The sequence below is a fragment of the Cupriavidus sp. L7L genome, assembly GCF_004353535.1.
Classification (GTDB): Bacteria; Pseudomonadota; Gammaproteobacteria; order Burkholderiales; family Burkholderiaceae; genus Cupriavidus; species Cupriavidus oxalaticus_A.
Window position 1 is genome coordinate 1 of the sequence record NZ_SMNY01000052.1, and the last position, 56,199, is coordinate 56,199.

The window sequence follows — 56,199 nt, forward strand, 5'->3', positions numbered from 1 at the left end:
TGTTCCAGGCGCCTTGGCTTTCGACACCCAATTCGTCAACGTGCCCTTCGGAATCCCCAGGCGCTGCGCGGCCGACTGCAGCGTCAGTCCCTGCTCCAGCACCAGTCTCACGGCCTCTGCCTGAAACTCTTCCCCGTACGTCTGTCTTGCCTTGCTCATCTGTGCACACTCCTGATCCACGATCTTAATCTAAGGACCAAGCGTGTCCGCCTCGATCAGGCTACCTCAACGGAGTTAAGGCAAGGCTACTAGGGCACCGCCAGACGAAAGGGGCGGCAACAGACAAACCGAACCTAACGCCACCGCGCCACATCTCGACTCTACCGACTACAGCCATTGCGTTTCCGTCGTCCTTGGCCAGTTGCGGGGACACGTAATCCCGCGCGCACCGGCGCCGGGGGATGCAAAGGAAGGCCGAGCCCGCAGGGCGAGGCCCGTCGAGTGGAGCGCGTTGGGTTCGCGCCTAGAGCCCCTCATACTTGCCTTCGGCGTCAACGTAGAGAATGCTCGTCAGGAACCACGGAACCTGCTTCGTGAAGGTGATACTCGTAATCAGCGGTGAAAGTCACGTTATGCTTCGTCTTGGTGTGGCGCGTCCTTACTATACAAGCGTTCACCGCGCCGAATTCGGTGTCGAGGATTGCCTCGCGATTGTCGTGTGAACAGTCGTCGCCGAATGACACGGGCTGTGGGCGATGCCCCGGCGGGCAATATTTTGAGATCAGCGCGTTGTAAGCGGATTCCGCAGCATCGATACCTTGGAAAGTATCCTGCGCGTTTGCCTGATTAACGAAATCGTTCCATCTTTCATAGTCAGCGATGAAAGCACGAACCACGTCTTCGGGCTCCAAACCGTCAAGGGACGCTGCTGCCGGAGCGAACTCCGGCAGCGGTGCTTCAGGCTGTGGCGGTGCCTCGGGTTCCTGTAGTGCCTTTCCCCAAACCGCAACGCTTGCCTCGAAGTGACCCGGATCGCTGGCCGAAATCCGGATCATGCTTGGAATAAAACTCTTGCCCTCGTACTCCGGGGTGGCTGAGTAGCGGCGAATCTGCCCTTTCTGAGCGAGTGGCACGACGGTGCGCTGATCGATCCGAGCCTTCGATTCAGCGGCATGAGCCGGCACGTACACTGTGTTCGGAAGAATATCCTCGCCCCCGAACTCGAGAGGCATGAGCACTAGCTTCATGAGCTCTCCTCGCTTACATAAGTCTTCAGCTTTCCCGCGCGAATCGACGTGCCTGTAATCAGGCCCGACGCTGGGTGCGCCGAGCTTTTTGAACCATTTCAACATCGGCCTTCTCCCTGTGCCGCTCAACATTCGGCAGGAACCGCGACTTCCAGATAGCGCAACCGGCTTGAAGTTATCCGCTCGGCGGCGGGGTCACGGTTCGGATTGTTCATGCTCACGAAGCAGTTCCACGGCCCATTCCTGAAGGGACAAATATGCGACGCTTCTCGATTGATCGTCATGCCAGTAGTGCAGCAGCTTGCCCCTCGACGGACCCGCAGTTTCATACACAACGAAGTCTCCCAAGTCGTTGGTTAGAACGGGCAACCACAAGGGGCTCCATGGCTCCATGAAGTCGGACGTCGGATCTGCAAAGAACGAACATTCCCTCCCTATTTCGCTTACCGAGAGCAGCCGCCGATTGTCCTTTCGACTGAGCGGTGAGTTCCATGGCTGCCCATCGTGCCAAGAGAACAGCACGCACACGTCGGCTGGCAGTTGGCCAACTTCTGGGACGGATGAGACAAGCCCAGCCAGGTCTCCCGCCTCAGCCGGAGGCCGAAGCGTCGCGCGGATATGTGGCGGAAGGACTCGCTCGATGCTGGTAAGGACGATCCTCAATGCAGATGGCGCTTGCTCGTTCATTGGTTGAGGTGAACTCACGCTCCGTCCCTGATGTATCCGACGCTTCACAGCGTATAGAACCAAGGCGGGCTTGTCAGCTTCTGGATGAAAAGCCATCCTAACTGCCAGATGTTCTGCTTACGCGAACGCCCGCACGGTGGTCATCCGTTCATGAAGCATGAATCCGAACAACGCCCAGGCCGCTAGTCCGGCGACTGTCACTATTGCATCACGCGCAGGTGTCCCGGCTGGGTAGCTGGTTCTTGCTTCCCGGTCCCGACGGCGCGCTGACACGAAATCTGCCGCCGCCCACGCCAGGAACGCGCCAAACAGCACTACTGCGGCGAGTGTTCCGTTGGCAAGCAGGTGCGCCAGGGCCCAGGCCTGCACGCCTGCCAGCATCGGATGGCCGAGCGCAGCCTTGATGCGGTTGCCAGGCACGTATGCCGCCGCAATCAGCACGAAGGCCGGGATTGTGAGAAATGCCGCAAAGTGCCGCCCCCACGCCGGTGGCGTCCAGACCATCACAGGATGCGCGCTGGCCAGGCCGTAGCCCCAGACAACCACCGCCAGGCCGGCAATCGAAACCAGGGTGAACAAGCCTTTCCAGCGACGCGGGCCGAGCTTGGCAATCTGCGCGGTGCGCCATGAGTCAGCAACCATGCGCACCGAGTGCGCGCCCAGGAAAATGAACAATCCCAATACTAGTACCGTCATGAAGCGCCCCATTTCATTAACGTCCGGCACACGCCTAAGCTGGACTTATGCCTCCACCCCTACACAGGAGAGTTTCCCATGCTCCAAAACAGTGACGTCGCGACCAGGATTCCTGCACAAGACCTCGCACGAGCGAGAAGCTTCTACTCGAGCAAGCTTGGTCTTGAGCCGGTAGAGGAACGGCCTGGCGGCCTCCGCTACAAATGCGGCAACAGCTACTTCGTACTTTTCGAGTCGGCTGGATCGGCCTCTGGCAGTCACACACAAATGGCCTGGGAGGTCGATGACATTCAGGCAATCGTTAGCGAACTGCGGCACCGGGGAGTCACATTCGAAGAATACGATCTTCCCGGTCTCAAGACCATCAATGGGATCGCCGAGATCCAGGGAAACTACCCGTCCAAGGGTGGCATTGGCGAGAAAGGTGCTTGGTTCAGAGATTGCGAGGGCAACCTTCTTGCCATCGGCCAACCGGTCAAATGAGTCCGTCGACCTCATCGGACGACGATCAAATCGAAGTAGAGCCGACCACCGTGGCGCGATCAGCGATTCGGGGACCATCCATCCGCCAGATCTGCGTCTCACCCGTCTCACTGAGTGCCACACAATGTTCGCCTTGCAGTCGCCCGTCATCGGTACCTTTGGAACAGCGTCGGGGAATCGGCATGCTCCTGGCCGCGCGGGAGTGGGAGCCAACCGTATTTGCGAGCTTGTACAAACCGTCAAGGTAAGAGGAATGGATGCTATTTCCGCAGTTTGGAGGATGCAGCCATGTGGGCTGGTGCAAATCTACTGGGATGATGACAGTCGCAAAGCGACCCATTGCGGCCTGTCGACCCAGCGTGACATCTATGGCGGCTTGGCGGGTCGATGCAGCTCTATTTGGCTTAAGTTTGCAGAGGAATTTGCAGGCAGTATCTACCTCACTCCGACCGCAGCGCCTGCTGCGGCTCCAGCCGCGCCGCCCGCCGTGCCGGCAGCACGCCGGCGGCCAGGCCCACCACCACCGCCACCACCTCGGCGCCCACGGCGTAGGACCACGGCGTGCGCACCGGCAGCGCAGGCACCAGGACATCGAGCACGACGGCGATCAGCCAGCCCACTAGCAGCCCGGCCAGTCCGCCGATAGCGGCCAGCATGGTGGCCTCGGCGAGAAACAGCGCCAGCACCTGCCGGTGCGTGGCGCCGACCGCGCGCAGCAGGCCGATCTCCGCGGTCCGCTCCGATACCGCGATGGTGAGGATGGTCAGGATGCCCACGCCACCCACCACCAGCGACACCGCGCCGATGGCCGCCACCGCGAAAGTCACCGCATCGAGCACCGTGCCGAACACCTCCAGCATCTTCTGCTGCGGGGTGACGGTGAAATCCTCAGCCCCGTGGCGCGCCCGCAGCAAGCGCTTGATCCCCGCCTCCACCTCGGCCACCTGCGCGGCCGGGTCATAAGTCACCTCGATCTCCACCAGGCTTTCGCGGTTGAACAGCTCCAGCGCTCGCCCGGCGGGGATGTAGACGGTATCGTCCAGGTCGAAGCCGAGCATCTGCCCCTTGGCCTCCATCACGCCGACCACCCGGTAGCGCTGCGCGCCGACGCGGATGCGCGCCCCCAGTGGGCTCTTTGCGCCGAACAGCTCGCGCGCCACGCGGGCGCCCAGCACCGCCAGCGGGCGTGCGGCGCGCTGGTCGTCGTCGGGCAGGAACTGACCACTCGCCACGCGCATCGACAGCGCCTCGGTAAATCCCGCGCCGACGCCATAGAGCGTCACGCGCCGGCGCAGACTGCCGTACTCCACCTCGGCATTACCCTGCACCATGGGATTGGTCATGCGCACGTGCGGGGCCTGGCGCAGCGCCACGGCGTCGTCGATGCTCAGCGGGCGGACGGTGTTGATCGAGCCGAGCGAACCCATCCCGCCCTTGGTCTGCGTGCGCCCCGGCGTCACCCCGATCAGGTTGGTGCCGAACTGCGTGAATTCGGCGATCACGAAGCGGTGCAGTCCCTCGCCAATCGAGGTCAGCAGGATCACGGCGGTGATGCCGATGGCAATGCCCAGCGCGCTCAGTGCGGTGCGCAGGCGGTGCGCCGCCAGCGCGGTCAGGGTGAAGCGGAGCAGGTCGGCCCAGCGCATGGTGATCAGCGGCGCGACAGCGCCTGCACGGGATCGAGACGCGCCGCCTGTGAGGCCGGCGCGAGCGTGAAGGCCAGCGCGGTGGCCAGCGCGGTGCCTGGCGCCGCCAGGAGCGCCCACCACGGTGGCGCGAACGGGATGGAAGGATAGATCCGCCCCACCGCCAGGCAGCCCAGGCCGCCCAGCGCCAGCCCGGCGGCGGCGCCGGCCAGCGCCATCAGCGCCGCCTCGCTGAGGAACAGCAGTCGGATCTCCCCCGCCGTGGCGCCGATGGCCTTCAGCAGGCCGATCTCGTGGCGGCGCTGCGTCACCGCGATCAGCATCACGTTCATGATCAGGATGCCCGCCACGGCGAGGCTGATGGCGGCAATTGCGCTGACGGCCAGGGTCAGCGCGCGAAGGATGCGGTCGAAGGTCGCCAGCACCGCATCCTGCGTGATCACCGTGACGTCGCGCTCACCTTCGTGGCGCAGGCGCAGGATGGCCTCGGCGTCGGCGCGGGCATCGACCACCTGTGCGCGCGAGCGGGCTTCCACCAGGATGCGGAACAGCGAGTTGGTATTGAAGAGCGCCTGTGCGGCCGCGACCGGCACAATCACCAGCTCGTCGGTATTGAAGCCGAGCGACTGTCCCTGTCCAGCCAGCAACCCGATTACGCGGAAGCGTCGGTCGCCGATGCGCAGCCATTCGCCCAGCGCTGGACGGCTGCCGAACAGGTCGGCGGCCACGCGTGCGCCGATCACGCAGACGGGCTGGCCGTGGTGCAGGTCGCCCTCGGGCAGGAAACTGCCCAGCGCCAGCTCCATATGCCGCACCGGCAGCAGCTCGGCGGTGGAGCCCAGCACCGGCGCCTCGCGGCGGCGTGCACCGGCATGCAGGTCGGCGTCGCCGACGATCAGCGGCGCCACGTGCAGTACGGCGGCGCTGCGGCGCAGCGCCAGCGCGTCGTCCAGTGTCAGGTCGCGGGTGGTGGCACCCAGCACGATGCCCGGCGCCGCGCCGACCGTCTCGCTGCGCCCCGGCAGCACGATCACGAGATTGGTGCCGAGCGCGCCGAACTGGTCGACCACGTAGCGCCGCGCCCCCTCGCCCAGCGCCGTGACGATCACCACCGCCGCCACGCCGATGCCCATCGCCAGTAGGATCAGCAGCGTGCGGGCGCGGTTGCCGCGCAGCACCTGCCAGGTGAAAGCGAGCACGTCAGAGCAACGCATGGCGGTCCTCGACGATGGCGCCGTCCACCATGCGCAGGCGACGGTGCGCGCGCTGGCCGATCTCGGGGTCGTGCGTGACCACCAGCAGCGTGCCGCCACGCGTGTGCAGCCCTTCGAGCACGGCCATCACGTCCATGCCGGTGTGGCGGTCGAGATTGCCGGTGGGCTCGTCGGCGAGAATCACCGACGGCTGCATCGCCATCGCACGGGCGATGGCCACGCGCTGGCACTGGCCGCCCGACAACTGATCGGGCCGATGCCCGGCGCGTTCGCTAAGCCCGTACTCCTCCAGCAGCGCGGCCACGCGCCGCTGGCGCTGCGCCGGGTCGATGCCGGCCAGCACCATCGGCAACTCGATATTGCCGGCGGCAGTCAGGCGCGGCACCAGGTGGAACAACTGGAACACGAAGCCCATCTTCTCGCGCCGCACGGCGGCCAGCTCGTTCTCGCTCAGAGCGGTCACGTCACGGCCGTCCAGCAGGTAGCGTCCCGCAGCGGCGCGGTCGAGCAGGCCGATGATATTGAGCAAGGTGGACTTGCCCGATCCGGACGGCCCCATGATCGACAGGTATTCGCCCAGCTCGACCCGCAGGCTGACATCGCGCAGCGCGTGGACGGTCTCGCCGCCAAGCACGAATTCGCGGCGGATGCCTTCCAGCTCGATCATCGCGGGGCCTCCTCCTCCACTGCCCGGGCGCCGGATTTGACGCCGCTGCGGTCAAGCGAGACGACCACCCGGTCCCCGCGCGCCAGGCCGCCACGCACCTCGGTGAACTCGGGATTGGCCAGCCCGGCCTGCACCTGCCGCGCCTGCAGGCGGCCCCCGGCCAGCACCAGCGCGCGGCCGCCGGCGTCGAGCGCCGCGCTGGGAGCCCGCAGCACGCCATCGCGCACCTCGGTGACGATCTCCACATCGGCGCTGTAGCCGACTAGCAGTTCGCTGGCCGGGGCCCGGCGGTCGAGTTCCACCTCGACCTCGACCGTGCGCGCCTGCTTCTCCAGCGCCAGCACGTAAGGTGCGATGCGCCGCACCTTACCGTCGAAATGCCTGCCGCGGAAGGCATCCAGCGTAATGCGGGCCGGCATTCCGAGGCGCACGCGCGCGGCGTCGATCTCGTCGATGGGCGCGGAAACGTAGAGGCATGAATCGTCGATCAGGTCGACTGCCGGCAAGGTCGGGATGCCGGGGGGCGACGGGGTCAGGTATTCGCCGACCTCGCCGTTGATTTCGGCGATCACGCCGCTGAAGGGTGCGACCAGCACCGTGCGCGCCGTGTCTGCCCGGGCGGCAGCGATGCGGGCGCCGGCTTCCTTGACGGTAGCGCGGGCCGATTCGCAAGCGGCTTGCCGCGATCCGGCCTCGGCATCGGCCCGCTCCATGACCTGCGGCGAAACAAAGCCCTTTGCCACCAGCCCGCGTGTGCGGCGGGCGTCGGACGCCGCCAGCCGCGCCAGCGCGCACACCTCGCCCACATGCGCTGCCGCCGTGCGCGACTGCTCCTTCGCCAGCCGCTCGCGCGCGGCAAGATCGTCGTTCCACAGCGTTAGCAGGACCTGCCCGGTCCGCACGCGGTCGCCCTTGTGGATATTCAGGGATTCGATGCGCCCGGCGGCGGGCGGCGCCAGCTTGGCGCGGCGGCAGGCTTCGACCGAGCCTGCGCGGGTATTGGAGACGGAGGCTTCCACCCGGCCGGGCGCGACCAGGGCAGTGACGACGGGCACCGGCTTGTCGCGGGTGGCCCACCAGAGCCCCCCGCCCGCCACGGCCAGCGCAGCCAGCGGCAGCGCCAGCTTGGCGAACAGGCGGCGCGGCGCTTGCGGAGGGCTTGAAGGCGGGGACATGGGCACATCTATCCTAGGAAATCAGGATGACTGTATCCAGGCACCTGAGCGGGGGAGCAGTGGGCAGCGCGGCTCGTGGCGTGCAGCCAGCCGGATGGCCACCAGAATAGGGTAGCGGGGCGGGAATGACGTCGCCTCGCGACGGTGGGCGGGGCGCGGATCGACAGGCCGCGAGCCGGCTTGCCGAGTGCCACAATCTCACGCAACATGCCGGATGCGGCACAACAAACCGCCCATGTTCCCTTTTTAGGCTGAGTGTCAGAAGGATGGCCATTGCTGCCGCCGGTGGCAGTGGGCTTGACCCAGAAGCTGTGACGGTTGCTGCCGAGTTCGTAGCCTGCTCGGACACAGAGGCGCGGGCGCCGCGCAAAGGAGGTCTGTAGCCACCCCATCGGCTTGCGTTATGAGCGGCGATTCACCGGCGCTTTTGGCAGGCATGCCCTGCGGCATTCTCCTGCCGCAGCGCCGCGAGCATCTCGTCCGCCGTGCCGTCCTTGATCCGGGCCGTGGCGAGCAGAGTGGTGAAGGGGGGCCATCACCGTGGTGGCGCGCAAAGTCCCGGCCAGGCGTTGCGCCTGTCTTGGTGTGGGAGCCAGGACGAAGGCGGTACGCAGCCCGGCGCCGAAGCGGCCGACAACGCTCCCGACATGATCCATACACGAGGGGCCGCTATCTGGGCGGGAACTGACGCTCGGATGTCTGTGTGAAGCCTCGGGCGAGAGTCCGCAGATGGCCGGCTGCGGCCGTTGCGACGCTCTCCATCGTTGGCATTTCAATTGGCTCAAGGGTGCGGAAATCCTGGATCGGGGAGGAAGGCAGTCCGGACGGTCGTGCTCAATGACCAGTTGCTGTCGCACGTTGAGCGACGGTTTCCATCTATTGCCGCAGAAGAACAACATCGCCTTGCCGCTTAATTAGCCCCGATTTTGCGTTTCGGTATCGGACCGGCGAGGCTGACGTGGGGAGGCTAGGAGCGATGCCACCTCACAGCCGTGATAATGTTCGTCGCCGCCACCTTCCTGGGAGACGCAAAGTGATTTCGCACATTTTTCTTGGCGTTAACGACTTCGATCGTGCTTTTGAGTTTTATTCGGCGTTGATGCATGAACTAGGACACAACCTCAAATTCTGCGAGCGCGACACGCCATGGGCAGGGTGGATGGCAACGGACGCACCGCGGCCGCTGTTCCTTATTGGCAAGCCATATGACGGCAATGCTGCGCGAGGTGGGAATGGTCAAATGGTGGCATTGCTTGCGCGTGACCGGCAGACCGTTGACCAGGCATACGCCCGTGCGCTCGCAAACGGAGCAAATTGCGAAGGCGCTCCTGGCCTAAGAGCCCAGTATCACCCTCACTTCTACGGCGCATACTTCCGAGATGCTGATGGAAACAAGCTTTGCGTATGCTGTCATCACCCGGTGTCGGTTTAGCGTTATCGATTTAGCACTGACCTGCCTCTACGCCTGTCGACACGGCCAGCGCCTCAGATGGGTGTCGACGCGCTGGCGCGGGCAACGGAAGCCGAAGCGGACGGCGCATATACGGCGTTGAACGCCATCCTTGTCGAAGGAAACCACTTGCCACCGCCGACGATAGCTGTCATCCGAGCCATCCGTCCGGTCAAGGAAACGATGGGCGCCTGCGATCCCAGCAAGACACTCGATATATGGCGCACGACCCTCGCCCCGTTTGTGACGCTACTGGTGGGATGCTGAGGCGATCTTTTGAGAAAAAAACTTCACGAAAGCCTCGACCTTCCTCGGGTGATTGCGAGGTTTCGGAAACACCGCATATATTCCCGGCTGCTTAGACGCACCAATCTCGTCGTACTCTTCCAGCAGCCGAATCAAGCCACCGCTGAGCAAGTCCTGCGCGACAAGCCAGTCGGGCTGCCGGGTGATTCCCTTGCCTGCCTTGGCCCATGCAATCAGCGCATGCGATTCGTTACTCGAAAATGGCCCATCTACCGGAATTGCCATAGTTGTGCCGTCCACCTGGTACTGCCAAGATGAGGAATGCGGTTCATGGCGGTAAATCAGGCACTGATGTCGTGCCAGTTCGGCCGGATGCCGGGGGGCGCCATGAGATGCCAGATAGGCGGGGCTGGCGCATGTTACGCGGCGGTACGTGCTGAGGCATCGAGCGGAGAAATCGGAATCCCCCGGTCGCCCCGCCCGCAGGGCGAGATCGAAGCCGTTGGCGACAAGGTCGACAATCCGGTCGCTAACCTGGAGATCGAGGCTGATTCTCGGGAAGCGTGCCGTGAACTCATGGAGATGCGGGTACACAAAGGTCAGCGCCACGCCCAACGGTAATGTCACGCGCAGCTCACCCCTTGGTTCCGACGCAAGGCGCCGGACCGCATCTTCAGCTTCATGCGACTGTTCAATGATGCGCTTCGCGTGTTTGTACCAGAGCCTGCCCGCCTCGGTCACGGCGATGCGACGCGTCGTCCGGTCGAGCAGGCGTGCGCCAAGCCGTTTTTCTATTCGAGCTAGTGCGCCGGTCACCGTCGCAGGCGCGAGTCCGAGGACCCGGGCTGCCTGCGCCATGCTCCCCGAGTCCACGATCTGGCAGAACACCTGCATGCTGAACAGCTGATCCATCGTCGATTATTCGTAAATCATGAAGAATCCATTCATGGGCGGCTACTTTATCAAAATTTCCGCACACCCTACGATCTTCTCCAATTTGGCATTCATCGCAACACTTCCTGGAGAAGCCCATGACCCAGCACGGCAGTTGTCTCTGCGGACGCATCAAATACCGAATCCACGGCCCGCTAACCGACGTCCTGAATTGTCATTGTTCGATGTGCCGAAAGCTCCATGCCTCGGCCTTCCGCACGAGAGCCAAGGTGGCGATTAGGGATTGGGAATGGGTATCGGGGCAGAACACCGTCAAGTTTTACGAGTCCTCGCCTGGCGAGCACAAGGGATTTTGCAGCGAATGTGGCTCAAGCATATTGACGCGATTTGACTGCAATCCGGAGGTATTCGGATTCCCGCTCGGTACGCTTGATAGCGATCCCGGCGTGAAGGCCGAGCGTCATGTTTTTGTCGGCAGCAAGGCGTCGTGGTATGACATCACCGATACGCTTCCGCAGCACAAGGAATACTGAGGCCAGTCGGAGGGCAGTACACATACAAGGTAAATATCACGAATAAGAAGCTTGAAATAAAGAATAGTGGAAAGCCCCAACAATGCCAGTCTCATCGGCTAGCCCTCAGCTCACCGCCGTGGTCTTACTCAACCCAAGTTCGCGCGCCCACGCCTTGGAATTGGCGTCGATATGCCAAAGGTGTCGAACCTACGATCTGCCGAAACCGCCTAGCAAAGTTATTTGGTTCACCGAATCCCGTGCTTTGCCCGATTTCTGCGGCCGAGGCGGATGTGAAAGCCAGCAAAGTCTTTGCCCGCTCGATCCGCCTTTCAGTCACGATCTCCAGAAAGGTCTTTCCGGTTTCACTCTTCAGCAGGTGGGCCAGGTGTGTTGCTGACACATGACTGGCCTGCGCAGCGTCGCCCAAGGTCAGTTCCCGCGAAAGGTTTTGGGTGATATACCGAATGCAGCGCAGCACGGACTGCTTGTACGACTGCAGCAACATCCCGTTGCCCTCGCAAAGACGGATCTTGTCACCGTGGCGTCGCCACACCATGCCAATCAGGTTTAGCAAGTGGCTGCGGATCAGCAAGTTGCTGGCCGTATCGTCACTGGGCGATTGCTGGGATTCTTGCGCCATGCGCTCGCAGAGCTCCTGAAGGTACTGGGTGTCCAGTTCATCGAACTGAAAATCCAGACAATGCTGAAAGCGGAAGGGACCAAGCTCTGGCGCGCGCGCGAGCGGCACTTCCGACAACTCGAAGACATCAAGGTTAAGCGACGGCAGCAAATACTCTTTGCTGATGTTGATTACGTGGAACTTGCCATCCGCTACGTTCGGAATGTAGTGAACCAGAAACGGCAGGACGAAACTCACGGTGCCGGGGCGAATGGGCCGCTGCTGGCCCCCAATGTAGTGAGTGGTCTCGCCTAGCGTGTTGACGTAAATCTGGAAGTACTCGTGACGGTGCGGCACCGGGTTCGGCAGACAGTTGCTCTGATCGTGGATGCCAAAGTAGGCGCTCTGCGCCCGGGCCGCCATGGTGTAGTTCCGGATGACAGCGCCCTTTTTGCCCTCGTGGTCGAGGGGCGTCAGTGGGGCGTTCGAGGGATTCGCTCTGTGCATGGAAACGTGAGGAGCAAAGGATCGTAAGGATTGCGCATCTTTTCGCAAGCCTGTGCGTTGAGGCCGAACGACCGCGTCTCTAAACTCTAGCCACTCCGTTCAATAATCTTACACAGAGACAATCCTTATGCCTAGAGCCAGTGCGGACAGCGTCGTCGTGCAATCGACGAAGGTCCCGAGCGTTACCCCCGCCTTTATTGGTATCGTCGGCAGCGATCAGCGCTTCCCGGTACGGCGCGTCTATTGCGTGGGGCGCAACTATCTTGCCCATATCCGGGAAATGGGGGAGGGTGACGAACGCGACCCGCCATTCTTCTTCCAGAAGCCGGCCGATGCCATTGTGACCGATGGACGCGTCCCGTATCCGACGTTCACAGACGACTTTCAGTTCGAATTTGAACTCGTCGTTGCTATCGGCAGTGAAGCGGCGGACGTGCCGCCGGATACTGCATTGGATCATGTCTTCGGCTACGCCGCAGGGCTTGACATGACGCGGCGTGACCGCCAACGCGAATGCAACAAGCGCGGCCTGCCGTGGGAGCTGGGCAAGTCATTCGACCATTCGGCGCCATGCGGTCCCATCCATCCCGTGGCGAAGGTCGGCCATCTCCGTTCGGGCGCACTGAGCCTGGCGGTAAACGGTGACGTACGACAGCACTCGGTCCTGGAGAAGATGATCTGGAACGTCCATGAAATCGTCAGCGAGCTTTCCAGGCAGTACCGCCTGCTTCCTGGGGACTTGATCTTTACCGGCACGCCAGAAGGCGTTGGGCCGGTGCAGCGCGGTGACAGGTTGATCGGCCGAATTGAAGGACTCGACCCCTTGCAGGTCGAGATCGTCTGAGTCCCGGGTCAAAGGAAACACGCCATGAAACCACTCGAACGCATCTCATTTTCGGCCATTTCCGAGCGTCCCGCCCTGACGCTGCCGGATGGCAAGCGCCTGGCCGTTTGGGTCATCGTCAATGTTGAGGAATGGGATATCAACGAGACCATGCCGCGCACGGTTCTCACGCCTCCGGCGGGCGGTTCGCCGATGCCAGACATCCCGAACTGGGCCTGGCACGAGTACGGTAACCGCGTCGGCTTTTGGCGCATGCTGGACGTCATTGACGGGCTTGGGATCAATGCAACGCTCGCCATCAACGGCTCCGCCATCGATGCCTACGAGCCTATCGCCAAGGCGGCGATGGCACGTAACTGGGAGTTCATCGGCCATGGCTTTGGGCAGCGCAACATGCAGAAGGTGCCCGACGAAGCGGTCGACATCGCAAAGACCACCGAGGCCATTCGCGCCTACACCGGGAAGCGCCCCCGCGGCTGGCTTGGACCGGGGCTCACCGAGACCTGGAACACGCCTGACATCCTCGCGGAGCAAGGCTACGAGTACGTGTGCGACTGGGTGCTCGACGATCAGCCCGTGGAACTGAGGACGCGAGATGGCGGCCGTATCGTGAACGTGCCCTACACACAGGAGTGCAACGATGTAGCGATGATGCTGATCCAGCATCACAAGGCCAGCGAGTATCGCGACCGCGCTATCGACCAGTTCGAGCAGCTCTACGCCGATGCGAAGGACTCAGCCCGGGTGATGGCGCTGGTCGTGCATCCGTACATCATGGGCGCGCCACACCGCCTGCGCTATTTCCGGGAGGCGCTGGCGCACATTCGGGCACACGACGACGTTGCCTTCCTGACGGGAGAGCAGATCCTCGATTGGTATAAGGCAGCGCGCGCGGGCTCATAGCCGGATCCGTGCATCGCCAGGAACTCGAACAAATCTCTCGCTTGACGAGAAGGAGACAACACGTGAATTCCTCGACTTCGGCCGGCTCGCTGACCGGAGACGTGCGCAGCGATGCGCCCGTCACGGCATTGGAGATCGGCATGTTTCTTGTGCTGCTTGCCTCCTATGCGCTCAACGCGATGGACCGGCAGATCTTTCCGCTGATCGCCGCAGATGTGCGAAGGGAGTTTGGGTTCGGCCTCGCCGACACCGGCCTGCTTTCGACCATCTTTACGCTCGGCATGGCACTAGCCGGGGTGCCCACAGGCTACCTGCTGGCGCGGTGGTCGCGCAAGGCCGTGCTCCAGATTGGCATCGCGATTTTCTCGCTTGGCACGCTGTTGACTGCCTACTCGAGCGGCTTCGCCGACATGATCCTCTACCGCGCCGCTACTGGCATCGGCGAAGCGATGCAGCTGACTGTGGTGATCGCCATCGCGGCCAGCTATTTCGCTCGCTTCCGCGCGACCGCCGTTGGGGCCATCAACTTCTCCTTCGGTGTCGGCGCCATCGTGGGACCGCTGCTCGGTGGGCACCTGATCGGCATCGAGCGCAACTGGCGCTTGCCGCTGGTGGTGTTTGGCCTGACCGGATTTGTCGCCATGGCGCTGATCGCGGCTACCGTGAGCAAGCGCATGACAGAAAAGGCCAGCGCGATCGCCACGCACATCGACACGCGCGGTGCAACCACGATGTGGAACCGCAACACGGCTCTCTTGACTGTGATGAGCATCATTGGCGGGTTATGCATCTATGGCTACCTCGGCATGTACCCCACGTTCCTGCGCGAGCATCTGCACTACACGCCGGCGGACACTGGTCGCGTCATGAGTATCTTCGGGTGCGGCGTGTTCGCCTCTATCTTTGGCGGCTGGCTTGGCGACCGCTTCCACCCCAAGCTTGTGTTGTCGCTGAGCTTTGCGGGGACCGGGCTGCTCGGCTTCCTTCTGTTCTCGGGGCCGACGGGCATGTTGGTCCAATCGGTGCTGTCATTCGTGTGGGGGCTGGTGGTGAGTGGCGTGCTGTACGTGAACCTGGCCGGCTACCATATCAAGTCCGTGCGCTCTTCGCTCACGAATCGGGCCACGGGTGTCTTTGTCACGACGCTCTACGGCGCGGGCGCTTTCGCGGGCTACATCATCGGCGGCATCGCGGCGCGCTTTGGCTGGAGCACCGCCGGCTTTGCGCAGATCACCTTGTTATCGGTCTTCGGAATAGTACTCACCCTGCTACTGCGGACCGACCGGATGTCCTTGCCTGTGCGTAAGCCATGACGCCGGCCGAACGGGTGCTGCTCGGTGGCGCTGCGACTTTCGCCGGGACGCGAAATGCGGTGGCAGGCGGCGGTAGTTTCCTGACACTGCCGGCCTTGGCGATGGTGGGCGTGCCGCTGGTATCTGCCAACGCCACCGGGACCGCCGCGCTCCTGCCTGGCTATATGGCGGGTGCCTGGGCACAGCGCAAGGATCTGTCGGCGCCGATGGCACCCTCGCTTCTTCGGCTAAGCGTACTGTCGGTGCTGGGCGGTGCGGCAGGCGCTACGTTGCTGCTGTCGACCTCGAACACCGACTTCGGGCGCATTGTGCCATGGTTGCTGTTAGCCGCGACCCTTCTCTTTGCCTGTGGGCCAAGGCTTCTGCGCAAAGGAGCCGTCGCGTCGCAGTCCCCCAGTGAATGGATCACGGACATCAGCATCGCTGCGGTCGCGCTCTACGGTGGCTATTTCAACGGCGGTCTCGGCATCTTGCTGCTGGCGGTTCTCGGGGCGCTTGGGCACACCGACATGAGCCGGATGAACGGCATCAAGAACTTCGTCTCCGTGATCCTGACGCTGATGGCAGTCGTTATCTATGGGGCCAGCGGTGCCATCGCTTGGACGCATGCACTATGGATGGCGATAGGCGCAACGGCCGGCGGATACTTCGGCGGCGTCCTCGCTCGGCGACTGAAGCCGGCACTTGTGCGCGGCTTCGTCGTCATGACAGGGCTGGCAATGACGACAGCATTTTTTCTCAAGACGAACTGACCGCACCTCTCGCAAACCAGATTGTATCGGAAAGAGATATGAGAACAACCAGAAGAGAATTCACCAAGGCCGCCGGCGCATTGATGGTCGCGGCAACCGGGATCCCATCGCTTGTCGCTCCGGCATCGGCTTCGGCGCGGGGCGGCACGCCATCCGCAGCGACCGGAGTCCGTCGAGGCACCTACCTAATCAAAAATGGCATGGTCATCACGGTCGACCGGACGCATGGTGTTTTGCCGCGCGCCGACATACTGATTCGCAACGGCGTGATCGATAAGATCGGTCGGGGTCTGAGCGCATCCGGCGCGCAGACGATCGATGCCACTGACATGATCGTCATGCCCGGCTTCGTCAACTCTCACTACCATATGTGGAGCGCGATCGGACGCAGCTTCACTGCGCGGAACGGCGGCTTCTCCTACTACCCGGCCAAGAGCGCCACATCCGCCTTGTACACGCCCGAGGACTTCTACAACAGCGTGCTCCTGGCGTGCGCCGAACTAGCGAACGGCGGGACCACTACCGTGCACAACTGGTCGCATAACACCCGCTCCGCGGCTCATGCGGATGCCGAACTTCGCGCGCACCAGCACTCTCTGCTGAGGGCCCGTTACTCGTACGGCCACATTGACAAGCTCCCGGTAGACGAGGTGAACAGGTTCGGCGACCTTGCGCGCATCCAGCGCAAATGGTTCGGTGCAAACTCCCCATTCGAAGGTTTGGTGCACCTGGGACTGAATCTGCGTGGTCCGCAACAGAGCACCGATGATGTCTTTCACGAGGAAATGAAGTTCGTCAAGAAGAGTGGGCTTCCCGTAGCGATCCACGCGCCGCAGGAGTCGCCCAACAATGTCGATGCTGTCGACTACGAGAGGCGCGGTTACCTCGGCCCCGATTTCATGATCGCGCATTACGTCCCGGCGACGACCGAGGACTTGATGGCGATGGCGCGCACGAAGACACCGCTCTCCTTTGCGACACATTCCGAGCTCCGGCTCAGCAGCACAGGCGATGCCCGGGCTGCGCTGTTCGCGATGCGTGCCGCGGGGCTGACTATCTCATTATCAAGCGATGCGACGTCTATTGCCCCACCGGACATGTTCGAAATGATGCGTTTCACCTGGAACCTCGGGGTGCCCTGGGTTGGCACCCCGAGCGAGCGGGCAAGGGCGGTCAGCGTGCAAGAGGTAATCGAGATGGCGACGATCAATGGAGCCATCGCGATGGGGGTCGGCGACATCACTGGATCGATCACTGAAGGCAAGCGCGCAGACATCATTCTGGTGCGGGCCAAGGATCTGAACATCTGGCCAATAGGCAATATCGAAACGGCGATTGTGCAGAGCGGCAGCGCTAGCAACGTCGACACGGTGTTAGTCGATGGCCGAATAATAAAGAGAAGCGGTCGCTTGCTAGCCTACAACGTGGACAGCATTGTTCGCGGTGCTCAGCAGTCCTCCAACCGGATTCTCAATGCGGCTGATGAGATGATGAAGTTATGAGTATTCTAAAGAGTGAGTGGACCCAACGCCGCCTTCTGTTCGAGATGAAATGCACACCGAACTCCCTCCGTGGACCAGACAGCGGGAGTCATTTGTCCGCCCAAGGGGCGACCACTCGATTTAGTCGAGACGAACGCGAATACGTTCTTCGCATATGCGTTCTTCGTTTTGTACGGTCCGGCAAGGCAACGCCGCGTTGTCCGGACCTTCATCCTTTACTTCCCAGGCCCTGCCCATGCGCACAGCACGCTTGCTATCAAGTAGTTCTATCGCGGCCCTTGCCACCCTCGTTGTGCCGGCGCTCTGCATCGCCAATGCCAACGCCGCCGAGCAGATCGTCAGGCATCGCAACCCGGCGCACATGACCGAACCGTGGGCGCGTGAGTTCGCGGAGGTGATTGAGATTCCCGCCAATGCGCAGCTGCTTGTGCTCAGCGGCGTGGGGCCCACGGTGGCGAATGCCTCGGCGCCGCCCGATACCGCGGCCTCCTATGGCGACACCGCAACCCAGACTCGCAGCGTGCTTGGCCAGATCGAGCGCATCCTCCAGGATCGCGGCTATCGCATGGGCGACATCGTCTCCATGCAGGCGTTGATTGTGGCAGACCCGGCCGCGGGCAAGCCAGACTTTACCGGCTTCTCGAGCGCCTATAAGCAATACTTCGGAACAGACAAGCAGCCCAACGTGCCGGTGCGCACGCGAGCCGAAGTCTTGCGGCTGGTGCCGCCAGGATGGCTAGTCGAAGTCACCGTCATGGCGAGCCGTGTGCCGTCGCGGCGGGCACGGTAGAAGACATAGGCTAACTAGCGGTGCCGCAACCGGGAGGGCGGAGCTTGAGTTGGCCGGGCGCAGATAGTGGGACAGCGCACCTAACTCTCGGTGGAACATGACTGAGTGCGCCGAGCCGCCGCCTGCGAGGCGGGTTGCCCAGGAATCGGCTTGGCGGCCCGACGAGCTGTCGCGTGTCGTGGCCCTCATGTGTTGCAGTGGTGCTCCCCGGTATTTGCTCGCGATTATGATCTGATTTATACAATAAGGCTAAATGAAAGTAAGAGAGTTATGTATCGCTTCGCTAGGAGTTGTAGTGCTAACTCAAACATCACTATCCTGGGCGCAAAGTTTTAATGGGAAAAATCTCTTTACGCAGAGATGTGCCATGTGCCATGGAGCAGACCTCAAAGGCACAGGGCCATTGGCCAAGAAAAGCACTCCTCCCACACCTGATCTGACAACCGCCGCTTTCAAAAGACGACTCAATGATTATCCTGGTGTTATTGTTTCATCGGTGATACTTCGTCCAAATGGAGACTTGATTCCAAGAACTTTGCAAGAGAATGGTGTAAGACTGGCGCCGCACTCTTGGACTGTTCAAGATTTTCGAGATTTAAATAAATACATGAGTGGTGTGATTTCAAATAGCCGATGATCTTGAGGTACAAGCCGATACGAAAGTTCGATGATCGCGGCCACTTATCCTTGGGGCCGGCCGTTAGCCAGACGACATTCGTCTGGCGTGAAGGGCAGCCAGATTCAAAGTGACTGCTCTGGATTTGAACCGTCGTCTGTGCCGGTTCGTAGGCAGTTCAACTATGGATTGCGCGTTGACTGACTGTCTGCAAGGGGCCAACTCAGCGGTCGGTCGCCGGAAGGTTGGGCGGCCGAGAATGGCGGGACTTAGCCATCGGGCGGGTCAGGTGCAAGGGGCGTGGTAACAGGGCCGCTTCCGACCCAGTGCTGCCCCTGAAATAGGATTGACGACCGTCAGGTTCCGGCCCGACAAGAGACGATCGCGGATGAGGCCACGTCGATGACTTGCGAAATCGGAGTTCTGGATGACAGGCTTCTTCTCACGCACGCAAGCTCGGCGCAGCCTACGGAAAGTCTTCACGGCGCTCCGCCCATGTCAGGATCGCATCCAGTGCCGGACACAACGCCTGGCCCCAATCAGTCAGGCGGTAGTCCACCTTCGGCGGCACCTGATGATAGACCGTACGCATCACGATGCCGTCCGCTTCGAGGCGGCGTAGCTGCTGGGCAAGCATCTTCTGTGTGATGCCGGGGATCAGTCTCTCGAGGTCCGAAAAGCGCTGTACCTGACCACCGAAAAGGTGAAACAAGATCACCAGCTTCCAGCGGCCTTCCAGCAGTTTGAATGCGGCTTCAACATCGATTGCGGCAGTCGCGGGAGTGTAGTTTTTTCGGTTAGCCAAGGGTTACTTACTTTCTTGTGCGTTCTTGCGATACGGTAACTGTAGCGCCATGATTGGGGCATGAAAACCTTCACGTTGAGGTGAACCCCGATGAACATGATGCTGCCCCCGCCACTGGATGCCTATCTACTCGCGGAAACCGTCACCGACTCCGCCCCTCTCTCGAACTGCTTTGCCGCCGATGCCGTCGTGCGGGACGAAGGCCGCACGATCAAGGGGCTGGAAGCCATCCAGGCCTGGAAGAAGGACAGCAAATCCAGGTACCAGTACAGCATTGAGCCGTTGGACGTATCCCAGGACGGCGCCACTGTGACGATGCACGCACGGCTCACGGGCACCTTTCCCGGTAGCCCAGTCGTGCTGACATATACGTTCGTCCTGGCTGGCGGCAGGATTGCGTCGCTGGAGATTCGCTAATGAACTCCGCACCCGAACTTCTGGGGCTTCGGGCGCTCGTTACGGGCGGAACCAAAGGCGTCGGCAAGGCCGTTGTCGCACGCCTTTGCGAGGCAGGTGCGAACGTTCTGACGACTGCGCGTTCCCGTCCCGATGAACTTGCCGAAGAACGGTTCATCGGGGCGGACATCACAACGGCCGAGGGCTGTAACGCCATCGTCGACGCAGTGCACGAGCGGTTCGGTGGCGTCGATATAGTCGTGCACGTCGTGGGCGGATCATCTGCACCGGCCGGTGGCTTCAGCGTGCTAGATGACGATGAATGGAACAAGGCATTGAGCCTGAACCTATTCCCGGCAGTGCGCATCGATCGCGCGCTGTTGCCCTCGATGGTCGAGCAGCGTTCGGGCGTCATTATCCACGTCACGTCGATCCAGCGGCAATTACCGTTGCCGCAGGCGACGATTGCCTATGCCGCCGCCAAGGCTGCCCTGTCAAACTACAGCAAAGCCTTGTCCAAGGAGGTCAGTCCGAAGGGCGTTCGCGTCGTGCGTGTCTCCCCGGGCTGGGTCGAGACGGATGCCGCCGCAGGTCTCGTTGCCGAGATCGCCCGACAAGGCGGCATCGACACGGAAGGCGCCCGCAAGATCATCATGGATTCGCTCGGCGGCATTCCTCTTGGCCGGCCATGCTCACCCCGGGAAGTGGCAGAACTCATTGGTTTCCTCGTCTCTGGCCGCGCCAGTGCCATCACCGGCACTGAGTACGTCATCGACGGAGGAACTGTTCCGACTGCGTGATCTGAGCCGCTTGCCCGGCCAGCCCCGGCGTTCACGCCATCGTCGCCGCACGCTTGCGTAAGTGCGCAGCTACCCAGAGGTCAGTCGTCCAGCAGGCGGAACAGTGGCCACCAGCCGATGAGGCATGCCCACACGCGCGCGGCGCCGCCTTCCAGCGCGGCGTCGAGCGCGTGCGCCACAGTGCTGGAGCAGTTGCGGTGCATGAGGTTGTAGGTGGCATTCTGGCGACACTCGTCCCAGAATGCACGCTCACGGCAGGGCCAAGCGCCCGGTCACCGCTGCGCCGCATGCCCATAAGCTTCCGATGCGGCTCGAACACGGGGCGCTCCCTCAGTCAGGACCGGCTAGCCCGCATCTCGGCCAGCCCCGACCAGCCGGCGCACCGTTCGATGGCCTCGCCAGCCGCCAGGCAAAGCGCCTCCTGGAAGCGCCCCGCCACCAATTGCACACCCATCGGCGTGCTGCCTGCCATGCCGGTCGGCACCGACAAGCCAGGCAGTCCGAGCATGGCCGGCGCCAGCAGCGGGCTTTGCGCGTCCAGGATCTCGCGCATGGCGGCATCGCCCTGCTGGTCCGCGTCGACCGCAAACGGGCGCTGCCATGAAACCGGCATCAGCAGCAGCGGATATTGCGCAAGAAAGAGCTGCCAGTCGCGCAGCAGGTTGGAGCGCAGGGCCAGGGCGTCCATATAGCCCACGAGATCCAGATCCGGGGCCAGCCGGTACATGCTGCCGAAGGCGCGGCGGATTGCGTCATCGCCGTCGGTCTCTACGGCTTGCCGTACGCTGGCTTTGGTCTCGTTCATGGTGAGTGCCAGCCACAGCTCCGCTGCCTCGGTGAAGCGCGGCGGTGCGGCTTCCTCGACCGTATAGCCGGCCTGTTCCAACCATCGTGCCGCCTGCGCGACCGCAGCGACAACCTCGGGGTCGGCGCGGTAGCCCGGCAGCGAGGTACATACGGCCACTCTTGTACCAGGCTTGTAGGCATTGGCCGGCTGGGCAGCATCCAGCGGCGCGGGCGTCCACCACGGATCCCTGGCATCGGCCGCGGACATCGCCGCCAGCGCCAGGCGCAGGTCCGCCACGCTGCGCGCGAGCGGCCCCTGCACCGAGGTCATGTGCATGCCGATGGTGCGCTCCCGCGACTGGGACGGATTGAACGCCGGCACCCGACCGAAGCTCGGCCGCAGGCCTGCCACGCCGCAGGCATAGGCCGGATAGCGGATCGACCCGCCCTGGTCGTTGCCGTGCGCCAGCGGGCCGATGCCGGCCGCAACCGCTGCCGCCGCGCCGCCGCTGGAGCCACCGGGTGTACGCGTGGCGTCGTAGGGATTGAGCGTGCGGCCGTGCGGGGCGTTGTCGGTGAACCAGCGCATCGAGAACGCCGGCGTATTGTTGCGGCCGATGATGATGGCGCCCGCCTTGCGCAGGTTGGCGACCGCTGGGCTGTCGGCAGTGGCCACGGTGCTGCGGTAGGCCGCTACGCCATTGGTAGTGGCGCGCCCCGCCTGGTCCACGTTCACCTTGATCGTCACGGGCACGCCGTGTAGCGGGCCCACCGGCTCGCCGCGTGCCAGCATGGCATCGGCTTCGGCGGCAGTGTGCAGGGCCTCGTCGGCCAGCACCTCGACCACCGCGTTGAGGCGGGGGTTGACGTCGTCCAGCCGGGCCAGGCAGCTTGCCGCCGCCTCGCGGCACGAGATTTCCCGGGAGGCGATATGCCGCGCGAGATCGACGGCGCTCAGGCGCCACAGTTCGTTGCTCATGGATGGTCCGTTGTGGTTGTGGATGCGATGCAATCGGTGATGCGCACGGCTGCCCGGCGCGGCGGCAAGCGCGCGATCAGTCGGCCTTGATGCCGGCGCGCCTGACGGTGGCGCCCCAGCGGGGCACCTCGCTGCGGATCAGGCTGGCAAACGCCTCGGGCGTGGAGGGCATGGCCTCGATCGACAGCGCGGCATTCGCCTTGACCACGGCGGGATCTGCCAGGGCCTTGTTGAGCGCAGCGTTGAGTTTGCGGATGACGGGCATGGGCGTACCCGCCGGCGCTACCAGCCCGCCCCAGGCCACCACCTCGAAGCCCTTGATGCCGCTCTCGTCCACGGTGGGCACCTGCGGCAGCACCGGCACGCGCTGCAGGCTGGTCACGGCCAGCGCCTTGATCTGCTTGCCGGCAATGAACTGCTGGATGCCCGAGACGTTGTCGAACATCACATCGACCTGGCCGTTGACCATGTCGCCCAGCGCCTGCGCGCCGCTCTTGTAGGGCACATGCAGCATCCTGATGCCGGTGCTGCCCTGTACCAGCTCACCCGCCAGGTGAGCGCCCGAGCCGATGCCCAGCGACCCCATCACCACCTTGCCGGGGTGCTGCTTCGCGTACGCGACCAGCTCGGCAAGGTTGTTGGCCGGCAGGTCCTTGCGCGCCACCAGCACATAGGCGTTGCCAATTGCCAGACCAATCGGCGCGAGATCCTTTTCCGGGTCGTAGGGCAGCCTGGTGTAGAAGGTGCGGTTGACGGCCAGCGTGACCATATTGCCGTAGCCGATGGTGTAGCCGTCGGCGGCGGAGGTGGCCACCAGTTGGGTCCCGACGATGCCGCCGGCGCTGGGCCGGTTGTCGATCACCACCGGCTTGCCCAGTTCGCGGCCCATCGCCTCTGCGATCGGGCGCAGCGCCACGTCCACGCCCGCACCGGCCGGATAGGGCACCACCATCTTGAGTGGCCGCTCCGGCCACTCGGCCCGCGCCAGCAGTGGCGCGGTGCATAGGGCTGTTATCGCCAGGGCGGCCATTGCCCGCACGGCGAAACGGGTGACGACCGGTCGTTCTGTCGGGGTGCGCGTCTTCTCCATGTGTCTCCTCGCTGTTTTCTTTGCATTGGCATGGGGTTCGCAACAAGGCTACGCAGATAGAATGAAAGCCAAAAGACGCTAAATTCTTTGTGATGACAACTCAGGGTTGTCGTCATTATCGCCAGCAAGCGCAAGACATCCCGGCCCATGGACCGGGAAGCGAGGGAGACAACGTGAAGGACCATCACCTGAAGGCCTGGCTGAGCCTGGTGGAGACCGGCAGCATCCGCGGCGCGGCACGCGGCCTGCACCTGAGTCAAGCCGCCATTACCAAGGCCATCCGCGAACTGGAACAGGACCTGGATGCGCCGCTGATCGTGCGCAGCTCGCGCGGCGTGACGCTGACCGAATGCGGCCACCAGCTCACCCTGCGGGCGCGGCTGGCGCAGGCGCAGCTTGCACTGGCACGGCAGGACATCCGCCAGTTGCAGGGCGGCAAGCAGGCGCACGTATCGGTAGCGGTCACGCCGATGGTCTTCCTGAGCCTGCTGCCCGACGTAATCCGCGCCTTCCGCAAGCGCATGCCGCTGGCCGAGCTCACGCTGGAAGAAGGCATGATGCCGCTGGTGCTGCCCGCACTGCGCGACGGCACCGTCGACTTTGCCGTCGCCGCGCCGGGACAGCAGGCCATTGGCAGCGAGTTCGTCTTCGAGCCGCTGCAGACGCTGGAGATCATGGTCGCCTGCCGCCGTGGCCATCCACTGGAACACGCGACCGAGTGGGAACAACTGCTTGAATGCGAATGGCTGATGCATCTGTCGCCAGGCAGTCACCACACCTATATGCTCGACCAGTTGCGGGAGGCTGGTATTCCCGTGCCGGCACGGATCATCAAGGCCAATACCTTTGGCGTGAGCTGGAACCTGATGACGCGCAGCGATGCGCTGCTTTCATGTCCGGCCGGGCTGCTCGGCGTGGAACCGTATGCGCAGCAGGTTAGCCGGGTCCCGTTGCGGATGCCGTTGCCGCCGATCACGCTGGGGATTCTGACGCTGCGGGATACGCCGCTGTCGTTGGCGGCGGAGACTATGGCGGAATTGTTCAGGAGGGAAATTGCGGTGAATGGAGAGAAGCTGGCGACGGGATGACGGGTTCAGGACTCGGCTGCAACAGCATCGAGCGAACCATCGGCAGTGCGGATTGTGCCGACGGTTCGAGCTGCCAAATCAGTCAGCGAAGCAAACTTTGGCTGAGAGCTGATCGAGCTGGGATTTGACCATTACCAGCAGGCAGTGGGTGCCGTGGATTTCTTCCGAGTGATCGCTTTGGGATTCCAGAAGGAAGAGGATGCCGGAGAGGCTGGCGCTGAGGTGGTGCAGGGCTGATGGAGGGCGTCGATAGGATGTTTCGCACTGTGCAATTTGCGAATGAAGTCCCAAGAGTGGAAGGCGCACCTCTCCGCTAGCGGATCTTGATAGCTTCCGGGCGCAAGACCGGCTTATCGCCAGAGAATGGTGACTGTAGAGCGCCACGAAGAGCCGTATGGCAATCAGTCGCGAAGAATTGGCATATGGCGGCTTCCGACCCTTCTGAGCCGTTCGACTCCTCCACAACTCGGTGGCGGCTATCCGAGTCCAACAGTCATCCGCTTCCACTGTCGCTTTGGCAGTTGATCGGCCGACGCGGGCGATCGCTTGTCGACGGCTGTTCCGCATAGCCAATCCAGAGCATGATAAAGGGATCGCCGTTGTCCAGGCCCACGGTCCGCTCTATGTCAGGTTCGCCATATACCACGGCGTATTGGAGACGTTTGCGCCTGCTATCTCGCATTGCAGTCGCCCGTCCGCTGGTGCCCCCAACCTATCCACATTCTCCCCCTCATCCACGCCGGCGCTGTCGAAGCGTCTGCGATGGGAGAACGCCAAAGTGGGCGCGATAGAGCGCGGCGAACCGGCCAAAGTCCCAGACACCAAATCGTCCGCAGATCGCGGATACCGTATCGCCCGGCCTCGCATTGCAGAGGGCTGCGCGAATGGCATGCATGCGGTACAGCGCTAGGTAGCGATGCGGTCCCATGCCAAGGTATCGATGAAACACGTTGCGAACCGTGCGTTCGGATGCATCGGCAGCCGCGCAGAGGTCGTCCACAAGGACCGTCGTTTCCCCCACGCACTTGAGGTAGCCCAGCGCCCTGCTCAGGATCTGACGATGACGTGGCTTGAGCCGGAGATGGGTCGCGCCATCGTCGACCGTCAGCACGGCGCGAAACACGAGGTTGATCAGTTCGGCGCGAGCCGTGAGCGTGGCGGCCGGATGGCGCAATTGGTCCGGGTCGTCGCGCTCGACGCGCAAGATGCGCCGAATCGTTGCCAGCAGTTGCGGCACGCCGTTTCGACCGGTGCAGACCAGATTGTTGGAGAGCAGCGTGGCGTCAAACTCGTCGACGTGCGTGTGGACCCAGTGCAGGACCAATGGCGCCGATATCGCCACCGTCAGCCAGCTTGCCGCCCGCTCCGCAACGATGTGGAACATCTGGTCGGGCGCCATCCAGCCGACCGTGCGCTCGTCGAAGGCATGGCCATCGACAATGGTGCATTGTTGTGCACTCAACGGCACGAAGATATTGAAGTAGTCGGGCATGCCGATACCCGAATAGGCCGTGGAGGCGCCCTCCCGGCCCATCATGATCGCCACGCCATCGAGGTCGATCACCTTGAGCTGCCAGTCTCGCTGCGGCCGGGACCGCAAGACATACCTTCCCTGGACGCCGTAAAGCGCCGCCTCGAATTCGTCGAACTCCGGGCAGACCAGCTTCGTCAATGGATTGCTCCCTGGGCGGCCCTTCACGGCGGGTTGCCATGCAAGTCCAGGCGACATTTGCCGATTTTACGTAGCCGGGGACCAAGGTTTCAAGAAATGATTAGCAGCAAATGGATGCGAAGGGGAGACCATGACGGAATCAAGCCAACCAGGGACGTATCCCGCGGCTTCCACAGGATTGCTGCTTGTGGATCCCTACAACGATTTCCTCAGTGAGGGCGGCAAGCTCAACGACCGGGCAAAGCCGGTAGCCGACCAGGTCGGCACACTGGCCAACCTGAAAAGGACGGTAACCATCGTACGCGCAAGGGGCATCCAGGTGTTCTATGTGCCACATCATCGCGCGAGGTCTGGTGACTTCTCCACGTGGAGGCATCCCAGCCCATACCAGTTGGGCGCCAGCCGTGCGCAGGTTTTTGCCGCGGGAAGCTGGGGCGGCCAGTGGCATCCGGATTTCGAGCCGCTTCCCGGAGACATCATCATTCACGAACATTGGGGCGGCAGCGGCTTTGCCAACACCGACCTTGACTTGCAACTTAAGCAGCATGGTATCCAGAAGGTCATTCTGGTCGGGATGCTGGCCAATACCTGCATCGAGGCGACAGGACGCTTTGCGACGGAACTCGGCTATCACGTGACGCTGGTGCGCGATGCCACGGCAGCGTTCTCGGCGGAGGCCATGCATGCCGCGCATGAGATCAACGGACCAACGTTCGCCCACGCCATCGTCACGACCGCGGAGTTGTGTTCGGCGCTGGGTGGCGCGGGCGGCGTGCCACGGTAAGCAATCCTGAGATCGCCGCTTGCGGGGGAGCGCCGATTTTCTCCCTAACCTCCGGGAAGGTGCCTCCTGCACCGATCGCCGGAGCGACAGAAGACGTTCATAGCGAGGAATACTATGTCCAGGCGCGCACTTATCGTCATCGATATTCAGAACGACTACTTCCCGGGTGGCCGGTGGACGCTCTCGCAGATGGATCGGGCGGCCGACAACGCGGCTGCACTGATCGCGGCGATGCGCATGACGCATGCGCGTCGCGCGATCTGGAGTTCGAAGGCGTCGAGGTGCCGGCCGCGCAGGCCCACGCGGCCTTCATGGCCGCGCTCAGGTTTGCCTATGCCCGCGTCATCTCGACAAGGGAATGGCTGGATGAGCAGCACCCTCGATAGGGGACCGTACTGACCGGACGCAAGGGGAAGCGCAAAATGAACGACGAAAATGGGTCGGTGATGACAGCGACGCGCCGTGGCGTCCTGAAGGCCGTCGCGTCAGTGGCGGCATTGTTCACGATGTCTCGACCGGCGGACGCCGCCACCAACGCGACCGCCCCGGCGAGCAGGGGCAAACAACAAGGAGGGAATGCCATGCAAACAGTCAGGACGAAGGATGGTGTCGACATCTTTTACAAGGACTGGGGCAGTGGCCAGCCCATCGTCTTTTCCCACGGATGGCCGCTGAGCGCGGACGACTGGGACGCGCAGATGATGTTTTTCCTGAACCATGGATTCCGTGTAATTGCGCATGACCGGCGTGGCCACGGCCGGTCCACGCAGATCGCCAGCGGCCACGACATGAATCACTATGCCGACGACCTGGCAATGCTGACTGCCCATCTGGACCTGAAAAACGCCATTCACATTGGCCACTCCACCGGCGGCGGTGAAGTCGTGCGCTATCTAGCGCGACACGGCGATAGCCGCGTGGCGAAGGCAGTCCTGATCGCCGCTGTGCCGCCGTTGATGGTGAAGACGCAAGCCAATCCGGGCGGATTGCCAAAGGAAGTCTTCGACGGCTTCCAGGCGCAGGTTGCAAACAACCGGGCACAGTTCTACCGCGATATCCCTGCTGGTCCCTTCTATGGCTTCAACCGGCCGGGCATCAAGCCGGACGAAGGGGTGATTGGAAACTGGTGGCGCCAGGGCATGCAGGGTGGCGCCAAGGCGCACTACGACGGCATCGTCGCCTTTTCACAGACCGATTTCACGGAGGACCTGAAGAAGATCACTGTGCCGACGCTGGTAATGCATGGCGACGACGACCAGATTGTGCCCTATGCCGACTCCGCACCCCTTTCGGCAAAGCTGTTGCGCAATGGCATCCTGAAGACATACAAGGGATTCCCACATGGCATGCCTACCACGCATGCCGAGACGATTAACGCCGACCTGTTGGCTTTCGTTCGCTCCTGATTATTCCCCCCGCTCGCGCAGACGTGCTGCCGATACGGATTCTCCACGGCGTCTAAGCAGGCGAACCCGGAGTGCCATCATGCTCAACCTCAGTCCGCTCGGAATACTCCACACCTCGATTGCCCTGGTGGCAGTGGCGTGTGGTCTGGTGGCGTTGTTTAAGCACGGCGAAATCGAGATGAGGACGCGATCCGGCCGGCTCTATATATGGCTGACGGCAGCGACGGCATTCACCGGGCTCTTTATTTTCCGCCATGGCGGATTCGGGCCGCCCCATGCACTGTCAATCCTGACGTTGGCAGTGCTCGCCATTGCCAGTGCCTGCGAGCGACATAGGGAAGCGGGCGTAGCACGCTACCTGGCCGTACTGGGCTACTCGCTTACGCTGTTCTTCCATCTGATCCCAGGATTGACGGAGACCGGCACGCGCATCCCGATCGGCAATCCGGCCTTCAGCGGTCCGGAAGATCCGACACTGAAGGCGATGGTTGGCATCGGCTTCCTCGTCTATCTGACTGGCGCGACGGTCCAGGCGATGCGTATCCGCCGCTCCCACCGACTGACGGTCACCCCCTGAATCTCTGTTGCCCTTGTGATGAGCCAGCCAGAACAAGGACAGCCGAGGCTATTCGCCCAACCGATTCCGAAAGGATTTCTGGCCGACGTATTAGCGCTGTTTCCCAACGCCGGTTTCCACCGCTGTCTTCTTCGACTGACATGCCGGCACGCCGTCCTGCACCCGCTCAAGCCACTCCCAATGATCCGGTGGTGAGATAGCCACCAACTTTCCAGGAGATGCAGTCATGAAGCGTTTGTTCGCCCAACGCATGCCGGCCTTCGGTGGTCTCCCCACTGGGGGCCACGCGGCTGCCGCCGATGCCGCGGTCTCCGCGGGGACCGCCCCGACGTCCTACGTGACGGTCGAGGGCGACAGGATTGCCTGCCGCAAGATAGGGCAGGGACCGACGATCATTCTCGCCAACCGCTTACGGGGGACGCTCGACACATGGGATCCGTTGTTTCTTGACGGACTAGCGTCGCGGTACACCGTCGTCACCGTCGACTATCCCGGCATCGGTTACTCGACTGGCAAACTGCCCGACTCCATGGCATCGGCGTCGAAGTTCATCGATGAGTTCGCCAATGCAATCGAGGCCGATCGTTTCGTCATCCTCGGCTGGTCGTGGGGAGGACTTGTGGCTCAGACCTATCTTCTGGACCACGCGCAACGCGTTACTCAGGCGATCCTCATCGGAACCAACCCACCCGGACATAACGAGATCCCACTGCAGCAGGTGTTTCTCGATCGTGCATTCAAGCCTGTGAACGATCTGGCGGATGAGGAGGTTTTGTTTTTCGAGCCCGCCTCCCAGGCAAGCCGTGCCGAGGCCAAGGCATCTCACGAACGCATCTACGCAAGGGCTGACGTTACCTCCAGGATACCCTCCAGGCCCGACGAGTTGGCGCCGTACTTTACGGCGGCAGAGGGCTTCCACAAGGATGAGGAGCACCGGCGCGATCGCATGGGGCAGGTGAATGTGCCGATCCTGGTAATCGCAGGAGACCACGATACGAGCACCGCTGGGCAGAACTGGTTTCCTTTGATCGGGAAGATGCGACAAGCACAATTCATCTTCTTCTCTGAAGCGGGGCACGCACCACAGCACCAACACCCCGAACTTATTTCCGACTACATTCACGATTTTCTCGTTAGGACTTCTCGCGACGGCGAGAGATGAACTCTGCGCTGGGCGGCCTTCTTCCGCGACAGTCGTCGACCATGGCTGACGTGAGGTCAACTGTCAGTGTCAGGTCGGCCGTAGCGGCCGATCGGATGAAGCCGCTCGCGCGGTAGGAGGCTCAGTTCCAGTGTGGAGGGGTGTTGGAGGTTCCGGTCCCTGACTAGCGGTTCTTCAGCGCCTCGGCAACCCCTGCGCCATAGGCGCGATCGGCCATCGTGCAATTGCGGATATGCCGTTGCTGCACGTCCTCGCTCGCGCCGCCGAGCGCGCGCGCCGTGTTGTCGAAGAGCTGCAGCTTCTGCTCGGGCGACATCAGTCGGAACAGCGCCCCCGGCTGCGAGTAGTAGTCCTCGTCCGCGCGATGGTCCCAGTGCGCGGCTGCGCCCGAGAGCGCCAGCGGCGGCTCCGCCAGCCGCGGGCTGTCGGCCCACTCGCCGCGGCTGTTGGGCACGATGCCGGGCAGCCCGCCCTGGTTGCCGTCCACGCGCATCGCGCCGTCGCGGTGATAGCTGTGCACCGGGCAGCGCGGGGCGTTCACCGGAATCTGGTGCGCGTTCACGCCTAGCCGGTAGCGGACCGCATCGCCGTAGCTGAAGAGCCGCCCCTGCAGCATCTTGTCCGGCGAGAAGCCAATGCCCGGCACGATGTTGGCGGGCGAGAACGCCGCCTGCTCCACATCGGCGAAGTAGTTGTCGGGGTTGCGGTTGAGCTCCAGCACACCCACCTCGATTAGCGGGTAGTCGCCGTGCGGCCAGACCTTGGTGAGGTCGAAGGGATTGAACGGGCAGACCTGCGCCTGCTGCTCGCTCATCACCTGGATGCACAACGTCCAGCGCGGGAAGTCGCCGCCGTCGATCGCCTCGAGCAGGTCGCGCTGCGCGCTCTCGCGGTCGTTGGCGACGATCGCGGCGGCCTGTGCGTCGGTGAGGTTACGGATGCCTTGCCGGCTGCGCAGGTGAAACTTCACCCAGCGCCGCTCGTTGTCCGCGTTGATGAGGCTGAACGTGTGGCTGCCGAAACCGTGCATGTGGCGATAGCCATCGGGCAGGCCGCGATCGCTCATCACGATGGTCACCTGGTGCAGCGCCTCGGGTAGCAGCGTCCAGAAGTCCCAGTTGTTCTGGGCGCTGCGCAGGTTGCTGCGCGGGTCGCGCTTGACTGCGTGGTTCAGGTCGGGAAATCGCAGCGGGTCGCGCAGGAAGAACACGGGCGTGTTGTTGCCCACCAGGTCCCAATTGCCTTCCTCGGTATAGAACTTCACCGCGAAGCCGCGGATGTCTCGCTCGGCATCCGCCGCGCCGCGCTCGCCGGCCACGGTGGAGAAGCGCACGAAGACGTCCGTCTTCTTGCCGACGCCGGAAAAGAGCCTGGCCTTCGAGTACGCCGTGATGTCGTGCGTCACGGTGAAGTGGCCGAAAGCGCCGGAGCCCTTGGCGTGCATGCGCCGCTCGGGGATCACCTCGCGGTCGAAGTGGGCGAGCTTCTCGAGCAGCCAGATGTCCTGCAGCAGCGCGGGGCCGCGCGCGCCGGCGGTCTCGATGTTGAAGTTGTCGACAACGGGGGCGCCGTTGGCATGAGTCAGTTTGGTCATGGCAATGTGGGCAAAAAGGGGGGGCAGCGGAGCGTCTTCAGGAGGGAGGACTGGACGTCCAGAGTGGGAGTCGCGTCGATGGCCTCCCCTAAAGGGTCGACCGGCCATCGACGGTGCCGACTGATTCGACGCAATCAGGCCTTGATATAAGCCAGCAGGTCCGCGTTGATGACGTCCGCGTGCGTTGTCGGCATGCCGTGCGGGAAGCCCTTGTAGGTCTTCAGCGTGCCGTTCTTCAGCAGCTTGGCCGACAGCGGCGCGGAATCGGCGTAGGGGACGATCTGGTCGTCGTCGCCGTGCATTACCAGCACCGGCAGTCCGATTTTCTTCAGGTCGTCGGTGAAGTCGGTCTGCGAGAACGCGACGACGCCGTCGTAGTGCGCCTTGGCGCTGCCCATCATCCCCTGGCGCCACCAGTTCTGGATGATGCCTTCCTGCGGCTTCACGCCCGGCCGGTTGAAGCCGTAGAACGGCCCGGCGGGAATATCGCGGTAGAACTGCGCCCGGTTCGTGGCCGTCTGCACTTGCAGGCCGTCGAACACGTCCTTCGGCAGGCCGCCGGGATTCGACGCGGTCTTGACCATCAGCGGCGGCACGGCGTTAATGAGGCAGGCCTTCGCGGCCCGCTTCTCGCCGTGGCGAGCCAGATAGCGCACGACCTCGCCGCCGCCGGTGGAGTGGCCGATGTGGATCGCGCCCTTGAGGTCGAGATGGTTCACGACCGCGGCGAGGTCATCGGCGTAGTGATCCATGTCGTGGCCGTTCCAGACTTGCGCCGAGCGGCCATGCCCGCGCCGATCGTGCGCGACGACACGATAGCCCTTGGAGAGGAAGAACATCATCTGCGCGTCCCAATCGTCGGAGCTCAGAGGCCATCCGTGCGAGAACACGATCGGAGTGCCATTGGAGGGACCCAAATCCTTGTAGAAGATCTGGACCCCGTCTTTGGTGGTGACATAGCTCATGGGCGGATTTCCTTCCGGAGTTTCAGCGCCATTCGGCGCAGTAGGCGCAGCGTACGCTGCGAATGGCAAAGCCGCTGCTGCTGCAGTGCCTGCCCCAATGACCAACAACTGACGGCGCGTGACTCGAGCGAAGCTAGGCCGTGTTGGCGCGGGATCAATCTTCATGGGTATAGATCTGAGTGGAGACGCGATCAGTCTAGCCATGGACTCCTCGCCGCGCGATATGCATCACGGGCAATTCGATGTTGCCGGATCTTCACCAATGTCGCGGCAACGCATCCGGCGCGTGCCGCTGGGTCGTTCACCGAGCTTAGCCATTCGCGCGACAGGATCTTCAAATGCGCCGGCTCATTCTTGACGGACTCTGGCTGAGCGCGATTGGTACTTCGCGATCAACAGATTTGTCCATACCCAGTCCCTAGTGCAGGCGGGCATTTGCTTCTAGATTTCAACGCATCACGTCAGCATCGATGCATCGGATCGAGACCCTCGCGGCGTGTTCGTTGTCCACCCCAGTCCGAGGAACCAACATGACCCAACGCAGTAACTACCAACAGCAGTCGTCGGAGCCTTTCAAGAACCGTGACTACCGATGCGTTGCTCGCGCCACGCTTCGGTTGACGGCCGCGCTTGCGATGGCCGTTGCAAGCATCGCAACCGCCACGGCACATCCACATCTGGTACAACCGGCGCAGTACACCGATCCGACCGAGCGCGCCATGCCCGTTCCCACGATGACACTCGATCTGGAACGCACCGCCCTGGTTGTGATCGATCCCCAGATCGACTTCATGAGCCCGAAGGGAGCCGCTTGGTCCGCTGTGGGTGAAGCCGTCACCGAGAAACGGCTCGTGCCGAACCTGCTGCGCCTGTTCGAGTCCTCGAAGAGGGCGGGCATCGTCGTCGCGATCTCGCCTCACTACTACTACCCGCACGACCACCAATGGAAGTTCCAGGCCCCCGCCGAGCTCTTCCAGCACAAGATCAAGATCTTCGACAGGCCCAGCGCACTGAGCCTGGATGGGTTCCGCGGTTCGGGCGCGGACTTCATGCCCGAGTTCAAGCGCTACATCGAGGACGGTAAGACGATCGTCGCTTCGCCCCACAAGCTCTACAGCCCGCAGACCAACGATCTCGCGTTCCAGCTTCGCAAGCAGGGGGTCACCAAGATCGTCCTCGCCGGGATGCTGGCCAACCTGTGCGTGGAGTCCCACTTGCGTGAGTTTGCGGAGCAGGGCTTCGAGGTGGCCATTGTGCGTGATGCGGTCGCGGCCCCGAAGCTGCCTGAGGGCGACGGCAATCTCAGCGCGCTGATCAATTTCCGCTACATCGCCAACGCGCTGTGGACGACCGACGAGGTCGTCGCCCGGCTCGCGAAGCCCACCGCGCGGTGACCTGTGATTGCCTCGCCCTCGCATCGGCGGGCGAATTCGGTGGGGTGGCCCAGTCCGGCGCAGAGTGGGGTCGACTCTCGTTGTGGCGGGTCCGCCAGGCAGAGATCTTGGCCCTGGCGTCGTCCACTCCTGGCGCAGCCGCTCATTGAAGCTCTCCGCGCGCGTTGTCAGTCGTCTTGCCAAGTCTATTGATCCCGCAGGGGCACCAATGGTGCCAAGGCGACCTGTCGATCCTCAGGCGTTAGTGAGAAAGCACCCGCGCATTGAAGGTCCAGCGCCCGGATCGCTGCCGTCATGTGGTCGACGAACACGCGGATGCGCGACGGCAGGTGCTGACGGCTCAGGTAGCAGATGTAGTGGCCCTGGTCATCGGGTGCGTACTGTGGCATGGAGTGAACCAGTTTCCCCTCGCGCAGCAAATCGCAGATCAGGTACCCGCCCAACTGAGCGATGCCTTTGCCTTGGAGGACGGCCTCCAGCACGAGCCCGTCATCGTTGAACATGATGCGCGATGGCGGAGTCAGCTTTCGCAATCCCCCCTCCACCTTGAACTCCCATTCGTAGACGCGGCCCGACGGCAGACGGACGTTGATGCAGTCGTGCTGCATCAACGCGTCCGGCGACTCGGGCATACCGCGCCTTACCGCATACGCGGGCGAGGCGCACACCAAAGTCTGCATCGGGACGATCCGTTTCGCGACGATCCGGGAGTCGGCCAGGCGTCCGTTGAGAAACGAGACGTCGATGCGGTCCGACGTGAAGTCGCTCGCGACGCAGCTCAGGTGCAGCTCGATCTCGATGTCGGGGTACTTTTCCTGGAAGGCCCACAGCAGCGGCGCGACCACCTTGCGGCCGAAACCCACGGAAGCGGAGACCCGCAGGCGTCCTCGCGGCGGACCGTCGCGCAGATCGCGCAGGTCCTCCATCGCCTCTGTGATGAGAGCGACGCTGGGCTGGCAGCGGGCATGAAGGATCTCGCCTTCGCCCGTGAGCGAAATGCTGCGCGTCGTCCGACTCAACAGACGCAAGCCGACCTGCGCCTCCAGCTTCTGGATGCAGCGGCTGACCGCGGAACGAGTGATCCCGAGCCGGTCAGCGGCCTTGGAAAAGCCGCCTTCGGCCACGACGGTGATGAAGGCGACGACTCCGGGATAGCTCGTCGCGAAGCTCGATGCAAGCGCCTCCGAGTTGTCCGCACCGGCAGTCGCCAAAAGAGGGGACTGCATGGCGAAGCAGGACTTAGCCTGGTAGCGAACGAGCCAGTCCTCGAACCGGATCGCGCCGATGCGGGGGTTCTCCCCGGGTGTGAGCGTCCGATCGGAGAGGAGGCCACCAAAGTAGCGCGCGTGGACGTCCGGCACGACCTTGCGCGTATCCTGCGTCGCCCGCAGGAAGCGCCTGACCAGTTCGTCCAGTGGCATCGCCTCCGGACCGGCGACTTCGACCGTGCCGTTGACTGGCGGCGCGACTGCAACCTCGGCAAGCGCCGCTGCCACGTCCGCTGACGCGATCGGCTGGATCAGCGCCGGCGACAAGCGAATCTCCTTGCCTAAGGTGTCCAACGGGGCAGCCGACTGGGCAATGTCGCCGACAAACTCGTAGAATTGCGTCGCACGCACGATGGTGTAGGGAATGCCGGACGCCTTGATGAGGCTCTCCTGCGCGACCTTCGCCCGGAAATAGCCGCAGTCGGGAAGCCGTTCGCTACCAACGATCGACAGGGCGACATGGTGGCGTACGCCGGCGGCAGCGCCCGCAGCCAGGAGGTTGCGGCCCGATCGCTCGAGAAACTCGAGGGCCATCTCGTCTTCCCATACTGGCGCATTCGCCACATCGACGACGACCTCGGCGCCGTCGAGCGCTTTGGCCAAGCCCTCGCGGGTGATGGTGTGGACGCCGGTGTCATGGACGGCTGCGAGCACCTCATGGCCGCGCTTGCGAAGGTCCTCCACAAGCTTCGTTCCGATGAAGCCGGTGCACCCGATGACGACAATCTTCATGTTTCTCTCCGTTTCTCGACGCAAACCGTTGCCGTCGATGTGCATGGAGATTGCCCGCGCGATCCTGGGAGGTCCTTGCCTTCACCTTGAATTTCTCTGCAGGAGAGCTTGGTTCTTCGTCCAAGCATTGCCCGATCGGGATGAGATGCTCTCACCACCGGTTGCAGTATCATCCATGGAGGGAATTCGCCAGTTGCCCCCACCTGGGAGCCGGATCGGCCAGGGGATGTCAAGTGCAGTTCGTGTTTGAAGACTACGTGATCGACCCGGAACGCCGGGAGCTTTCGCATCGCGCGAAAGTCGTACCTGTCGGGCCGCAGGTCTTCGATCTACTGCTGCATCTCGTCAGGAACCGCGACCGTGTCGTCAGCAAGGACGACCTGCTGCAGGCGGTATGGCGCGGCCGAATCGTCTCGGAATCGACGATCACCAGTCACATCAATGCGGTTCGCAAGGCCATTGGCGACACCGGCGGGGAACAGCGCTTGGTCAGGACTGTCGCCCGCAAGGGTTTCCGCTTCGTCGGCGAGATCGGCGAACACATCTCCAGAGAATCGAGGGAGCCGCCGTCCGCGCTCCTCCTTCCGGGTAAACCTTCCATTACCGTATTGCCCTTCCAGAACCTGAGCGGCGATCCCGAGCAGGAGTATTTCGCCGACGGCGTGGTGGAGGACATCATCGCTGCGTTGTCGCGCATACGCTGGCTGTTCGTCATCGCGAGCGACTCAAGCTTCACCTACAAGGGCCGCGCAGTCGAGGTGAAGGACGTTGGTCGCGAGCTTGGCGTGCGCTACGTGCTGGAAGGCAGCATGCGCAAGACCGGCAACAAGGTGCGCATCACAGGGCAGCTCATCGATGCCAGGACCGGGACACATCTCTGGGCGGAGCGCTTCGAAGGCACGCTGGACGACATCTTCGAACTGCAGGACCAGGTTGCGGAAAGCGTGGTCGGCGCCATCGCGCCGCAGCTCGAGCGGGCGGAGATCGAGCGTGCCAAGCGCAAGCCGACGGAGAACCTGTGCGCCTACGACTATTACCTTCGCGGCACCGCGCAGGTGCACAGCGGAACGCGCGAATCAATCGAGGCGGCGCTGCCCTTGTTCTACAAGGCCACCGAGCTCGATCCGGATTTCGCATCGGCCTATGGCATGGCGGCCTGGTGTTATATCTGGCGCAAGATGAATGGCTGGATGACCGATCAGCCCCGGGAGATTGCCGAGGGCACTCGCCTGGCCCGACTGGCGGTGGAGCTCGGCCGGGACGATGCTGTGGCGCTCACGAGAGGAGCTCATGCACTTGGGCATCTGACCGGCGACCTCGACGGCGGTATCGCCTTGTTCGACAGAGCTTTGCTGCTTAATCCGAACCACGCACCTGCATGGTCCCTGTGTGGGTGCCTGCACGCTTGTCGCGGTGAAACAGACGCTGCGATTAAGTATTTGGCGCGTGCCGTTCGCTTGAGTCCATTGGATCCGGAAATGTTCAGGATGCAGGCTGGGATGGCGCTGGCGCATTTCTTCGCGGGACGATTCGACGCCGCTTCGGATTGGGCCGAAAGGGCCAAATGCAATCTACCGAGTTTCCTTGCCCCGGCCGGCATTCTGGCGGCGAGTCATGCGCTCGCTGGCCGCATGGACAAAGCGAAGGAGGCGATGCAGCGCCTGCGCACGCTGGATCCGTCACTCCGCGTCTCCAATCTCAAGGACTGGCTTCCGATCCGTCGCCCAGAAGATCTGACCCAGTTTGCGGAGGGGCTGCGGCTGGCCGGATTGCCCGAATGACTACGGCACGATTGCTCCTCGCCGATGGCGCGTACCGGGCCGAGCAGAGCCCTCGACAAGGAGCGTGCCGCAAGCCTGAACGATATACCGACCGTGCCTGCCGTGCTGTAGTACCGCGCCAGTCGCGCATCTCGCGCAAGATGTCGCCAAGGCGGTCGATCAACCGGTCTTCGCTCCCAATGCGATGCCGGACACGAGTCTTCTGCTCCGCCACGACCGGGCGCTCTCGGATATCCCGAATGTGGAGAGCAGGCTCGGCCGGCCACCGAAACACATTCACGGGGGACGTCACGCCGGTACGTGGCCGGGCCAGGGAGCGCCGGAGCTTGCTCGTTGCCTGAGGAGGAACTTCTGGATCTTGCCGGTCGACGTCCTGGGAAGGTGGCCGATGACTACTTTCTTCGGCGCCTTGAAGTGTGCCAAATGGGCGCGGCAATGTTCGATCAGTTCGCGCTCGCCAACCCTGGCGCCATCGACGACTTCGACAAAGGCGCATGGCGTCTCCCCCCAACGCTCGTCGGGCTGGGCGACGACGGCTGCCACGCGCACCGCAGGGTGGCGGTAGAGCACCTCTTCAACCTCCAGTGAGTTGATATTCTCTCCGCCCGAAATGATGACGTCCTTGGAACGGTCCCGGATCTGTACATAGCCATCCGGGCAGACGACTGCGAGGTCACCCGAGTGGAACCAGCCGCCGGCAAAAGCTTCCGCCGTGGCCTCGGGGTTCTTCAGGTAGCCCTTCATCGTCATGTTGCCGCGGAACATGACTTCGCCGATGGTCTTCCCGTCCCACGGCACCGGCACAAGGGTTTCGGGATGCAGCACGGCCATGCCTTCCTGTGCCGTGTAGCGGACGCCTTGCCGTCCTTTTCGTTCCGCCAGCGCACCGATGCCGAGTTCCTCCCATTCGGGCTGCTCCACGCAAACCGCAGCGGGGCCGTAGACCTCAGTCAGCCCGTAGATCTGGGTGATCCTGATCCCCATGCGCATCAGGCCTTCGATCACCGGGATCGGCGGGGGGGCGCCGCCGATGAGTCCGTGGACCGGATGGTCGATGCCCGCCTTCCATGCTTCGGGTGCGTGGGCAAGCATCGCATGCACGATCGGCGCCCCGCAGTAATGCGTGACCTGGCACGCGCGAATCGCATCGAGCACGGCGGCAGCCTCCACCCGCCGCAGGCAGACGCTGGTACCGGCGTTGGCAGCCAGCGTCCAGGCGAAGCACCAGCCATTGCAGTGGAACAGCGGCAGCGTCCACAGGAAAACGGCGTGCCGGGGCATGCCCCAGTCGAGCATGTTCGACAGCGCAGCCAGATAGGCGCCGCGATGGTGGTAGACCACGCCCTTTGGGTTGCCTGTGGTGCCGGAGGTATAGTTGAGGGCGATGGCCTGCCATTCGTCGGCAGGCTCGCCGCCCTCCCAGTGCGGATCGCCCCCGGCCAGCAAGCCCTCGTATTCGATCTCCGCCAGCCTGCGGCCCCCTTCGACGGCGGGATCGATGATGTCAATCACCAGCGGCTTGTCGTCGAGCAGCGTCAGTGCGGCTTCGACTACGTCAGCGTACTCCGTGTCGGTGACCAGCACCTTTGCATCCGCGTGCCTGAGCATGAAGGCGATGGCGGCCGCGTCCAAGCGCACGTTTAACGTGTTCAGCATGGCGCCACTCATGGGCACGCCGAAATGCATCTCCAGCATCTCGGGCGTGTTGGCGGCCATCACGGCTACCGTATCGCCAGTCCTGACGCCGGCGGCCACCAGCGCCGACGCGAGGCGGCGGCTGCGGTCCAGCATTGCCCGCCAGCTCGTGCGGCGCTCGCCGTAGACGATGGCTGTACGCTCAGGGTAGACCTCCGCCGTCCTTCGCAGGAAGGAGATCGGCGTCAGGGGCACGAAGTTGACCGGGCTGCGCTCCAGCCCGCCCGCGTTGTGTTCGACGTGTTCCATGGATTGCCTCACTGGCTGCAGCCGTGTGTCAGCGCATTACGTCGCGGGAGATGATCATCCGCTGGATCTCGGAGGTCCCCTCAACGATCTCGAGCACCTTGGCATCCCCGAACGCGCGGGATACCGCGTACTCCGTCATGATCCCGTTGCCGCCGTGGATCTGCACGGCCTGGTGGGCCGCCTCCATGGCCTTCTCGGTTGCGAAGAGCTTTGCCATCGAGGCCTGCCGATCGTAGGGCCGGCCCTCGTCCTTGGCCACCGCAGCGTCGTAGAGCATCAGGCGGGCAGCGTGTGCGTGGGTCGCCATGTCGGCCAGCTTGAACTGCAGCGACTGGAACTGGTCGAGCGTCTTGCCGAACGCTGTGCGCTCGCTCATGTAGCGGACAGAGCGTTCCAGCGAGCCCTGCAGGATGCCCAGGCCCAGCGTTCCGATCAGGATGCGGCCGGTGCTCACCTGTGACAAGGTCTGCCGGAGGCCGGCTCCGACCTCGCCGAGCAGGTGGGTGGCAGGAATGGCGCAGTCCTCGAAGAACAGTTCGAATGTGGTCGATCCGCGCCAGCCGATCTTGTGCAGCTTCTTGCCATGGCTGAAGCCGGGCGTACCGTTCGGCACGATGAAGTTCGATATCTCCTTGCGCCCGTCGGGCCGGATTCCCGTCACCGCCGCGATGACGATCGGGCCGGTGATCTCGGAACCCGAGTTGCTGATGAAGGTCTTGGCGCCATTGATAACCCAGCAGCCATCCTTCAGCACTGCGCGGGTCTGGATATTGGCGGCATCGGAGCCGGCGTTCGGCTCTGTCAGGCCAATGCAGCCGACCTGCGTGCCCGCCAGGATCGGCCGCAGGAAGCGCGCCTTCTGGTCATCGGTGCCGTAGTTGTTGAGCAGGCTGGCCGCCGTCGAATTGGCCATGATGGCTACCGCCACGGCGCAATCGACGCGGGCGATCTCTTCCAGCGCAATGGCAAAGCCAAGCCAGTCGCCGCCGCTGCCTCCCCAGGCTTCGGGGTACGGCAGCCCGATATAGCCCAGTTCGCCGGCCCGGCGCCAGATCTCGTAGGGAAAACTCTCCTCTTCCCACAACCGGTGGGCGACCGGTGCGATCTCTTCCTCGGCGAAGCGGCGCACCGCCTCGCGGATCATCTCGTGGTGTTCTGCGATGTATGACATCGTCTTTCTCCTCAATACGATTCCTGCAGCATCGCCAAGTAGTCGTCGACCGTGGCAGTGCGGGGATTGGTGGCGTGGCAGTGGTCCTTCGTGGCGGCGACCGCGATGTCCTCCAACACGTCACGCGGCACGCCCATGGCGCCGAGACCAGGCGGCAAGCCGAGACGGGCGTTGAGTTCGCTGATGGCCTGAGCCGGGTCCCCGCCGGCGGGCAGGCCCATGGCCTGTACCAGTGCGGCCTGCTTGGCTTGGATCGCCGGCTTGTTGAAGCGCAGCACGGCCGGCAGCAGCACGGCATTCAGCGTGCCGTGGTGCAACGAGACGCCGGGCACCGCGCCCAGCGGGTGCGACAGGGCATGCACCGCACCCAGCCCCTTCTGGAAGGCCAGCGCGCCTTCCATGGCGGCCATCATCATGTTCCAGCGCGCGTCGCGGTCGCAGCCGTCCGCGGTGGCCTTGCCAATATTGGCTATGCCGCGGCGCAGACCGTCCAGGGCGATCGCTTCGGCGGGCGGGTTGATGGCCGGCGACAGGAAGGTCTCGATGCAGTGGGCGATGGCGTCCATGCCGGTCGCGGCGGTCAGGGCCGGCGGCAGGCCCAGCGTCAGTTCCGGGTCGCAGATGGCGAGCTTCGGCAGCAGGAACGGACTAAGGAGGCCGAGCTTGCGGCCGGACTCCATGACGATGACCGCGCCCCGGCCCACTTCGCTGCCGGTACCCGCAGTTGTCGGGATGGCCACCAGCGGGGCGACCCGGCTGGTGATCCGGCTCGCGCCGCCCTCCACCGCCGCGTAGGTCTGCAGCGGTGCCGGGTGGGTCGCCAGCAGCGCAGTGGCCTTGCCCAGGTCCATGGGCGATCCGCCGCCCACGGCCACGATGCCGTCGCAGCCGTTGCCCAGGTAAAGGCCGGTCGCGGCGGACACGGCGGCTTCCGTCGGGTTGGGAGGGGTGTCCTCGAAGAAGGTGGGAGTGCAATCCGGGCCCAGGGCGTCGAGCACCTTGTCGGCGATACCGGCGGCGCGGATGCCGCGATCGGTGACGATCAGCGGTCGCTGGATGCCCAGGCGCTGCAGCTCGGCCCCCAGCATCCGGATGGCGCCGAAGTCGATGTGGACGGTAGTCAGGTAGTTGATGACAGCCATGTTTTCCTCGTAGATAGGTCGATGCGTCAGGCGCGGAATAGTGTCGGGTCCATGCGCGGAAGCGGCTCCGCCACGCGCACCGGAGGGAAGGCCATCAGGTCTAGTACCTGGGACCTGACGTCTACACCGGGCGCAACCTCCTCCAGCACCAGTCCGTCTGCCGCCACTGAGAAAACTGCGCGCTCGGTGATGACCTTGGCCTCCTGGCCGCGCTCGGTCACGTTGCGCCCCAGTGGATAGGTGATCTCATCCACGCGCTCGACGAACTTGCGCACGCTCCCCTCACGCCCGACCGACAGGAAGCCGTCGGTGGTGTCGGCGGCGAGGCCGCCGGTGGTGAAGGTGCCGGTGAACAGCAGCTTGCGCGCGTTGTAGGCGATGTCTATGAAGCCGCCCGGCCCCGGATTGGCCGCGCCGAAGCGGCTGACGTTGATGTTCCCGGCCCGGTCGAACTGGGCAAAGGCCAGCGCCGCCATCGGGCAGTTGCCGCCGTCGATGAAGTCGAACTGCGAAGGGCCGTCGATCAAGGCCTCCGGATACTTGTTGGCGGAGAATTGCCAGCCGCTCATCACGACGCCGCCGAAGGGGCCGTGCTCGGTGGTAAAGCTGTAGCGACGCAGGCCGCCGTCGGCGAACAGGCCGTCTTCCATCATCACCGTGGGCACGTCGGACGAAGCACCGAAGCCGAAGATGCTGACCTCGCCGGGTCTGATTTCCCGGGCTGCCCGCCGAGCGATCACCTTGTCGGCGCCGGGCGGCAGGCGGTCCGAGGCGCGGCCGTCGAAAAGCTGGCCGCCGAGATAGGCATCGTCGTACCGGATGTCGGTGGCCATCATGGCGTCGGCTTCCACCACGACGCGATCCACCAGCACGCCGGGAATCCGCACCGCATGCGCCGGCCGGGCGTGGCGCGGCACCAGCTTGCGCACCTGTGCGATCACGGTGCCGCCTGACGCCTTCACCGCCAGCGCCATGGCCAGCGCGCACGACGTGATCGGCTCGTCCTCGAAGCTCAGGTTGCCGTCCTCGTCGGCACTGGTGGCACGCAGGAACCCCACGTCGAGCGGCCAGCTCGGATAGAACAGGTATTCCTTGCCGTCCAGCTCCTGCATCCGCACCAGGTCGTCGGTGGCGCGCGCCGTGTACTTGCCGCCCTGCTGGCGCGGGTCGATGTAGGAGCCGAGGCCGATGTGGGTCAGGTAGCCTGGGCTGCGCCGGGCGACTTCGCGCAGCCAGTGCATGGTGGCGCCGATCGGCCAGCAGTAGGCTTCGACCCGATTCTCGCGGATCAGGCGCATGAACTCCGGGCGCTTGCCGGTGGCCGGATTCACCGCATTGGTAAAGTTGCCCGACACGATCCGCTTCATCAGCCCTTCGACGGCCACGTGATCCATGCCGCGGATGCCCATGCCGTCGCCGACACTGACCGGGAAAAAGAAGGTCAGGTCACGAGGCGACCCAGTCTCATGGAAGCGTTGCGCCAGCGCCTGGAACAACGCGTCCGGCGTCAGCCAGCCGATCACGCCCACGCTGCCCACGCTCTGGCCGGGCCGGATATCTGAAACGGCCTGCGCCGCAGTACAGATCTTGCTCATGCGATCTCTCACCTTTCTCGCCGCTCGCAGCCCGGGCTCAGGCCTGGAAATGGATGATGTGGGTACCGACGCAGACCGTCTCGCCCCGCTGGTTGATTAGCGTTGCCTCAGCCCACAGGCGCTTCTTCTCGTCGTCGGCGCGGGCAATGCGGTAGTTCACGGTAAGGGTGTCTCCGATGCGAACGGGCTTGGTGAAGCGCACGTTGTCGTAGCCGTAGGAGACCGCCGGGCGCTGGATCATGTCGAGATACTTGGTCACGGCGCCGGCGATGAAACCGACCATCATGGCGCCCTGCGCGATGCGGCCGCCGAAGCCCATGCGCTTGCAGTATTCGTCGTCCATGTGGTTGGGGTGGTTGTCACCGCTGATGCCGGCGAAGGCATAGATGTCGTACTCGCCGAGGGTGCGGGTGTAGCTGGTGTGCGTGCCAATAAGGGTGGATACGTTGCCTTCGTGCGGGATCTTGATGTCGGACATGTGGGTTCTCCGGAAGTGGATTGGGGTTCAGACCTGGGTGGCGTCGATCCTGCTCGCGAGGATGAGCAGGGATTCGAGGAGAAAGTAGTCGCCCCAAACCAGTTCGTTGTCTAAGGCGACGTTATTGCGCTTGTTGAAGCAGCCGCCGGTGAGGATGCCAGGCTGCCGTTCATCGCCTGGACCGATTGGGGTCAGGAAGCGGGTCACGACTTGCTCGATGCTGTTGACGGCAGCCTGGCGGTAGACCGCCGCGCGCTCCGGGACAAGCGCGGCCAGTTTGAGCAGGCTGGCGGCGGCGATGGCGGTGGCCGAGGTGTCGCGGTTAGTGTGCGGGATGGCGGGATCGTCGAAATCCCAGAAGGCCACGCGGTCGGCGGGCAGGTGCGCGACCCACCAATCTGCCACGCGGATCGCGTCGGATTTGAACGCCTGCTCGCCGCACGACAGCGCCTGTGCGAGGCCAAGCATGCCCCACGCCTGGGCGCGGGCCCACGTGCTGCTGTCATGGATGCCCTTGTGCGTGTAGCGCTTCACGAGCGAGCCATCGGCAGCGTTGAATGTGGCGGACTGGCAAACCGAGCCATCCTCCCGCACGCACAGGGCAATGTGCTGGCGCAGGTGCTGGCGGCCGATCTCGCCCGTACCGAGAGCGGCGTCGTGCCGCAGCAGCAGCGCCACGGTGCCCGGAATCGCATCGATGTTGACCTCGCTCGTCCCCACGCTGGAGGCCTCCTCGGCCTCGGTGCCGAGCGGGATCAGGCGGGCCGCTTCGCTGTACATTTCCGCCAGGCCACGCGTGCCGTCGAGGGCGAGCCGCGCGGCCTGCGGATCGGCCAGCAGCGAGCCGCCGAGTTGCGCGCCGTACCAGAAGAGGAATCCTTTGAACACCGACTTCGACGCCACCCGCGGCGCCAGCCGTGCGGACCACATGCGGGCGCTGTCGCGGTACTTCTGATCGCCAGTGCGCAAGGCAGCCAGCCACAGCATCCCGACCCAGAAGCCGCCGGTCCAGTCGCCGGCCGGGGAGCGTGTCCAGGTGCCGTCGGCCGGATTGCCATAGTGCGGAAAGCCCGCCTCGTCCTGCGCGATCGTCGCATCGATGCGTTGCAGGATGCGATCGAGCGCATCATCGATCAGTCTGGAATCCATAGTTTTGTCTCCATGCATACATTGGCTTGTCCGGTCTTCGCTGCCAGCCTTGCGGACCTCGGCGTGGAGCGCGGAGCGGGGTATGCATGGAATCGTAGGGATTGCGCAAACTAGCGTCCAATATATAATTAATCGCTCTTTTATACTTACAGGATATAGCGATGGATCTTCGCCACCTCCGGTACTTCATCGCCGTCGCCGAGGAACTCAACTTCACGCGGGCGGCCGAGCGCCTGCACATCGCCCAGCCGCCGCTGAGCCTGCAGATCCGCCAACTCGAGGAGGAGATGGATGTGACACTGCTGAACCGCTCGCGTCGGCACGTGGAGCTGACCGAGGCGGGTCGCATTTTCCTGGAGCAGGCGCGGCAGATCCTGCGCGCTACCGAGAGTGCGGTCATCCAGACGCAGCGCGCGCATCGCGGTGAGACTGGCCGGCTGACGGTCGGCTTCTTCGAGCACACGTCCTATACGCTGCTGCCGCCCATCCTGCGCGCCTACCGGGAGCGTTTTCCCTCCGTGGAAATCCTGCTGCGCTGGTTTCCGGTCGTTGAACAGGCAGAAGCGCTGCGGCGGGGTGACGCGGATATCTCCTTCATGCGGCCCGTGCCCGACCTCGAGGACGTGACGTGGGAAACCATCCTCGAAGAGCCGTTCGTGCTGGCTGTGCCGGCAAGGCACCCATTCGCGAACGCGGAGTCAATCTCGCTGAAGGATTGCGCGCAGGAGCCCTTCATCATGTACATGCCCGAGGCGGCGCCGGACTTCCACGCCATGAACATGCGCATGTGCGCGTCGGCGGGTTTCGTGCCGAAGGTCGTGTCTGAAGTGGGGCAGGTCTACACGCTGGTCGGGTTGGTCAGCTCCGGTGCGGGCATTGGCTTCGTGCCGGCATCGGTCCGGCAGATGAAGTTCGACCACGTCGTCTACAAGCCGATCAAAGGCCGGCAACCAACAGTCGAGATCATGCTCGGCTATAGCCAGCGCACCCCAACGCCGCTGATGACGGCTTTCATCGAGACGGCGAAAAGCATGCTCCCCGGGCCTCGCCCGCTGTAACGTTGGCGAGGCCCGGAGAATGGCGCGGACGTTCAGTCGCGCCGGGCTGCCGGCAATAGGCGGCAGCCGTACGTGGCGGTCGAACGCCAGCGAGTTGCCGTCGGCCAGGGCGGCCCGCAACAGGCGTGAGAGGAAGTTCTGATAACAGGGCGGTCTCGGCCATTGCGCTCGGTGAGGGCGTAGCCCAGCCCTTCGATGCCGAGGTCGATGGCCTCCCGGAAGCTGGCGCTCGCCTCGGGCGTCGTCTCGCGACAGGTGATCTTCATGACGTCTTCTTCCCAACCAGCGGGCAGCTACCTTCTTCCATCGGCCGGAACGCCTCGTTGGCGGGAATGGAGGCGATGAGCTTGTAGAAGTCGCCCGCATACTTCGATTCCGACGGCTTCTTCACCTCGAACAGATAGAGCGGGTGGATCTTCCGGCCGTCTTCGCGAATGCTGCCCTTGCCGAACAGCTTGTCGTCGGTGGGCATCGCCTTCATCTTCGCTACCACGGCGCCGCCGTCGCCATCCGCCTTCATCGCCGTTACTGCCTTCAGGTAGTGGATCACAGCCGAGTACGTACCCGCCTGCGCCATGGTCGGGAACTTGCCGTTGTTGGCGGCGGCGAATTCCTTGCCAAACCTGCGGTTCTCGTCGGTCATATCCCAATACCAGGTCTCGCTCAGCAACAGGCCCTGTGCAGCCTTGAGGCCAAGCGCCTGGACGTCGCTGCTGAAGACGAGCAGGCCTGCCAGCTTCTGACCGCCGGCGGTCACGCCGAACTCGGCGGCCTGCTTGACCGCGCCGATGGTGTCGCCCCCGGCGTTGGCCAGGCCCACTACCTGCGCCTTCGAGGCCTGAGCCTGAAGCAGGTAGGAGGAGAAATCGTTGCCCGGGAAAGGATGCCGGACCTTGCCGAGGACCTTGCCACCGTTCTTGACGACAACGGCCTCGGTGTCGCGTTCGAGCGAGTGGCCGAAGGCGTAGTCGGCAGTCACGAAGAACCAACTCTTGCCCCCCGACTTGACAACCGCCTTACCAGTCCCATTCGCCAGTGCCCACGTGTCGTAGGCCCAGTGGATCGCGTTGGGCGTGCAGGCCTTGCCGGTGAGGTCGGAGGTGCCGCCGCCGGTGACAATCATCACCTTGTTCTTCTCCTTGGCCACCTGGTTGACCGCCAGGACGACCGACGAGGTCGGCACGTCGACGATAGCGTCCACCTTGTCCACGTCGAACCAGCGGCGGGCGATGCTTGCCCCGACGTCCGGCTTATTCTGGTGGTCGGCGGCCACGATCTCCACCTTCAGACCATGCTTCTCGGGCGCAAAGTCCTGGACTGCCTTCTTCGCGGCCCAGACCGAACCGGGACCGGCCAGCCCGGCATAAACTCCGGTCTGATCGTTGAGCACGCCGATCCGGACCACGCCGCCCGTGATCTCGGCCTGCGCCGTCGAGGCCGCCAGCAGCGCGGCGAGCGAAAGCAGCTTGATGCGATTGTTCATCCTGTGTCTCCTCTACTGTGGGGATATATATGGGGTGTTCCGTTCAGCGCTTGATTTCATGCCTTTCCTTCCACGCGCCGGGCATGCACGCCCGCTCCGGCGGGCGTTTCGTCATGACTTGGTGCCGGCACGGCAGCGTGGCGCGGTGCGGGCCGGACGCGGCGGTTGCCCACGATGTTCTGGCACAACGCGTTCAACTCGCCGACGATGCCGCGGCGGAACGCAAGCACGCACACGACGAAGATGCTCCCCATGATCACGGTGATCATGGAACCGACCTTGTCCGCCAAGGCGTTCTGGATGGCGACCACGATGCCCGCGCCCACCACCGGGCCGAAGGCAGTGCCAAGGCCGCCCAACAGCGTCATCAGTACGACTTCGCCGGAGGTGTGCCAGTGCGCGTCGGTCAGTGTGGCGAACTGAAAGACAAGGGTCTTGGTGGCCCCGGCAAGGCCGGCCAGGCCCGCCGAGAGGACGAAGGCCAGCAGCTTGTAGCGCGCGACGTCGTAGCCCAGCGAAGTGGTGCGCGCCTCGTTCTCGCGGATCGCCTTCAGAATCTGGCCGAAAGGCGAATGGATGATGCGATGGATCAGCCAGAAGGTGAACAGGAAGATCGCCAGAACGAAGTAGTACATGCGCAGGTCCGACGCCAGGTCGAGCAGGCCGAACAGCCTGCCTCGCGGAATGGCCTGCATGCCATCCTCGCCGCCTGTGAACGGCGCCTGCAGGAACAGGAAGTACAACATCTGTGCCAAAGCAAGCGTGATCATCGCGAAGTAGATGCCCTGTCGGCGAATAGCGAGCGCCCCGACGACAAAGCCCGCGGCAGCCGAGACGGCCGTGCCGAGCAGAAGGCCGAGTTCCGGGGTGAGCCCCCAGGTCTTCATGCCATAGCCCGATATATAGGCCGCGGTGCCCAGGAACGCCGCATGGCCGAACGAGAGCAGGCCGGTATAGCCGAGCAGCAGGTTGAAGGCGCAGGCGAACAAGGCGAAGCACAGAACCTTCATCAGCATCACCGGATAGAGCACCGCCGGTGCCGCCAGCGCGCCCAGCAGCAGGACTCCGTAGCCAAGATTCCTCATTTTCATACTTGACCTCACTTTTCCTTGCCAAACAGGCCTGCCGGCCGAACCATCAGTACGATGACCATGATCACGAAAACCACCGTGGCCGACGCCTCTGGATAAAACACCTTGGTCAGTCCTTCGACCACGCCCAGTCCCAGTCCGGCGACGATCGCGCCAAGGATGGAACCCATGCCGCCGATCACCACCACCGCGAACACGACGATGATCAGGTTCGACCCCATCAGCGGACTTAGTTGCCCCGTCGGTGCTGCCAGCACGCCGGCCAGCCCGGCCAGGCCCACGCCGAAGGCATAGGTCATCATCACCATCACCGGCACATTGATGCCGAAGGCTTGGGTAATGCCTGGGTTCTCGGTGGCGGCGCGCAGGTAGGCGCCGAGGCGGGTCTTCTCGATCGTGAACCAGGTCAGCAGGCACACTGTGAGCGAGCCGCCGATGACCCACGCGCGGTATTTCGGCAGAATCATGAAGCCGAGGTTGAAGGCGCCGGCCACCTCGTCGGGAATCGAATACGGCTGCCCCGAGACGCCGAACTGGAAGCGGAACAGGCCTTCGATAATGAGCGCCAGCCCGAAGGTCAGCAGCAGCCCGTACAGGTGGTCGAGCTTGTACAGCCACCGCAGCAGGCCGCGCTCGATGGCGATACCCGCCAGCCCTACCAGCACCGGCGCCGCCAGCAGCGACCACCAGTAGCTGACGCCGAGATACTCCAGGCCCGCCCAGGCGACAAATGCGCCCACCATGAACATCGCGCCGTGGGCAAAGTTGATGATGTTGAGCATGCCGAAGATCACGGCAAGCCCGAGGCTGAGAATCGCGTAAAACGAGCCGTTTACCAGCCCGAGCACGAGTTGCCCCAACAGCCCCTGTAGCGGGACTCCCAGAATCGTTGTCATGTTGTCTCCTCCGCAGCGGTCTCAGACACCCAGGAGTTCCTGGAGCAGGTGCTGCTTCTCGTGAATCTCGTGCTGATGGATCTCCGCGGCGATTTGGCCGTGCTCCACCACGTACATGCGGTCGGCCAGCGGCGCGGCGAACCGGAAGTTCTGCTCCACCAGCACGATCGTGTAGCCCTTTGCCTTGAGGTCGCGGATGACCTCGGCGAGCTTCTGCACGATCACCGGCGCCAGTCCCTCGGAGATCTCGTCCAGCAGCAGCAACCGCGCTCCGGTGCGCAGGATGCGCGCCATCGCCAGCATCTGTTGCTCGCCGCCCGAGAGCCGCGTGCCCTGGCTATGCCGCCGCTCGTGGAGATTGGGGAACATCGCGTAGATCTCGTCGAGGCTCATCCCGCCGCCGCCCACCTGCGGCGGCAGCAGGAGGTTCTCCTCGCACGAGAGGCTGGAGTAAATCGCCCGCTCCTCCGGGCAGAAGCCGACGCCGAGACGCGCGATGCGATGGGCCGGCATGCCGATTGCCTCGCGGCCGTCGATCATGACCGAGCCGGCGCGACGCCCCGTCAGGCCCATGATGGCGCGCAGGGTGGTGGTACGGCCTGCCCCGTTGCGGCCGAGCAGGGTCACGCACTCTCCCTCGTTCACCAGCAAGTCGATGCCGTGCAGGATGTGCGATTCGCCGTAGAAGGCATGGAGGTCGGTGACCCGCAGGTATTCCGTCGCCATGATCAATGCCCTCCCGGCGCCGCGAGCGCGGCATCAGCGCTGCCCATATAGGCCTCGATGACCTGCGGGTTGGCGGAGACTTCTGCGTATGTGCCCTCGGCCAGCACGCTGCCGCGCGCCAGCACCGTGATGGCGTCGCAGATGCCGGACACCACTTTCATGTTGTGCTCCACCATCAGGATGCTGCGATTGGCCGAGACCTTCTTGATGAGCTGCATGACGCGGTCAACGTCTTCGTGGCCCATGCCCTGCGTAGGCTCGTCGAGCAGCATCAGCTCGGGGTCGAGGGCCAGCGTGGTGGCGATTTCCAGCGCCCGCTTGCGGCCGTACGGCATCTCGGCGGTCGTCATGTCGGCGAAGTCCTCCAGGCCGACGTCGGCGAGCAATGCCATGGCCCTGTCATCGAGCGATGCGAGGACTTTCGGCGAGCGCCAGAACTGGAAGGAAATCCCGAGCCTGCGCTGCAGCGGGATACGCACGTTGTCAAGCACGGTCAGGTGCGGAAACACCGCCGAGATCTGGAAGGAGCGCACCACGCCCCGGCGCGCGACCTGCGCCGGCTTCTCGCCGGTGATCTCGGCACCGTTGAACCGGATGGTGCCGCGCGTGGGATCCAGGAACTTGGTAAGGAGGTTGAAGCAGGTGGTCTTGCCTGCACCGTTCGGACCGATCAGTGCGTGGATGTGCCCACGCCTGACCTTGAGGGTGACGTCGTTTACGGCGACGAATCCCTTGAACTCCTTCCTCAGTCCGATGGTTTCAAGAATGAGATTGCTTGCCATGGTCATTTCCGCGCCCGTTGTTGGGGTCTGCTGGAGAATATGGCTGCAGCTAGATCACGTCCAATATATTATTGGTTAGTTATTGACACTTTTTGTGTATATATGTCGGAGGCGCGCAACCTGGGTCGCGTGCCTGCGCACTATCCGCCGCTGCACGCTGCGCTACGCGCTCGAGACCGAGCGCATCGAGGGCTGGTTGCTGGAGGGCCGCCTGCAGGAAACCGGCGCTCGCGCTCGAAGCGGCGTCATGAGCAATCCCAATTTGGTTTGCGGACCCCCCAGGAATCGCGGCAAAGGCCGAGTCGCATCGTGACAGTCACGCCATGCAGCGTTCAAGGAGCGCCTGGCCACTGGTTACCGGTGCGGTACAGGTGCGATGTCGGCACACGTAGGCTGCCGGCCGGCCGTCGACCGGGTGCCGCCCCTGGCCGACCGGAACATCTTCGGCGAATGCCAGGACGCGTGCCGGAAGGTAGGCACGGTGAACGCTTTTTACCAATGGGGCGGCAGCCGCCTTATCGCCGGCAAATATGATCCCGAGCGCGCCGCGCTGCGCGAAGTCCCTGGCGGCCAGGAGGTGCACGAAGCCGGCCGGGGCCGCGGTGGCGGCAGCCCCATATCGCTGGAACTCTTGCTCGGCGAAGTCGCGATAGCGATCCCCGCCGGTGAGTTCATGCAAGCGCAGGAAGGAGAACACGCTGGCTGAAATGCCCGACGGCCAGGCGCTGTCGTACGGCGCGCGAGGCCTGTGCACCAATGTCTCGGCATCGTGGGACGTGAAATAAAGCCCGTCTTCCCAGAACTTATCGAGTATCAGTGCCACCAGTTCGGCTGCGCGATCAAGGTATCGCCTGTCGAAGCAGGATTCGTAGAGGTCGATCAGAGCGTTGGCCAGGAAGGCATAGTCCTCCAGGAACCCTGGTACCTTGACTGTGCCGTCCTTCCAGTACCGGTACACGCCGCCGTCCGGCATGGCGAGCTTATCCTCGATAAAGCTGGCGGCACGCCTTGCGGCGCAGAGGTGTGCGGGGTTGCCCGTCGCCTGGTAAGCCGCGCAGAGCCCCTGGATCATGAGACCGTTCCAGCCGGCGAGAATGTTCTCGTCACGGCCGGGGCGCACACGCTGGGCGCGTGCTGCCAACAGCCGATTGCGCCAGCCTTCGAGTCGCGCCTCCTCCAGGGCGGGCAGCGTGACCGCACGGTGGAGCACCGATCTGCCGGGTGCAAAGTTCCCGCCGTCGGTCACGCCATAGGCGCGACATGCCAGGGCCCCCTCGGATTCGCCCAGGACAGCCTTCACCTCGGCCGGCGTCCAGGCATAAAAGCGGCCTTCCTCGCCTTCGCTGTCGGCATCTTCGCCAGCGTAAAAGCCGCCATCGGGGTGCGTCATGTCCCGCAGAATGTACGCGATAGTCCCCTCGAATACGCGGCGCCAGGCTTGCTTGCCGGTCAGGCGATAGGCGTCCGCGTACAGTTTGACGAGCAGGCCGTTGTCGTAAAGCATTTTTTCGAAGTGGGGCACGGCCCAGCGTTCATCGACACTGTAGCGGGCGAACCCACCACCGAGCTGGTCATGGATGCCGCCGGCCGCCATGCCGTCGAGCGTGCGCTCCAGCGCTTCAAGCAGCGCGGGTTCACCAGTTCGTTGATAGATGCGCAGCACGAGGTCGTAGGCGCTTGCGTTGGGAAACTTGGGCGCTCTGCCTAACCCGCCGTGGATCGGATCCGTATTTCGCGCGAGGGCGAGGGCTGTCTGCGCGGGCAGATCCTCGACTTCCGCGGCTTCACGGCTGAGGTCCGCGTCTTCTAGCTGCCGGAACCCCTGCTGAAACCGCGCGATGGTGTCGCGCAGTTCCTCGCGCCGATGCGTCCAGGCTTCGCTCAGGCTCAGCAGCACACGTTCCAAGCCGGGGCGCCCGTAGCGGTCATCCGGCGGAAAGTAGGTGCCACCAAAGAACGGCTCTCCTTGCGGCGTCAGGAACACCGTGAGCGGCCAGCCGCCCCCCTGTCCCATCATCTGGGGAACTTTCTGGTAAACGTCGTCGAGGTCGGGGCGTTCCTGCCGGTCAACCTTGATGCTGATGAAACGCTCGTTCATCAGGCCGGCGATCCGGGGATTCTCGAACGATTCGTGCGCCATGACATGGCACCAATGGCATGTGGCGTAGCCGACGGAAAGCAGTACCGGCTTGTCCTCGTCGCGCGCGCGGCGAAACGCCTCTTCGCACCAGGGATACCAGTCGACCGGATTCTCCGCGTGTTGCCGGAGGTAAGGCGAGGTTTCTGTGGCGAGCCGGTTTCTCGTCATGATCTTCAGGCAGGCAGGCCAGGGGGGACAGCTGTGACGCAGAACAAGGCGCGCGGCAAGCGCGAGGCTCCCCGGCATACCTCGATGAACCATACAAAAAAGCACCTGCTACAGGTGCTCGGTGCTTCCAACCGTGGGCGTCTGCGTCCGAACCGGGTCAGCAACTCATGATCCGGTTCGGACCTGCAGGCTTGTGAGGCCTGCACGATCACGCTTCATATAGGAAACACGATCGTTTCGCTGACCTACCTTCGCTTTGTCAAAGCGTGTCTCAGTCAGCACTTGAATTATAGGACGGGCGACAATCAGGTCAATCCGAATCTGGCTACCATGGAATCGACTGGCGATCGCGGAAGAAGCCACCGGTGGGGCCATCGTCGGGCAGCGTTGCCAGCCACACCACGGAGTCGATGCCCTGCTCGGGCGAGCGCGGCGCATCGGGGCCGCCCAGGTCGGTGCGACACCAGCCGGGGCACACTGAGTTGACCTTGACGCCGCTGTCGGTCATTTCGGCGGCCAGGATGCGTGTGACGGCGTTCAGCGCCGTTTTCGAGATTCGGTAGGCTGGCACGCCGCTCCCCATTTCCGCCAGCTGTCCCATGCCCGAAGCCAGGTTGACCACCCGGCCGGCGCGGCTGGCGCGCAGCAGCGGCGCTAACGCCTGTGTGATCCGGAGCACGCCGAAAAGATTGATATCCAAGGTACGGCGCAGCGTCTCGAGCGGCATTTCGAGCAGGCTGGTGTCGTAGTGGTCGAGCGATACACCAGCGTTGTTGATCAGCGCGTCCACGCGACCGAAGCGTTCGGTCAGCCAGCTGGCCAGCGCAGCCGCCGAACTGTCTTCCGTAACGTCAAGGGGATGGCAAGCGATCGGATGACCCGCAAGCCGGAGCTCTGTCTCCAGCAACTCGAGGTCCGTCGGCCTGCGCGCCGTGGCGACGACCAGATGGCCTTCCACGGTGGCCAGCCGGCACGCGGCCGCGCGGCCCAAGCCGCGGCTCGCGCCAGTGATGACGGTAACAGGTTGGTTGACCATGTCTGAGTCTCCTCGCCGCTCTCGGGGCTCGCATGCCCCCATAGCTGCGGCTACTCATCTATACACCGTCGACGGTGACCTGGTGATAGCGGATTCCCAGATCCTGGCCTGGCGCGAAACAGGGATGCTGGAACAATTGAGGACTGATTTGGTTCTAATTGACAAATACTGGTGGCGACGATGCTCAGACTCAGCAAGCTGACCGACTACGGCACGGTGATCATGACGCACCTGGCGCGAAACCCGGGCCGGATTTACAGTGCCGCCGAACTCGCCGCCGCAATCGGCGTGTCTGTACCGACGGCAAGCAAGATCCTGAAGACGCTGGCAAGGCACCACTTGCTGCAGTCATTGCGCGGCGCCAATGGCGGCTATCTGCTGGCACGACCGCCGGAACAGATTTCGATCGCACAGGTGATCGACGCCATGGAAGGCCCGGCCGGCGTGACCGAGTGCAGCGTCGCTGCCGGCCTGTGTGCGCAGGAAGGGCTGTGCGCCATCCGCGCCAACTGGCAATCGATCAATAGAGTGATCTTTATGGTGCTTGACGGCGTGACACTGGCAGATATGGCACAACCGGTATTGCACGCGGTAGATATTGGCGCCTTGCACGCCCGACGCGCACACGGGCCGCAAGCTGGCATTTCGTGACGTCGATAACAGTGGCAAGCGAAGCAGAACATGGCAACCCCGGCACGCAAGCTCGATGAACTGATCAGCCAAGGCTATAAGCATGGCTTCTACACGCCCGTGGAGACGGACACGGTGCCGTGCGGGCTGAATGAGGACGTGATCCGCATGATCTCGGCCATCAAGGGCGAGCCGGAATTCATGCGGGAGTGGCGTCTCAAGGCCTTCCGCCACTGGCTGACGATGTCCGAGCCGCACTGGGCGACGGTCAAGCACCCGCCCATCGACTACCAGGCGATCGCATACTATGCCGCGCCGCGCTCCCAGAAAGCGGGACCGAAGACGCTGGACGAAGTCGATCCGGAGTTGTTGCGTACCTACGAAAAGCTGGGCGTGCCCCTGCACGAGCGTGAACTGCTGGCAGGCGTGGCGGTGGACGCGGTATTCGACAGCGTCTCGGTGGCCACCACCTTCAAGCAGAAACTGGGCGAGCTCGGCATCATCTTCTGCTCGTTTTCCGAGGCGGTGCGGGAGCATCCGGCGCTGGTGCAGCAGTATCTCGGCTCGGTCGTGCCCTATACCGACAACTTCTTCGCCTCGCTCAACTCCGCCGTGTTCAGCGACGGCTCGTTCTGTTATATCCCGCCCGGGGTACGCTGCCCGATGGAGCTGTCGACCTACTTCCGCATCAATGCCAGCAACACCGGCCAGTTCGAGCGCACCCT

Annotated in this window: 55 protein-coding genes and 1 pseudogene (1 of these 56 only partly in view); 23 read left to right on the forward strand and 33 right to left on the reverse strand. The window is 63.5% G+C overall.

The window, feature by feature from the left end; all coding sequences use genetic code 11:
• From E1J61_RS32805 to E1J61_RS32815, 3 genes are all read right to left on the reverse strand, one after another.
• A partial coding sequence (locus E1J61_RS32805) for a transposase (RefSeq protein WP_165971586.1) occupies nt 1–159 on the reverse strand: 159 nt, incomplete at its 3' end.
• A 332-nt stretch (nt 160–491) separates the two neighbouring features.
• Nucleotides 492–1,187 (reverse strand): hypothetical protein, encoded by a 696-nt coding sequence (locus E1J61_RS37950; RefSeq protein WP_207951292.1) that lies wholly within the window; start codon nt 1,185–1,187, stop codon nt 492–494.
• Nucleotides 1,188–1,991: 804 nt separating this feature from the next.
• The gene (locus E1J61_RS32815) at nt 1,992–2,570 is read right to left on the reverse strand and encodes an NnrU family protein (protein ID WP_133098011.1); all 579 of its coding nucleotides are present in this window, start codon (nt 2,568–2,570) and stop codon (nt 1,992–1,994) included.
• Between the two features lie 78 nt (nt 2,571–2,648).
• On the opposite strand from E1J61_RS32815, the gene E1J61_RS32820 reads away from it, so the two are divergent.
• On the forward strand, nt 2,649–3,053 hold the full coding sequence (locus tag E1J61_RS32820) for a VOC family protein (RefSeq protein WP_133098012.1): 405 nt from the start codon (nt 2,649–2,651) through the stop codon (nt 3,051–3,053).
• A 440-nt stretch (nt 3,054–3,493) separates the two neighbouring features.
• Here the strand turns inward: E1J61_RS32820 and E1J61_RS32830 are convergent, their stop codons facing one another.
• From E1J61_RS32830 to E1J61_RS38505, 5 genes and pseudogenes are all read right to left on the reverse strand, one after another.
• The gene (locus tag E1J61_RS32830; RefSeq protein WP_133098013.1) at nt 3,494–4,699 is read right to left on the reverse strand and encodes an ABC transporter permease; all 1,206 of its coding nucleotides are present in this window, start codon (nt 4,697–4,699) and stop codon (nt 3,494–3,496) included.
• Between the two features lie 5 nt (nt 4,700–4,704).
• Nucleotides 4,705–5,913 (reverse strand): ABC transporter permease, encoded by a 1,209-nt coding sequence (locus E1J61_RS32835; RefSeq protein WP_133098014.1) that lies wholly within the window; start codon nt 5,911–5,913, stop codon nt 4,705–4,707.
• Nucleotides 5,900–6,580: an ABC transporter ATP-binding protein gene (locus E1J61_RS32840; RefSeq protein WP_133098015.1), complete on the reverse strand. Its 681-nt coding sequence runs from the start codon at nt 6,578–6,580 to the stop codon at nt 5,900–5,902. Before E1J61_RS32840 ends, E1J61_RS32835 begins: the two co-directional genes overlap by 14 nt.
• Nucleotides 6,577–7,755: an efflux RND transporter periplasmic adaptor subunit gene (locus tag E1J61_RS32845; protein ID WP_133098016.1), complete on the reverse strand. Its 1,179-nt coding sequence runs from the start codon at nt 7,753–7,755 to the stop codon at nt 6,577–6,579. The genes E1J61_RS32840 and E1J61_RS32845 overlap by 4 nt, the downstream gene beginning before the upstream one ends.
• Before the next feature lie 421 nt (nt 7,756–8,176).
• Nucleotides 8,177–8,381 (reverse strand): annotated as a pseudogene (locus E1J61_RS38505) (PLP-dependent aminotransferase family protein); the annotation flags it as partial.
• Nucleotides 8,382–8,788: 407 nt separating this feature from the next.
• Between E1J61_RS38505 and E1J61_RS32855 the strand changes: the two are divergent.
• Nucleotides 8,789–9,187 carry a VOC family protein gene (locus E1J61_RS32855; RefSeq protein WP_133098017.1) on the forward strand — a complete coding sequence of 133 codons (399 nt, stop codon included), beginning with the start codon at nt 8,789–8,791 and terminating at the stop codon, nt 9,185–9,187.
• A gap of 267 nt (nt 9,188–9,454) precedes the next feature.
• On the opposite strand, the gene E1J61_RS32860 is transcribed toward E1J61_RS32855, so the two are convergent.
• Nucleotides 9,455–10,363 carry a LysR family transcriptional regulator gene (locus tag E1J61_RS32860; RefSeq protein WP_231909561.1) on the reverse strand — a complete coding sequence of 303 codons (909 nt, stop codon included), beginning with the start codon at nt 10,361–10,363 and terminating at the stop codon, nt 9,455–9,457.
• Between the two features lie 119 nt (nt 10,364–10,482).
• Here E1J61_RS32860 and E1J61_RS32865 point away from each other — a divergent pair, with 119 nt between their 5' ends.
• On the forward strand, nt 10,483–10,878 hold the full coding sequence (locus E1J61_RS32865) for a GFA family protein (RefSeq protein WP_062799615.1): 396 nt from the start codon (nt 10,483–10,485) through the stop codon (nt 10,876–10,878).
• 124 nt (nt 10,879–11,002) lie between these two features.
• Here E1J61_RS32865 and E1J61_RS32870 read toward each other — a convergent pair whose 3' ends face one another.
• Nucleotides 11,003–11,902 carry an AraC family transcriptional regulator gene (locus E1J61_RS32870; RefSeq protein WP_133098018.1) on the reverse strand — a complete coding sequence of 300 codons (900 nt, stop codon included), beginning with the start codon at nt 11,900–11,902 and terminating at the stop codon, nt 11,003–11,005.
• A gap of 241 nt (nt 11,903–12,143) precedes the next feature.
• Here E1J61_RS32870 and E1J61_RS32875 point away from each other — a divergent pair, with 241 nt between their 5' ends.
• From E1J61_RS32875 to E1J61_RS32905, 7 genes are all read left to right on the forward strand, one after another.
• Entirely contained in the window at nt 12,144–12,830 is a 687-nt protein-coding gene (locus E1J61_RS32875; RefSeq protein ID WP_371704928.1) for a fumarylacetoacetate hydrolase family protein, read from the forward strand.
• Between the two features lie 24 nt (nt 12,831–12,854).
• Nucleotides 12,855–13,733, forward strand: a complete 879-nt coding sequence (locus E1J61_RS32880; protein WP_133098019.1) for a polysaccharide deacetylase family protein — start codon at nt 12,855–12,857, stop codon at nt 13,731–13,733.
• A gap of 62 nt (nt 13,734–13,795) precedes the next feature.
• Nucleotides 13,796–15,046, forward strand: coding sequence for an MFS transporter (locus tag E1J61_RS32885; protein ID WP_133098020.1), 1,251 nt, complete (start codon nt 13,796–13,798; stop codon nt 15,044–15,046).
• Nucleotides 15,043–15,798 (forward strand): sulfite exporter TauE/SafE family protein, encoded by a 756-nt coding sequence (locus E1J61_RS32890; RefSeq protein ID WP_133098021.1) that lies wholly within the window; start codon nt 15,043–15,045, stop codon nt 15,796–15,798. Before E1J61_RS32885 ends, E1J61_RS32890 begins: the two co-directional genes overlap by 4 nt.
• Nucleotides 15,799–15,836: 38 nt before the next feature.
• On the forward strand, nt 15,837–17,300 hold the full coding sequence (locus tag E1J61_RS32895) for an amidohydrolase family protein (RefSeq protein ID WP_243737074.1): 1,464 nt from the start codon (nt 15,837–15,839) through the stop codon (nt 17,298–17,300).
• A 235-nt stretch (nt 17,301–17,535) separates the two neighbouring features.
• Nucleotides 17,536–18,090: a RidA family protein gene (locus E1J61_RS32900; protein WP_133098022.1), complete on the forward strand. Its 555-nt coding sequence runs from the start codon at nt 17,536–17,538 to the stop codon at nt 18,088–18,090.
• A gap of 253 nt (nt 18,091–18,343) precedes the next feature.
• A complete protein-coding gene (locus tag E1J61_RS32905; RefSeq protein WP_133098023.1) occupies nt 18,344–18,727 on the forward strand; it encodes a cytochrome c in 384 nt (127 codons plus the stop codon).
• Between the two features lie 445 nt (nt 18,728–19,172).
• On the opposite strand, the gene E1J61_RS32910 is transcribed toward E1J61_RS32905, so the two are convergent.
• The gene (locus E1J61_RS32910; RefSeq protein ID WP_133098024.1) at nt 19,173–19,511 is read right to left on the reverse strand and encodes a helix-turn-helix domain-containing protein; all 339 of its coding nucleotides are present in this window, start codon (nt 19,509–19,511) and stop codon (nt 19,173–19,175) included.
• A gap of 90 nt (nt 19,512–19,601) precedes the next feature.
• Between E1J61_RS32910 and E1J61_RS32915 the strand changes: the two genes are divergently transcribed.
• Together E1J61_RS32915 and E1J61_RS32920 are read left to right on the forward strand one after the other, a co-directional pair.
• Nucleotides 19,602–19,928: a nuclear transport factor 2 family protein gene (locus E1J61_RS32915; RefSeq protein ID WP_133098025.1), complete on the forward strand. Its 327-nt coding sequence runs from the start codon at nt 19,602–19,604 to the stop codon at nt 19,926–19,928.
• A complete protein-coding gene (locus E1J61_RS32920; protein WP_133098026.1) occupies nt 19,928–20,707 on the forward strand; it encodes an SDR family oxidoreductase in 780 nt (259 codons plus the stop codon). The genes E1J61_RS32915 and E1J61_RS32920 overlap by 1 nt, the downstream gene beginning before the upstream one ends.
• An 80-nt stretch (nt 20,708–20,787) precedes the next feature.
• Here the strand turns inward: E1J61_RS32920 and E1J61_RS38990 are convergent, their stop codons facing one another.
• The 3 genes from E1J61_RS38990 to E1J61_RS32935 form a co-directional block, all read right to left on the reverse strand.
• Nucleotides 20,788–20,910, reverse strand: coding sequence for a hypothetical protein (locus E1J61_RS38990; RefSeq protein WP_371704930.1), 123 nt, complete (start codon nt 20,908–20,910; stop codon nt 20,788–20,790).
• A gap of 131 nt (nt 20,911–21,041) precedes the next feature.
• Complete coding sequence (locus tag E1J61_RS32930; RefSeq protein WP_133098027.1) at nt 21,042–22,472, reverse strand: amidase family protein; 1,431 nt, start codon at nt 22,470–22,472, stop codon at nt 21,042–21,044.
• A 76-nt stretch (nt 22,473–22,548) separates the two neighbouring features.
• A complete protein-coding gene (locus E1J61_RS32935) occupies nt 22,549–23,562 on the reverse strand; it encodes a tripartite tricarboxylate transporter substrate binding protein (RefSeq protein ID WP_243737075.1) in 1,014 nt (337 codons plus the stop codon).
• 173 nt (nt 23,563–23,735) lie between these two features.
• Between E1J61_RS32935 and E1J61_RS32940 the strand changes: the two genes are divergently transcribed.
• Nucleotides 23,736–24,650 carry a LysR substrate-binding domain-containing protein gene (locus E1J61_RS32940; protein ID WP_133098028.1) on the forward strand — a complete coding sequence of 305 codons (915 nt, stop codon included), beginning with the start codon at nt 23,736–23,738 and terminating at the stop codon, nt 24,648–24,650.
• 730 nt (nt 24,651–25,380) lie between these two features.
• Here the strand turns inward: E1J61_RS32940 and E1J61_RS32950 are convergent.
• A complete protein-coding gene (locus E1J61_RS32950; protein WP_133098030.1) occupies nt 25,381–26,322 on the reverse strand; it encodes an AraC family transcriptional regulator in 942 nt (313 codons plus the stop codon).
• A gap of 130 nt (nt 26,323–26,452) precedes the next feature.
• Here E1J61_RS32950 and E1J61_RS32955 point away from each other — a divergent pair, with 130 nt between their 5' ends.
• The 5 genes from E1J61_RS32955 to E1J61_RS32975 all read left to right on the forward strand — a co-directional run bounded on the left by E1J61_RS32955 (nt 26,453) and on the right by E1J61_RS32975 (nt 30,251).
• On the forward strand, nt 26,453–27,106 hold the full coding sequence (locus E1J61_RS32955; RefSeq protein ID WP_133098031.1) for a cysteine hydrolase: 654 nt from the start codon (nt 26,453–26,455) through the stop codon (nt 27,104–27,106).
• A 173-nt stretch (nt 27,107–27,279) separates the two neighbouring features.
• A complete protein-coding gene (locus tag E1J61_RS32960; protein WP_368671172.1) occupies nt 27,280–27,492 on the forward strand; it encodes a hypothetical protein in 213 nt (70 codons plus the stop codon).
• A 195-nt stretch (nt 27,493–27,687) separates the two neighbouring features.
• The gene (locus E1J61_RS32965; protein WP_133098105.1) at nt 27,688–28,512 is read left to right on the forward strand and encodes an alpha/beta fold hydrolase; all 825 of its coding nucleotides are present in this window, start codon (nt 27,688–27,690) and stop codon (nt 28,510–28,512) included.
• Between the two features lie 79 nt (nt 28,513–28,591).
• Nucleotides 28,592–29,089: a hypothetical protein gene (locus tag E1J61_RS32970; protein ID WP_133098032.1), complete on the forward strand. Its 498-nt coding sequence runs from the start codon at nt 28,592–28,594 to the stop codon at nt 29,087–29,089.
• A 226-nt stretch (nt 29,090–29,315) separates the two neighbouring features.
• Nucleotides 29,316–30,251: an alpha/beta fold hydrolase gene (locus tag E1J61_RS32975; protein ID WP_133098033.1), complete on the forward strand. Its 936-nt coding sequence runs from the start codon at nt 29,316–29,318 to the stop codon at nt 30,249–30,251.
• Nucleotides 30,252–30,414: 163 nt separating this feature from the next.
• Here the strand turns inward: E1J61_RS32975 and E1J61_RS32980 are convergent, their stop codons facing one another.
• Together E1J61_RS32980 and E1J61_RS32985 are read right to left on the reverse strand one after the other, a co-directional pair.
• Nucleotides 30,415–31,845 (reverse strand): catalase, encoded by a 1,431-nt coding sequence (locus E1J61_RS32980; protein WP_133098034.1) that lies wholly within the window; start codon nt 31,843–31,845, stop codon nt 30,415–30,417.
• Nucleotides 31,846–31,979: 134 nt separating this feature from the next.
• On the reverse strand, nt 31,980–32,810 hold the full coding sequence (locus E1J61_RS32985; RefSeq protein ID WP_133098035.1) for an alpha/beta fold hydrolase: 831 nt from the start codon (nt 32,808–32,810) through the stop codon (nt 31,980–31,982).
• A 530-nt stretch (nt 32,811–33,340) separates the two neighbouring features.
• Between E1J61_RS32985 and E1J61_RS32990 the strand changes: the two genes are divergently transcribed.
• Nucleotides 33,341–34,204 (forward strand): isochorismatase family cysteine hydrolase, encoded by an 864-nt coding sequence (locus tag E1J61_RS32990; protein ID WP_133098036.1) that lies wholly within the window; start codon nt 33,341–33,343, stop codon nt 34,202–34,204.
• On the opposite strand, the gene E1J61_RS38995 is transcribed toward E1J61_RS32990, so the two are convergent.
• On the reverse strand, nt 34,125–34,331 hold the full coding sequence (locus E1J61_RS38995; RefSeq protein ID WP_133098037.1) for an integrase core domain-containing protein: 207 nt from the start codon (nt 34,329–34,331) through the stop codon (nt 34,125–34,127). The genes E1J61_RS32990 and E1J61_RS38995 overlap by 80 nt on opposite strands.
• Nucleotides 34,332–34,389: 58 nt before the next feature.
• On the reverse strand, nt 34,390–36,204 hold the full coding sequence (locus E1J61_RS39000) for a LysR substrate-binding domain-containing protein (RefSeq protein WP_368671171.1): 1,815 nt from the start codon (nt 36,202–36,204) through the stop codon (nt 34,390–34,392).
• 233 nt (nt 36,205–36,437) lie between these two features.
• On the opposite strand from E1J61_RS39000, the gene E1J61_RS33010 reads away from it, so the two are divergent.
• Nucleotides 36,438–37,985, forward strand: a complete 1,548-nt coding sequence (locus E1J61_RS33010) for a winged helix-turn-helix domain-containing protein (protein ID WP_133098038.1) — start codon at nt 36,438–36,440, stop codon at nt 37,983–37,985.
• A gap of 288 nt (nt 37,986–38,273) precedes the next feature.
• Here E1J61_RS33010 and E1J61_RS33015 read toward each other — a convergent pair whose 3' ends face one another.
• From E1J61_RS33015 to E1J61_RS33040, 6 genes are read right to left on the reverse strand one after another with little or no spacing between them, the layout of a single operon-like run.
• Nucleotides 38,274–39,929, reverse strand: a complete 1,656-nt coding sequence (locus tag E1J61_RS33015) for an acyl-CoA synthetase (protein WP_133098039.1) — start codon at nt 39,927–39,929, stop codon at nt 38,274–38,276.
• Between the two features lie 28 nt (nt 39,930–39,957).
• Nucleotides 39,958–41,100: an acyl-CoA dehydrogenase family protein gene (locus E1J61_RS33020; RefSeq protein WP_133098040.1), complete on the reverse strand. Its 1,143-nt coding sequence runs from the start codon at nt 41,098–41,100 to the stop codon at nt 39,958–39,960.
• 11 nt (nt 41,101–41,111) lie between these two features.
• The gene (locus tag E1J61_RS33025) at nt 41,112–42,242 is read right to left on the reverse strand and encodes an iron-containing alcohol dehydrogenase (RefSeq protein ID WP_133098041.1); all 1,131 of its coding nucleotides are present in this window, start codon (nt 42,240–42,242) and stop codon (nt 41,112–41,114) included.
• Between the two features lie 26 nt (nt 42,243–42,268).
• The gene (locus tag E1J61_RS33030; RefSeq protein ID WP_133098042.1) at nt 42,269–43,837 is read right to left on the reverse strand and encodes an acyl CoA:acetate/3-ketoacid CoA transferase; all 1,569 of its coding nucleotides are present in this window, start codon (nt 43,835–43,837) and stop codon (nt 42,269–42,271) included.
• Between the two features lie 37 nt (nt 43,838–43,874).
• Nucleotides 43,875–44,315: a MaoC/PaaZ C-terminal domain-containing protein gene (locus E1J61_RS33035; protein ID WP_133098043.1), complete on the reverse strand. Its 441-nt coding sequence runs from the start codon at nt 44,313–44,315 to the stop codon at nt 43,875–43,877.
• A 27-nt stretch (nt 44,316–44,342) separates the two neighbouring features.
• Nucleotides 44,343–45,464 carry a glycoside hydrolase family 88 protein gene (locus E1J61_RS33040; RefSeq protein WP_133098044.1) on the reverse strand — a complete coding sequence of 374 codons (1,122 nt, stop codon included), beginning with the start codon at nt 45,462–45,464 and terminating at the stop codon, nt 44,343–44,345.
• A gap of 161 nt (nt 45,465–45,625) precedes the next feature.
• On the opposite strand from E1J61_RS33040, the gene E1J61_RS33045 reads away from it, so the two are divergent.
• Nucleotides 45,626–46,522: a LysR family transcriptional regulator gene (locus E1J61_RS33045; RefSeq protein WP_133098045.1), complete on the forward strand. Its 897-nt coding sequence runs from the start codon at nt 45,626–45,628 to the stop codon at nt 46,520–46,522.
• 32 nt (nt 46,523–46,554) lie between these two features.
• Here E1J61_RS33045 and E1J61_RS33050 read toward each other — a convergent pair whose 3' ends face one another.
• From E1J61_RS33050 to E1J61_RS33090, 8 genes are all read right to left on the reverse strand, one after another.
• Nucleotides 46,555–46,788: a hypothetical protein gene (locus E1J61_RS33050; protein WP_133098046.1), complete on the reverse strand. Its 234-nt coding sequence runs from the start codon at nt 46,786–46,788 to the stop codon at nt 46,555–46,557.
• Entirely contained in the window at nt 46,785–48,005 is a 1,221-nt protein-coding gene (locus tag E1J61_RS33055) for an ABC transporter substrate-binding protein (RefSeq protein ID WP_133098047.1), read from the reverse strand. Before E1J61_RS33055 ends, E1J61_RS33050 begins: the two co-directional genes overlap by 4 nt.
• Nucleotides 48,006–48,061: 56 nt before the next feature.
• A complete protein-coding gene (locus E1J61_RS33060; protein ID WP_133098107.1) occupies nt 48,062–49,090 on the reverse strand; it encodes a branched-chain amino acid ABC transporter permease in 1,029 nt (342 codons plus the stop codon).
• Between the two features lie 14 nt (nt 49,091–49,104).
• On the reverse strand, nt 49,105–49,992 hold the full coding sequence (locus tag E1J61_RS33065; protein ID WP_133098048.1) for a branched-chain amino acid ABC transporter permease: 888 nt from the start codon (nt 49,990–49,992) through the stop codon (nt 49,105–49,107).
• Nucleotides 49,993–50,013: 21 nt separating this feature from the next.
• Nucleotides 50,014–50,718, reverse strand: coding sequence for an ABC transporter ATP-binding protein (locus tag E1J61_RS33070; protein ID WP_133098049.1), 705 nt, complete (start codon nt 50,716–50,718; stop codon nt 50,014–50,016).
• Nucleotides 50,719–50,720: 2 nt separating this feature from the next.
• Complete coding sequence (locus E1J61_RS33075) at nt 50,721–51,500, reverse strand: ABC transporter ATP-binding protein (protein WP_133098050.1); 780 nt, start codon at nt 51,498–51,500, stop codon at nt 50,721–50,723.
• A 316-nt stretch (nt 51,501–51,816) separates the two neighbouring features.
• Nucleotides 51,817–53,808 carry a thioredoxin domain-containing protein gene (locus E1J61_RS33085; protein ID WP_133098052.1) on the reverse strand — a complete coding sequence of 664 codons (1,992 nt, stop codon included), beginning with the start codon at nt 53,806–53,808 and terminating at the stop codon, nt 51,817–51,819.
• 325 nt (nt 53,809–54,133) lie between these two features.
• Complete coding sequence (locus tag E1J61_RS33090) at nt 54,134–54,844, reverse strand: SDR family oxidoreductase (RefSeq protein ID WP_133098053.1); 711 nt, start codon at nt 54,842–54,844, stop codon at nt 54,134–54,136.
• Between the two features lie 180 nt (nt 54,845–55,024).
• Here E1J61_RS33090 and E1J61_RS33095 point away from each other — a divergent pair, with 180 nt between their 5' ends.
• Both E1J61_RS33095 and sufB read left to right on the forward strand, forming a co-directional pair.
• Nucleotides 55,025–55,495, forward strand: a complete 471-nt coding sequence (locus E1J61_RS33095; protein WP_133098108.1) for an SUF system Fe-S cluster assembly regulator — start codon at nt 55,025–55,027, stop codon at nt 55,493–55,495.
• A 30-nt stretch (nt 55,496–55,525) separates the two neighbouring features.
• Nucleotides 55,526–56,199 carry the start of a Fe-S cluster assembly protein SufB gene (gene sufB, locus E1J61_RS33100; protein ID WP_133098054.1) on the forward strand. Its footprint extends 775 nt past the window's final position, so the window shows 674 of its 1,449 coding nt (coding positions 1–674); the start codon lies at nt 55,526–55,528; its stop codon lies beyond the right edge, outside the window.

Coding starts and splice junctions, on each gene's coding strand:
- E1J61_RS37950 (WP_207951292.1), bottom strand. CDS start 1,187: ATGAAGCTAGTGCTCATGCCTCTCGAGTTCGGGGGCGAGGATATTCTT.
- E1J61_RS32815 (WP_133098011.1), bottom strand. CDS start 2,570: ATGACGGTACTAGTATTGGGATTGTTCATTTTCCTGGGCGCGCACTCG.
- E1J61_RS32820 (WP_133098012.1), top strand. CDS start 2,649: ATGCTCCAAAACAGTGACGTCGCGACCAGGATTCCTGCACAAGACCTC.
- E1J61_RS32830 (WP_133098013.1), bottom strand. CDS start 4,699: ATGCGCTGGGCCGACCTGCTCCGCTTCACCCTGACCGCGCTGGCGGCG.
- E1J61_RS32835 (WP_133098014.1), bottom strand. CDS start 5,913: ATGCGTTGCTCTGACGTGCTCGCTTTCACCTGGCAGGTGCTGCGCGGC.
- E1J61_RS32840 (WP_133098015.1), bottom strand. CDS start 6,580: ATGATCGAGCTGGAAGGCATCCGCCGCGAATTCGTGCTTGGCGGCGAG.
- E1J61_RS32845 (WP_133098016.1), bottom strand. CDS start 7,755: ATGTCCCCGCCTTCAAGCCCTCCGCAAGCGCCGCGCCGCCTGTTCGCC.
- E1J61_RS32860 (WP_231909561.1), bottom strand. CDS start 10,363: ATGGATCAGCTGTTCAGCATGCAGGTGTTCTGCCAGATCGTGGACTCG.
- E1J61_RS32865 (WP_062799615.1), top strand. CDS start 10,483: ATGACCCAGCACGGCAGTTGTCTCTGCGGACGCATCAAATACCGAATC.
- E1J61_RS32870 (WP_133098018.1), bottom strand. CDS start 11,902: ATGGCGGCCCGGGCGCAGAGCGCCTACTTTGGCATCCACGATCAGAGC.
- E1J61_RS32880 (WP_133098019.1), top strand. CDS start 12,855: ATGAAACCACTCGAACGCATCTCATTTTCGGCCATTTCCGAGCGTCCC.
- E1J61_RS32890 (WP_133098021.1), top strand. CDS start 15,043: ATGACGCCGGCCGAACGGGTGCTGCTCGGTGGCGCTGCGACTTTCGCC.
- E1J61_RS32895 (WP_243737074.1), top strand. CDS start 15,837: ATGAGAACAACCAGAAGAGAATTCACCAAGGCCGCCGGCGCATTGATG.
- E1J61_RS32900 (WP_133098022.1), top strand. CDS start 17,536: ATGCGCACAGCACGCTTGCTATCAAGTAGTTCTATCGCGGCCCTTGCC.
- E1J61_RS32905 (WP_133098023.1), top strand. CDS start 18,344: ATGAAAGTAAGAGAGTTATGTATCGCTTCGCTAGGAGTTGTAGTGCTA.
- E1J61_RS32915 (WP_133098025.1), top strand. CDS start 19,602: ATGAACATGATGCTGCCCCCGCCACTGGATGCCTATCTACTCGCGGAA.
- E1J61_RS32920 (WP_133098026.1), top strand. CDS start 19,928: ATGAACTCCGCACCCGAACTTCTGGGGCTTCGGGCGCTCGTTACGGGC.
- E1J61_RS38990 (WP_371704930.1), bottom strand. CDS start 20,910: ATGCACCGCAACTGCTCCAGCACTGTGGCGCACGCGCTCGACGCCGCG.
- E1J61_RS32930 (WP_133098027.1), bottom strand. CDS start 22,472: ATGAGCAACGAACTGTGGCGCCTGAGCGCCGTCGATCTCGCGCGGCAT.
- E1J61_RS32935 (WP_243737075.1), bottom strand. CDS start 23,562: ATGGAGAAGACGCGCACCCCGACAGAACGACCGGTCGTCACCCGTTTC.
- E1J61_RS32955 (WP_133098031.1), top strand. CDS start 26,453: ATGACGGAATCAAGCCAACCAGGGACGTATCCCGCGGCTTCCACAGGA.
- E1J61_RS32965 (WP_133098105.1), top strand. CDS start 27,688: ATGCAAACAGTCAGGACGAAGGATGGTGTCGACATCTTTTACAAGGAC.
- E1J61_RS32970 (WP_133098032.1), top strand. CDS start 28,592: ATGCTCAACCTCAGTCCGCTCGGAATACTCCACACCTCGATTGCCCTG.
- E1J61_RS32975 (WP_133098033.1), top strand. CDS start 29,316: ATGAAGCGTTTGTTCGCCCAACGCATGCCGGCCTTCGGTGGTCTCCCC.
- E1J61_RS32980 (WP_133098034.1), bottom strand. CDS start 31,845: ATGACCAAACTGACTCATGCCAACGGCGCCCCCGTTGTCGACAACTTC.
- E1J61_RS32985 (WP_133098035.1), bottom strand. CDS start 32,810: ATGAGCTATGTCACCACCAAAGACGGGGTCCAGATCTTCTACAAGGAT.
- E1J61_RS32990 (WP_133098036.1), top strand. CDS start 33,341: ATGACCCAACGCAGTAACTACCAACAGCAGTCGTCGGAGCCTTTCAAG.
- E1J61_RS39000 (WP_368671171.1), bottom strand. CDS start 36,204: ATGAAGATTGTCGTCATCGGGTGCACCGGCTTCATCGGAACGAAGCTT.
- E1J61_RS33015 (WP_133098039.1), bottom strand. CDS start 39,929: ATGGAACACGTCGAACACAACGCGGGCGGGCTGGAGCGCAGCCCGGTC.
- E1J61_RS33020 (WP_133098040.1), bottom strand. CDS start 41,100: ATGTCATACATCGCAGAACACCACGAGATGATCCGCGAGGCGGTGCGC.
- E1J61_RS33025 (WP_133098041.1), bottom strand. CDS start 42,242: ATGGCTGTCATCAACTACCTGACTACCGTCCACATCGACTTCGGCGCC.
- E1J61_RS33030 (WP_133098042.1), bottom strand. CDS start 43,837: ATGAGCAAGATCTGTACTGCGGCGCAGGCCGTTTCAGATATCCGGCCC.
- E1J61_RS33035 (WP_133098043.1), bottom strand. CDS start 44,315: ATGTCCGACATCAAGATCCCGCACGAAGGCAACGTATCCACCCTTATT.
- E1J61_RS33040 (WP_133098044.1), bottom strand. CDS start 45,464: ATGGATTCCAGACTGATCGATGATGCGCTCGATCGCATCCTGCAACGC.
- E1J61_RS33045 (WP_133098045.1), top strand. CDS start 45,626: ATGGATCTTCGCCACCTCCGGTACTTCATCGCCGTCGCCGAGGAACTC.
- E1J61_RS33050 (WP_133098046.1), bottom strand. CDS start 46,788: ATGAAGATCACCTGTCGCGAGACGACGCCCGAGGCGAGCGCCAGCTTC.
- E1J61_RS33055 (WP_133098047.1), bottom strand. CDS start 48,005: ATGAACAATCGCATCAAGCTGCTTTCGCTCGCCGCGCTGCTGGCGGCC.
- E1J61_RS33060 (WP_133098107.1), bottom strand. CDS start 49,090: ATGAGGAATCTTGGCTACGGAGTCCTGCTGCTGGGCGCGCTGGCGGCA.
- E1J61_RS33065 (WP_133098048.1), bottom strand. CDS start 49,992: ATGACAACGATTCTGGGAGTCCCGCTACAGGGGCTGTTGGGGCAACTC.
- E1J61_RS33070 (WP_133098049.1), bottom strand. CDS start 50,718: ATGGCGACGGAATACCTGCGGGTCACCGACCTCCATGCCTTCTACGGC.
- E1J61_RS33075 (WP_133098050.1), bottom strand. CDS start 51,500: ATGGCAAGCAATCTCATTCTTGAAACCATCGGACTGAGGAAGGAGTTC.
- E1J61_RS33085 (WP_133098052.1), bottom strand. CDS start 53,808: ATGACGAGAAACCGGCTCGCCACAGAAACCTCGCCTTACCTCCGGCAA.
- E1J61_RS33090 (WP_133098053.1), bottom strand. CDS start 54,844: ATGGTCAACCAACCTGTTACCGTCATCACTGGCGCGAGCCGCGGCTTG.
- E1J61_RS33095 (WP_133098108.1), top strand. CDS start 55,025: ATGCTCAGACTCAGCAAGCTGACCGACTACGGCACGGTGATCATGACG.